We start from the raw sequence: 57,671 nt of genomic DNA, 5'->3' as shown, positions 1-57,671 counted from the left end.
GCCCACGGCGTGAAGACCGCGTTGATCGATCAGAAGATCTACGGGGCGCTGGACGGTGCCGCGGCGTTCGAGCTGGCTCTCTCCCTGGCGCCGCAGGCCCGGTGACCGACCTCCCGAGTAGGAAAGCAAACGATGGAAACCCTCATTCGCTTTCTGCGTGACTCGTTCACGCCCAGAGTGAACAAGCTGACCAGCAACGACTGGTTCGCCTCGGTCCAGACCGCGGTCCTCGCCTCGATCCCCTTCATCCTCGTCGGATCCCTGATCACCCTGGTGACGCTGATCCCGGGAGTAAGCGACGCGGTCCCTTCGCTCAGCCGCATCAGCGACTTCACCTTCGGGGTGATCGGCCTCTACATCGCCTTCCTCATCCCGTACACGCTGATGGAGAAGAAGAAGCACTCCTCGCAGAAGGTCCTGGCCGGGCTGGCCTCGATCGGGATCTTCCTGATGCTGGGGCCCGTCAGGCCGCACGGGGACACGCTCGTCCTGGACTTCGACCGGTTCGGCTCCGCCGGCATGTTCGTCGCCATCATCGGCGGTCTGTTCGTGGCCCTGGTGATGCACCTGGTCGCACGGCACAGCTTCTTCGACGACGACACCGCGTTGCCCAGCTTCATCATCAACTGGTTCGACTCACTGCTGCCCCTGTTCGGCCTGACCGCAGCAGCCTGGGCACTGGTCTACCCGTTGAAGATCGACGTGTTCGACGTGATCACGGCAGCGCTCTCCCCGCTCGGCACGATCGCAGGATCCTTCTGGGGCTACGTGCTGCTGTCGTTCGCCATCTCCTTCCTCTACTCGTTCGGGATCAGCGGCTGGTTCGTCATGCCCGTGATCCTCCCCGTGTGGCTCCAGGCCATCAACGAGAACGCGGCGGCCGTCGCCGCCGGGCACCCGGCCACCCACATCCAGACGCAGGAAGTGGCCATCGTCGCCTTCGACGCCTGGGGCGGTATCGGCTTCACCATGGGCCTGACCATCCTCATGTCGTTCTTCGCGAAGTCCCAGCGGCTGCGGATCATCGGGCGGGCCACGGGTGTGCCGTCTCTGTTCAACATCAACGAGCCCGTGGTCTTCGGTGCCCCCATCGCCTACAACCCGCTCCTGATGGTGCCCATGTGGATCATCTCGCTCGTGGTACCCCTCGTCACCTGGTTCGCGTTCCGGACGGGTCTCGCGGAGGTCCCCTCCAAGGTCTTCACGATCTGGTACCTGCCATACCCCATCAGCACCTTCATCACCAGCAACCTGGGCGGCGTACTCGTCGTCATCGGCCTGCTGGCCCTGACCACGCTGATCTGGTTCCCCTTCTTCCGCGTCTACGACTTGCAGGAATGGCGCAAGGAACAGACCGAGCACGAAGACGCCGAACAGCCTGTGGCGACGGCTGCCGACCCGGCGTAGCTTCTCTCGGTCCCGCAGCGAGCCCACATCCCTACCGCATAAAACACCTTGCCGCGCAGTCATGCGCCGGCACACGGAAGCGAGCAACACCGACATGACGACCGCGGAATCCGAGCGCCTGGCCGAAGTGGCCATGCAGATCATTCTCCACGCGGGTAACGCACGAACCCAGGTCCGGCAGGCTCTCACTGTTCTGGAGGACGGTGACAACGCCGCCGCCGAGCAACTGCTGAATGAGGCCAAGGCCGACCTCACCCGCGCCCACCAGGCCCAGACGGCCATCGTCCAGGCCGAGGCCCGAGGGGAGCAGACCGCCCACTCCCTGCTCTTCGCCCATGCCCAGGACACCCTGATGACGATCATGACCGAGCACGGCCTGGCCCAGCACCTGGTCCGCCTGTTCGCCAAGGTCGACCAGCGACTGACCGCCCTGGAAGCGAAGGGGGAGTCCAAGTGAGCGGGGCACTGGGCGCAGCGGTGAACGGTCTGCCGGACGGCTTCCTGTGGGGCGGCGCCATCGCCGCCAACCAGGCCGAGGGTGCGTGGCAGGAGGACGGCCGGGGTCTGTCCATCGAGGACGTCGTCCCGTTCCTGCCCGCGGACGGCTACGAGCACCTGGAGATCATCCGCTCCCGCAGCCAGATCGAGGACGGTCTCGCCGACCGGGCGGCGGCCTACCCCAAGCGGACCGGGATCGACTTCTACCACACCTATCCCGAGGACATCGCCCTCCTGGCCGAGCTCGGCATCAAGGCCTTCCGCACCTCGATCGCCTGGAGCCGCGTCTTCCCCAACGGCGACGAGCAGGAACCCAACGAGGCGGGCCTGGCCTTCTACGACCGGCTCTTCGACGAACTGCGCAAGCACGGCATCGAGCCGGTGGTCACGCTCTCCCACTACGAGATGCCCCTGTACCTGGTGACCGAGTACGGCGGCTGGAAGAACCGAGCCGTCCTCGACTTCTTTGAGCGCTTCGCCGACACCGTCCTCAAGCGCTACGCCGAGAAGGTCACGTACTGGATCGTCTTCAACCAGATCAACACGGTCTACTTCGACCCCTACCTGACGCTCGGACTCCTCGCCGACGACGAGGACGACTTCCCCACCGCGCTGTGGCAAGGGGTCCATCACCAGCTGGTGGCCAACGCTCGCGCCGTGCGTCTCGGCCGCCGCTACAACCCCTCGGCCCGGATGGGCTCGATGCTGCTCGACATGCGGGCCTACCCCCGCACCACCGCGCCCCGGGACGTGCTCGCCGCCCAGCAGCTCACGCAGGACTCGCTGCTGTTCTCGGACGTCATGGTCCGCGGCGCCTACCCGGCCTCGTTCCGCCGGCTGCTGGCCGACCGGGAGATCGACCTGCAGATCACCCGGGCCGACCTGGACCAGCTGCGCGAGAACACCATCGACTACCTGACGCTGAGTTACTACAGCTCGTTCGTGGTGCAGGACGGTACCCGTCTCGCCGACAACATCGGCTGGCCCGTCGCGTCCAAGGAGGTGGCCAATCCGCACCTCGAAGCCTCCGAGTGGGGCTGGATCGTCGACCCCGACGGGCTGCGGATCGCGCTCAACGAGTACGAGGACCGCTACAACATCCCGCTGATGATCGTCGAGAACGGACTCGGCGCCCGCGACACCGTGGAAGCCGACGGCTCCGTCCACGACCCGTACCGGATCGCCTACCTCAAGGCACACATCGAGACCATGAAGGAAGCCGTCCGCGACGGCGTCGACCTCCTCGGCTACCTGCCCTGGGGCCCGATCGACATCGTCAGCTCCTCCACGTCCGAGATGACCAAGCGCTACGGCTTCATCCACGTCGACCTCGACGACCTAGGCCACGGCACCGGACGGCGGCGGAAGAAGGACAGCTTCGCCTGGTACCAGAAGGTCATCGCTTCCAACGGCGAAGACCTCTGACACCGGACCGCTCCGCACCCGCCCCCAGGGCACACCCTCCCGACACCAGAAGGCTCAACGCAGCATGCCCCAGACCACCGTTGTCGTCGGTTCGCGCAGCGGACTGCACGCCCGCCCCGTCTCCCTGCTCGCCAAGAAGGCGGCCACTCTGTCCGCGCGGATCACCATAGGCCGCGAAGGAGACCGGCAGGTCGACGCCCGCAGTCTCCTGGGCGTCCTGGGCCTCGCCGTCGCGCACGGCGAGGCCGTGCTGCTGACCGCGGAAGGAGACGACGCCGACGCGGCCCTGGCCGAAGTAGCGGCGCTCCTCAGCACCGAGACGGACTAGCCGACACGCGAAAAGGAGCGGGCCGCCGGGGCACTACCCGGCGGCCCGCCCTGCGTCCAGCCGCACAACAAGCACAACAAGCACAACAGAACGCGAACGAGGAAGCGGGAGGCGGACAGCCCCTCATGGAACAGCACCTGCACGGAGTAGGCGTCAGCCAAGGCATGGCCATCGGTCCGGTACGGCACATGGGCACCGCGGTCCTGGAGCCGCCCGCCGTACGGATCCCGGCCGAGGCAGTGCAGGCCGAGCGGGCACGGGCCGAGCGGGCCGCACGGACGGTGGCCGCGGACCTCGACGAGCGCGGCCACCGGGCCGGCGGCGAGGCCCAAGCAGTCCTGGAGGCCCAGGCCCTGATCGCGACGGACCCCGAACTGCTGGCCGACTCGGCACGGCGGATCACCGACGGCAACAGCGCCGCCCGCGCCGTGTACGACGCCTTCGACGGCTACCGGACCCTGCTCGCCCAGGCCGGCGACTACCTGGCCGGCCGGATCACCGACCTCGACGACGTACGCGACCGGATCGTGGCACGCCTGCTGGATGTGCCGATGCCAGGAGTCCCCGACAGCGACGAGCCCTACGTACTCTTCGCCCGCGACCTGGCACCGGCGGACACCGCACTGCTCGACCCGGCGCTGGTCCTCGGCTTCGTCACCGAGGAGGGCGGACCGACCAGCCACAGCGCCATCCTGGCCAGAGCGATGGGCGTACCCGCCGTAGTGGCCCTGCGCGGCGCCACGAAGACACCCGAAGGCGTCACCGTCGCGCTCGACGGCCGTACCGGCGAGGTGGTCATCGCCCCTGCGGCGGACACCCGGGAACAACTGCAGGCACTCGCACGGCAGCGGGACGCCGCACTGGCCGCGACCGACGGTCCCGGGCGCACCTCGGACGGCCATCGGGTGCTGCTGCTGGCCAACATCGGCGGTCCCGCGGACGTGCCGGCGGCCCGCGCGGCCGGAGCAGAGGGCGTCGGCCTCTTCCGCACCGAGTTCCTCTTCCTGGACGACAGCGAACGGGCGCCGTCACAGGCACGGCAGACCGAGGTCTATCGGTCTGTCATGGAAGCCTTCCCCGAACAGCGTGTGGTGGTGCGGGTCCTGGACGCGGGCGCGGACAAGCCCCTCGGCTTCCTCACCCCGGCCGACGAACCCAACCCGGCGCTCGGCGTCCGAGGGCTGCGCACCCTGCTGGAACACCCCGGTGTACTGGCCACCCAGCTCAGGGCACTGCGCAAGGCAGCCGAGGGACTGCCGGTACGGCTGGAGGTGATGGCGCCGATGATCGCCGACCGGCACGACGCGGCCGCCTTCACCCAGGCCTGCCGCGAGGCCGGGCTGGAGACCGCGGCCGGCGCGATGGTGGAGATCCCATCGGCAGCGCTGCGGGCCGCGGCCATCCTGGACGAGGCCGACTTCCTCTCCCTGGGCACCAATGATCTCGCCCAGTACACGTTCGCGGCCGACCGGCAGACCGGTGCCCTGGCACGGTATCAGGACCCCTGGCAGCCCGCGCTGCTGGACCTGATCGCCGCTGCCGCGCGGGCGGCCGGCGAAGCGGGCAAGAGCTGTGGTGTCTGCGGTGAGGCGGCCGCCGACCCGGATCTCGCCTGCGTACTCGTCGGACTCGGAGTGACGAGTCTGTCGATGGGGCCGACGGCCCTCCCGTACGTACGGGCTCGGCTCCGACAGGTCACTGTGGACGGGTGCAGGCAGGCCGCCCGGGCCGCACTCGCGGCGGAAGACCCCCAGGAAGCGCGGGCCACGGCCCGGCGGACGCTGGACGGGTAGGGGGGTACCCGGCCTTCAGCGGTGAGGCTCGCCCCGGTCGCCTAGCCCGGCGACCGGGGCGAGCCGATCACGCTCGGCGGGGACAGGTCCGTCCGACCCTTTCCCGGATGGGCCTGCGGCGACGATTTGACGGATCCGGCGCCTGCGGCGCGCGGACGGATCTCCCTGGTCGGTCGACGAGTCCGTGTACGCGGCCCCAGCGGCATGGAAGTCGACAGTCTCCGGAACTGTCGTCGACACGTGAACCGCATGCCCTGAACCGATGCCCCTGCTACAGCTCGGCGTGCCCGGTCACCATGCGCGCCTGCGCACGCAGCAGTTCGTGGGTTCTCTCCAGCTTCAGCGCGGCGTTGTGGCTGATCATGTGCAGCCCGTATCCGTCTTCGAGCGCGACCAGTCCGTGTGCCAGATCCCGGGGGTTCCCCGCGAGCGTGAAGATCCCGACAGCCGCGCCCACCTCCAGCGCGGTCGTGTAGAGGGCGACCTCCCGGCTGAACAGCGAGGCCATCAGTTCCGCGTGGCCAGGGCTGCGGCCGGCCCGCCGGTGGAGTTCGTACAGCAGCGCGTGCACGGGATCGTCCGCCACGGTTGGCAGGCCACTTCGCAGCAGGGCCAGCAACCGCGCCGCCGGATCTGTGGCGGGTGCGCTGTCGTAGGCCTCCTGCCGCGAGGCCAGGTAGCTCTCGACCGCTTCCCGGTGTACTTCCAGGACGAGATCGCTGAGCTCCGGATAGTAGTAGAGCACCGAGCCCTGGGAGACGCCTGCCGCGTCCGCGATGTCCTTGATCCGCAAGCCCTCCAGGCCCCGTTGGGTGATGGCGCGCCCCGCGGCGGAGACGAGGGCCTCCCGGCGTGCCGTCTGATTGCGTGGTCTCCCAGGTTTCCCCATAGCGGTTAATTCTCTGTTACTCGGGACGGTTCCCGCAAGAAGTTTGTGGCGGGAGCATTGACGTCACGTTCACTCGTTGTTTGAATCTCGACTCAAAGAAACCGGTGTGGCGATGATCACCAAGGGTTCGCCCAGCCGTTGTCCCACCTGTTGTTTCGAGGCGGTGCCGCCGAGACAGCGCAGGTCACACGCGATCCGGTCAGGTATCGGCTCGTTCTATGTCCCCGACGCTATGAGGGCCTCAGCATGACGACGTACTCGCACTGGCGGCAGGCTGCCGCCGACTTCGCGCCACGCACCCGACTGTTCATCGACGGAGCGTGGAGCGACCCGGCCGAGGGCGGGTGGCTGCCCACGGTGAACCCGGCGACCGGGAAGACCACCGCCGAGGTGGCGGCCGGCACGGCGGCCGACGTCGACCGCGCCGTGTCGGCGGCCCGCGCCTCCTTCGAGGACGGCCGCTGGTCCCGCACCGACCCGGCCGAGCGCAAGCGGATCCTGCTCGCCCTCTCCCGCCTGATCGAGGAACACAGCGAGGAACTCGCGCTCTGCGACACCCTCGACATGGGCAAGCCGATCGCGGAGTCCCACGGCACCGACGTACCCGGCGCCGCCGGTGTGTTCGCCTGGTACGCCGAAGCCCTGGACAAGGTCTACGACGAGGTCGCCCCGGCCCCGCCCGGCAACCTCGCCCTGGTGCGCCGCGCCCCGCTCGGCGTGGTCGGAGCCGTCGTGCCCTGGAACTTCCCCCTCGACATCGCCAGCTGGAAGCTCGCGCCGGCCCTGGCCGCCGGCAACAGCGTCGTGCTGAAGCCGGCCGAGCAGTCCCCGCTGTCGGCGCTGCGGCTGGCCGAACTCGCCGTCGAGGCCGGTCTGCCCGTCGGCGTCCTGAACGTGGTGACGGGGCTGGGGGAGACGGCCGGCCGTGCCCTGGGGCTGCACCCGGACGTCGACGCCCTGGCCTTCACCGGATCGACCGCCGTGGCCAAGCGGTTCCTGGCCTACTCGGCCGAGTCGAACATGAAGCCGGTCTGGCCCGAGGCCGGCGGCAAGAGCCCCAACGTGGTCTTCGCCGACGCCGACCTGGAAGCGGCCGCGGAACAGGCGGCCTGGGGCTTCGTCTACAACGCCGGGCAGGTGTGCTCGGCCAACACCCGGCTGCTGGTCGAGGCCTCCGTCGCCGAGGAGTTCACGGCCCGGGTGGCCGAGCACGCCCGCGGCTGGCTGCCCGGCGACCCGCTGGACCCGGCGACCCGGCTCGGACCGCTGGTCGACGAAGCCCAGGTGGAGCGAATCCTCGCGGCCGTGGCGCGCTCGGGCGGCACCATAGTCTGCGGCGGCGGCCGCCCGGATCTGGACGGCGCCTACGTCAACCCCACCGTCGTCACCGGACTCGCCCCGGACGCGCCTTTGGTGAGGGACGAACTGTTCGGACCCGTGCTGGCCGTGGTGCCCTTCCGCGACGAGGCCGAGGCCGTGCGCCTCGCCAACGACTCCGCGTACGGCCTGGCCGCATCCGTGTGGACCCGGGACCTCGGCCGCGCCCACCGCGTCGCCGACGCCCTGCGGGCGGGCACCGTGTCCGTCAACACCGTCGACGCGCTCAGCACGGCCACCCCCTTCGGCGGCTTCAAGCAGTCCGGCCACGGCCGCGACCTCTCCCTGCACTCCTTCGACAAGTACACCGGCCTGAAGACCACCTGGATCAACTACGGCTGACCGGGAGGCCGGCAACTGCCCCCCCGCAGCACCCGCACCGTCACCCAGCAAAAGGACGCAATTCTCATGACCCTCGACACCGCGCGCCTGACCGGCCTGGACCGGGCCCACATCATCCACCCCTACCTGCCGGGCACCGCCGCCGAGCGCGTCATCATGACCGAGGGCTCGGGTTGTCGGCTCACCGATTCCGAGGGCCGTTCCTACCTCGACGCGACCGGCGGCCTGTGGCTGGCCCAGATCGGCCACGGCCGTGCCGACCTGGCGGACGTCGCCCACGAGCAGATGAAGAAGCTGGAGTACTTCACCAGCTTCTGGGAGTTCTCGAACGACCGCGCCATCGAGCTCGCCGCCCGCCTCGCTCAGATCGCGCCGGACCCCCTGAACCACGTGTACTTCACCTCGGGCGGCTCGGAGGGCAATGAGGCGGCCATCAAGATGGCCCGCTACTACCACCACCGTCGCGGCGACACGAACCGCACCTGGATCCTCGCGCGCAGCAAGGCCTACCACGGCATCGGCTACGGCGGCGGCTCGGCCACCGGCTTCCCGGTCTACCACGAGGGCTTCGCTCCGATGATGCCGCACGTCTCGCACCTGACCCCGCCGTGGCCCTACCGCACGGAGCTGTACGGCGGCGAGGACCCGACCGACTTCCTGATCCGCGAACTGGAGGAGCGCATCGCGGAGATCGGCGCCGGGAACATCGCCGCGATGATCGGCGAGCCGATCATGGGCGTCGGCGGCATGCTGGTCCCGCCGGCCGACTACTGGCCGCGGGTCCGCGAGGTCCTCGACCGGCACGGCATCCTGCTGATCTTCGACGAGGTCGTCACCGCCTACGGCCGCGTCGGCGAGTGGTTCGCCGCCCAGTACTTCGGCGTCACCCCGGACCTCATCGTCACCGCCAAGGGCATCACCTCCGGTTATGTTCCGCTGGGTGCTGTGCTGGCCGGCGACCAGGTCGCCGAAGTGCTGCTGCGTGACCACGGCTTCCCGATGGGCTACACCTACAATGGGCACCCCGTCGCCACCGCGGTCGCCCTCGCCAACCTCGACATCATCGAGAAGGAGGGCCTGCTGGCCCGCGCGACCAGCATCGGCGCCTTCCTCACCGCGGAACTGGAGTCCCAACTGGGCGAGTTGCCGATCGTCGGTGAGGTGCGGTCGGTCGGGATGATGCTCGCGGTGGAACTGGTGGAGGACCGCGAGACGAGGGTTCCCCTGCCGCTGGACCCGGAGCGGATGCCGCACGACGTCATCCGCCGTGAGACCGGGGTGATCGTCCGTGACTCCGGGCACAGCCTGGTGCTGTCCCCGCCGCTGATCATCACCGAGGCCGAGGCCAGGGAAGTGGCCTCCGCTCTCAGGTCGGTCCTGGAGCGCACCGACGCCACCGGCGCGATCCGCTCCGCCTGACCCCGCCCGGAGGCCCGGCCCGGCGCCGGGCCTCCCCGCACCGCACCATCCGACACGGCCCCACACCGTCGCCGCGCCCGCACGCGCCTTCCCGCAGTCCCCTCTCCCGTTCTAGGAACTGCCCGTGTCCTCTGATGTTTCCTCCGCGGACCCACACGTCTCTTCTGCCGAGACCACGCTGCGGCGCAGCCTGAAGCGTTTCGACATCACGGCCATGGCCATCGCCGCGGTCATCTCCTTCGACACCGTCGGCCAGATAGCCACCGGCGGCGGCGAGGCCGCCACCTGGACCGCCGTCATCGCCGTGTTCTTCCTGATCCCCTACGCCCTGCTGTTCGCCGAGACCGGCGCCGCGTTCCCGCAGGAGGGCGGCCCGTATGTCTGGGTCAAGCTCGCCTTCGGACGTCCGGTGGCGGCGCTCACCACGCTGTTCTACTGGGTCACCAACCCCATCTGGCTGGGCGGTTCCCTGGTCTTCCTGGCCGCCGAGACCTGGGACGGCTTCGTCTTCCATCTCGGCTCGGGCACGTTCACCGACTACGCGTTCAAGCTGCTGTTCGTCTGGGCCGCGATCCTCACCGCTGTCGTCTCGCTGCGCCGCGGCAAGTGGATCACCACCGCCGGTGCCGCGGTGAAGGTCCTCGCCCTCACGCTGTTCACCCTCACCGCGGTCCTCTACGGCGTCGAACACGGCTTCCAGGGTCTGACGGACGCCCGGTTCACCCCGACCACCGGGGGCTTCCTCGCCCTGGTGCCGATCCTGCTGTTCGCGTACGTCGGCTTCGAGGCCCCCAACGCCGCGGGCGAGGAGATGCACGACCCCCAGCGCGACGTACCGGCCGCCCTCGGGCGCTCCGCGACCGTCGCCGCCTGCTGCTACCTGTTGCCGGTGCTGGCGCTGCTGGCCGTCGTACCCGCGGGCAAGGTCACCGGGATCGGCGGTTTCATGGAGGGCGCCCGGCTGGTCTTCGGCGTCTACGGCGGCGCGGCGGGACCCCTGCTGACGCTCACCGCCGTGCTGTTCGTCTTCGCGCTCCTGACCCAGGGCAGTGCCTGGATGATCGTCAGCGACCGCATGCAGGCCATGGCCGCGGCCGACGGCGGCTTCTTCTCCCGCCGGCTGGGTGCCTTCCACCCCCGGCTGTCCACCCCCGTACGGACGAACCTCCTGTCCGGCGTCGTGGCCACCGTCTTCATGCTCGTCGCCATGCAGCTCGCGAACGGCGACGCCGCCGCGGTGTTCACCGTCGTCCTCACCGTCGCCGTGACCACACTGCTGCTCTCCTACCTGGTGGTCGTCCCCGCCCTGGTCGTGCTCCGGCTGCGCCGACCCGAGGTGCCCCGGCCCTACCGGGTGCCCTTCGGCAACCGAGGCTTCATGGTCTGCGCGGCCCTGGTCTACACCTGGATCCTGATCGGATCCTGGGCCGCGCTCTTCCCCGGAGTCCTGGAACACCTCTTCGGCATCGACTACGACTTCCAGGACGCCTGGGGCGTCTCCCGCAACGCCTTCGAGGCGTTCACCCTCGGCACCGTCGCCGTCCTGTCAGCCATCGGTGCCCTCGGCGTCATCACGGCCCGCCGGACGGCATCCGTCCCTGCCGCCGGTACTGGCAAGCCGCACCCCTAGGCCGGCTCACCTTTGCATCCCCGAGAATCGAAAGTGAAAGGCACAGCCAATGACGACTGAAGGTCCAACCCCGGTCACCACGGTGCCACCGCAACCCCGCCCCGCGGAAACCCCCGATGCCGCGGGCGTGCTCGAACAGCACACCATCGGTCCCATCCCCGAATCCGAACGCACCGGTTCCGCGCGGGGCGTCTTCGGGATCTGGCTGGGCATCAACATGCTGCCCCTCACCGTCATCACCGGCGCTCTCGCCACCACGCTCTTCGCGCTGCCCTTCGGCGTCGCTGTGCTCGCACTCCTGATCGGCAACCTGGTCGGTGGTGTCTTCATGGCTCTGCACGCCTCCCAGGGGCCGCAGCTCGGGGTGCCGCAGATGATCCAGGCCCGTGGCCAGTTCGGCACCAAGGGTGCCGCACTGATCGCGCTGGTCGCCTGGGTGATGTTCATGGGCTTCTACATCTCCAACCTCGTGGTCGGAGCGCAGTCCCTGAACGGCGTCCTGCCCGCCGTCGACCCCGTCGTCGCCCTCATCGCGGCCGCCGTCGTCAGCATGGCCATCACCACCGTCGGGCTGAAGCTGATCAAGCTCGTCATCACGGTCAGCGCGGTCGTCATCGGCCTGCTGGTGGTCGCCTCCTTCACCTGGATCCTCGTCTCCGGGGTACCCTCCGGCGCACTGAGCGCCGGGCACTTCTCCGTCACCAGCTTCGTCTCCGTGATCGCGGTGGGCGCGGTCTGGCAGATCGCCTACGCCCCCTACGTCTCCGACTACTCCCGCTACATGCCGTCCGGCTCCGGAGCGCGCTCCGCCTTCTGGGCCACCTACGGCGGCAGCGTGATCAGTTCCGTCCTCGTCCTGGCGCTCGGCTGCCTCGTCGGAGCCGTGGCCACGGGCAGCGACGTGATCGGCGGCCTCGCCTCCCTCACCGGCGGCCTCTCCACCGCGATCCTCCTCGCCTTTGCTGGCGCCTCGGCGCTCGGCAACGCGGGCAACGTCTACTGCGCGGTGCTGAACACCCTCACCGTCATGGAGACCTTCAGACCCGGATGGCGCCCCAGCGTACGGGCACGGCTGATCACCTCCGGCGTACTGCACGTGATCGGTGTGACCGTCGCGCTGGCTGCCTCGGACGGATTCATCACGTCCTTCACCAACTTCCTGACCGTCCTGCTCTACATACTGGTGCCGTGGTCGTCCATCAACCTGGTCGACTACTTCATCATCCGAGACGGGCACTACGACGTCGCCGCGTTCTTCACGCCCGGCGGCGGCCCGTACGGCACCTGGAACGTGGCTGCGCTCGGCGTCTACGCCGTCGGACTGCTGGTGCAAATCCCGTTCATGGTCCTTCCGATGTACGTCGGTCCGGTGGCGACCGCGATCGGCGGCATCGACCTGGCCTGGCTGGTCGGACTCGCCGTCAGCGGAGGGCTCTACTGGCTCGTCGCACGACGCACCCTCGCCACCGACTCCAACCTGCCCGTCACCGCCTGACCCGACATCCAGCAAAGGCCTCCACCGTGACCAGCACACATCCCGACACCGTCATCGTCAACGCCGGAATCCGCTCTCCCGAGCCGGGCATCACGTCCCTCGCCATCACCCAGGGCCGCATCACCGCCCTCGACCGCGAGCCTCTGCTGGACCTGGCCGGCCCAGGCACCCGTGTCATCGACGCGGGCGGCGCCACCGTACTGCCCGGCTTCACCGACGCCCACGTCCACCCGCTCGCCTCGGGCGTGCAACTCCTCTCCTGCGACCTGTCCCGCCAGCCGCACGACCTGGACGCCTACCGGACGGCCATCCGCGCCTACGCCGACAGCCACCCCGACCAGGAGTGGATCAACGGCACCGGCTGGTACGGCGACACCTTCCCCGGCGGACTGCCCACCCGGCAGATCCTGGACGAACTCGTTCCCGACCGCCCCGCGGTCTTCCTCAGCCACGACGCCCACGGCGTCTGGGCCAACAGCAAGGCCCTGGACCTCGCCAAGATCGACGACGGCACACCTGATCCCGCCAACGGCCGCATCAACCGTGACGCGAACGGCGTCGCGACGGGGTTCCTGGCCGAACGGGCCGGAGACCTCGTCACCGACCTGCTGCCCCCGATCGACGACCAGTTCGCGGAACAGGCCCTGCTCGCCGCCCAGGCCCACCTGCATGCCATGGGCGTCACCAGCTGGCAGGACGCCTGCGTCGGGCCCATGTTCGGAATGCCCGACCCGCTGCCGATCTACCGGCGCCTCGCCGCCGACGGCAGGCTCACCGCCCGGGTCGTCGGCGCACTGTGGTGGGCCGCCGAGAAAGGCCTCGGCCAGCTCGACTCGCTCGAGGAACGGCGCGCGTCCGGCAGCGTCGGGCGGTTCCGCGCCACCACGGTCAAGGTCATGCAGGACGGCATGTGCGAGAACTGCACGGCTGCCATGCTCCAGCCCTACGCCGGGGACGTCCACCACGGCGCCGATACCGGCATGTCCTTCATCGACCCGGAGGAGCTCAAGGACATCTGCCGCGAGCTGGACAACCGCAGCTTCCAGATCCACATGCACGCCGTCGGCGACCGGGCCGTACGCGAGTGCCTCGACGCCCTCGAAGCCGCCCGGAACGCCGGCCTCGGGCACGACAACCGCCACCAGATCGCCCACCTGGACGTCGTCGACCCCGCGGACATTCCCCGCTTCGCCGAGCTCGGCGTGATCGCCAACATCCAGGCCCTGTGGGCGCGCCGTGACAAGGAGATCGTCGAGCGCAAACTCCCGCTCCTCGGATCCGAACGGGAGAGCAGGCACTTCCCGTTCCAGGAGCTGAAGGCGACCGGCGCCCGCCTGGCCATGGGTAGCGACTGGCCCGTCAGCGACCCGAACCCCCTCTGGGCCATCTACACGGCCGTCACCCGCCTCGGCCCCCGCCAGGACCCGCACGCCGTGGGCGACGGAGTCTTCACCCGCCCGCTCGAAGCCCAGCATGCCCTTGACCTCGACGTCGCCTTGGACGCCTACACAGCGGGCTCGGCCTACGCCAACCACATGGACGACGAGGTCGGCACGCTCACCATCGGACGCCAGGCCGACCTGGTGGTCCTCGACCGGCCGCTCATCGGCGTCGAAGAGGTCAGCGCTGCCAAGCCGCTTCTCACCCTGGTGGACGGAGAGGCCGTTCACGGGGAGTTCTGACGCGCCGCGTTCCTGCCTGTCCCGGCTCAGGCCGGGACAGGCAGAGGCGTGCCATGGAGACAAGACGGGCGCAGGTGTCCCCGAACGCAGATCGCCCTGGTGTGAACCGCGGCAGCGGTTCACACCAGGGCGAGTCCCCGGCACGCGCAGGCTCACGTACGCCGCAGCGCCCGCTCCAGCCAGGCCCCGGCCGCCAGCAGCCGCTCGTCGTCATCCGGGCGGCCCACCAGTTGCACGCCCAGCGGGAGCCCGTCCGATGTGGCCAGACCGGGCACCGTCAGCGCGGGCAGCCCCATCACCTGCCACGGCCTGCTGAAGACGGGTGTTCCGGTCGCCGAGAGACCGTGTGGCGCCGGGCCCGGTGCGGCGGGTAGCAGCACCGCGTCGACGCCGTAGAGGCGCTCCCACAGCTGACGGCGTACGGCGGACGCGTCCTCCAACGCGGTGAGGTACTGCTCGCGGCTCACCCGGTCACCGGCGCTGAGCAGCTCCAGCAGCTGCGGGCTCAGCAGTTCCGGCCGCTCCCGTTCCACGGCGAGCGAGCGCGCGGCCTCGTAGGTCATCACGGTCGCGTGAACCTCCGCGACATCCGGCAGGGACGGCAGTCCGGAACGGATGCCGAGCAGCCTGGCACCGCTGCGGGCGGCTGCGTGCGCCGCCTCGTCGAGGGCACGATCCATCGCGGGGTCGGTCGGGCCGAGCCCGGTGTCACGCCAGACGAACAGGGTCGGCGCAGAGACGTCCGTCACCGGTACCGGCGCCTTTCTGAGGAGGGCGGCCCGCAGCAGCGCCACGTCCGGTACCTCACGTGCCAGCAGGCCGAGCGTGTCCAGGGTGTGGCTGAGCCCCTTGATGCCCGCGAGCGGGAAGGTCCCCGGTGTCGCCGTGAAACCGACGACTCCGCAGTACGCGGCGGGCCGGATTACGGAGGCTGCCGTCTGCGTGCCGAGCGCCGCCGGGACCATGGCGTCGGCGACTGCCGCGGCCGATCCGCTGGAGGAGCCGCCCGGGGTGTGTTCCGGACGGCGGGGGTTGGCGGTCTTTCCGGGGGAGAAGTAGGCGAACTCCGTAGTGACGGTCTTGCCCACGATGACGGCCCCGGCCTGGCGCAGCCGACGCACGATCCACGCGTCGGCGGTCGGCCGATGTCCGCGGTACATCTCCGAGCCGTACCGGGTGGGCTGGTCGCAGGTGTCGATGATGTCCTTCACCCCGACGGGGATTCCGTACAGTGGCCCGGTCGCAGGTCCCGCGTCGAGGGCGCGGGCGCGGGCGGCGGCCTGTTCGCGGTCCAGGTGTTCCCAGGCTCCGACGGCCGGTTCGCGCTCGTCGATGCGGCGCAGGCAGGACTCCAGCAGCCCAGACGCGGTGACCTCCCGTTTTGACAGCGCCCTCGCGGCCTCGACCAGCGAGTACGTGTGAGGCGGGGCGTTGTGCTCGGTGTCCGTCGTGCCGGGAGCGGCGGCATGTTCAGTCATGGTGTTCTCCCGCGGGGGTCGGGTTGACGGCGGCCGACTCGGCGCGGTCCGCGGTGGAGGACGCGATGCTGCTGGTCTCGCTCAGTGACTTGTTCCGTGTCTCGGGGGCCAGGGCGACCGAGACGAGCCAGCCGACCGCGGTGAGCGCGGCGGCGAACAGCATGGTGGGGCCGGCGCCCAGGTGGTCGAGGGAAAGAGGCAGCAGGTAGGTACCGACCGCCGCGCCGATCCGGCTGACCGCTGTGATCAGGCCCATGGCCGTCGCCCGGATCTCCGTGGGGAACAGCTCGTTCGGGTAGGACCACTCCAGGGTGTTGGGGCCGCCGGAGGCGAGCGCGTAGAGGCAGAACGCGCCGATCACCAGTACCGCCGGGCCGGTCGGCACCAGCCCGAGTATCAGGAACGGGATCACCATCAGGAAGAACGACCAGATCACCAGTGGCCGGCGGCCCCAGGTCTCGCACCAGCGCAGTGGCGGCAGGCAACCGATGAGGAACAGCAGACTGATCATGGCGTAGCCGAAGTTGCTGAGGTTGCCTTCGCCCAGGCCGAACGATTCCAGCATGGACGGGCCGAAGGTGTACATGGCGAACAGCGGGGTGACACCGCACAGGTACATCAGGCCACAGAAGACGGTGCGCCGCAGGTACTCGCCGCTGAGCAGGGCGCGGAAGCCCGGAGCGGGGCCGGTGGCCGCCTCGGTCCGGGCCAGCCCGGAGACGTCGGCGTCCGGCCCGTACACCTTGCGGACGACGGCCTCCGCCTCGGCGATACGCCCCTTCGACACCAGCCAGCGGGGCGATTCGGGTGTGCCGACGCGCAGCCACAGGATGATGATGCCGGGCACCAGCGCGCTGGCCAGCATCCAGCGCCAGGCCTCCTCGCCGAGCCAGGCGGTCAGGCCGAAGCCGAGGAAGGTGGCGGCGGTCGCCCCGAGGAACCAGGCCACGACCAGGGAACCGAGCATGGCGCCGCGCTTCTTCGCCGGCAGCCACTCGGCCAGCAGTGCGGTGGCGATCGGGTAGTCGGCGCCGATGCCCAGACCGATGACCAGGCGCAGCAGGATGATCTGCCAACCGTCGGTGACGAAGGCGCACAGCGCCGAGGCCACGACGAGGACGATCAGGTCGACGGTGTACATCAGCTCTCGGCCGATGCGGTCGGTCAGCCGGCCGAAGACCAGGCCGCCGATGAAGATACCGATGAGCGCGGCGGCTCCGGCCAGGCTCAGCTCCGTGCTGCTGAGGTGCAGGTCGGTGGTCATTCCGACGAGGGCGATGCCGATGATGCTCAGCAGCCAGCCGTCGAGGAAGGGACCGCCGGAGGACTGCATCAGCAGGCGTCTGTGAAAGGAGGACAGCGGGCTGTCGTCGATGATCGACGTTGTCGCCATACGCAACTCCGGGAGATGGGTTCTGCCGGCGGCTTGTGGGAGGCGGGTCCATGCACCGGGGCAGATGAGCAGATATGGGGATCGCCGGGACGGATGGAGCAGTCCGGCAGCAAGCGTGCCGAGTGTTCATGTTGACAAAACACAATGTCAATAGCTGGTGCACGTTCGCCGCAGGCTTCAGGCTATGTCCGCCATCCCTGTACGCTCACCTGTCATGAGCACCCATGACGCAGCTGCCGAGAGCTCTGCGGCGGGCGGGTCCGGTCGGGGCGCCGCGCTGGGCCCACGCCTGCGAACCGCCCGCGAGCAGAACGGCATGAGCCTGAGAGAACTCGCGCGCAGGCTTGGCTGCTCGCCCAGTCACGTCTCGCAGATCGAGCGGGGGCTCGCCGCACCTTCCGTCAGCGTCTTGTACTCCATGGTGGCCGAGCTGGGCCTGTCCATGGACGGCCTCTTCCAGGAAGGTGATGAGGGGCTCGCGGGCGGCCGTGGGGGGGCCGGTGCCAATGCCCCCGCTGTGGGCCGTGCCTCGGCGAGTGCCGCTCCTGCAGCCCGAACCGGCGACGCCACGGGTGATGCCAGGGCTGTCGCCGTCGTGCCGGGGGAGGAGCGCTTCGTCCAGCGGGCGGCCACCCGCAGGGCGATCGAGATCGAGAGCGGCATGCGCTGGGAGCTGCTCACCCCGAGCACCGAGCACGGGGTGGACTTCCGGGAGATCGTCTACGAGGTCGGGGCAGGGTCGGCGCCCGGCGGGCAGTTCATCCGCCATGCCGGACGCGAGTACGGGCTCGTGCTGGAGGGGCACCTGCACCTGCAGATCGGCTTCGAGCGGTTCGTGCTCGGACCCGGTGATTCCGTCGCCTTCGACTCGACGCTCCCGCACCGCCTCTGGAACGAGGGTGAAGGCCTGGCGCGCGCGGCCTGGTTCTCCCTGGCCGATCCGGGAGCGCGCCCCTGAACGGGCGCCCGCCGGCGTCGTCCTCCCTGTGTTTTCGCCCGTGGCGGGCCCCCTGGATCCCGGGGGCCCGCCTTTGTCGTCCCGGGTATCCGACGTGTTGTCCCGGGTGGTCGATCTGCGGCTTTTCCGTGTGATGGCTCTTGACAGAGTGTTTCCACTCACTGAACATAAATGTTCAGTGCCAGAGAACGTCGGTGGCACGTCGAGAGGCGGGGGTCCCCGCCTCGTTCCGCGCCACGTAGCGCCATCGCACGGGAGACGTCTCCATGTCACTGCAGGGCAAGAAGATCCTCGTCCTCGCCGCCGACTACTTCGAGGAGTCGGAACTGCTCTACCCCGTCATCCGGCTGCGCGAGGAAGGCGCCGTGGTGCTCGTCGCCGGTACGACCACCACGCTCGTCAAGGGCAAGAGTGGGTACCCGCACCCCGTCGACATCACGTTCGACGACGCCGACGAGGCCGGCTTCGACGCGCTGGTCGTCCCCGGCGGATTCGCCCCGGACCTGCTGCGACGCTCCGCCCGCGTGCTCAACCTGGTGCGTGCCTTCGACCGTTCCGGCCGCCCTGTCGCCCTGATCTGCCACGCGGGCTGGGTCGCGGCCTCCGCGGGCATCCTGCCCGGCCGTTCCGTCACCAGTGTCGCCGCGATCAAGGACGACCTCGCCAACGCGGGCGCCAACTGGAAGGACGAGCCGGTCGTCGCCGACGGAAACCTGATCAGCGCACGCCTTCCGCGCGACCTCGGCCCCTGGATGCGCGCGCTTATCGCCGCCCTGGCCTGAGCCGGCGGCCTACCGCCCGTACTGGACGCCCTGAGCGGAACGGCACACCCGCCGACGTCGCACCACTTCGCACCCCGAGGAGCCTGCCAGCCATGAAGTCCCCCATACCCGCCCACCTCTTCGACGCCAGCATCGGCAGCGTCGACGACGCCGTGTCCCTGCCGCCCGAGTGCTACACGTCGCCCGAGTTCTACCAGTTCGAGCAGGAAGTGCTCTGGGGCCGCGACTGGTTCTGCATCGGTCGGGCCACCGACATCCCCAAGGCCGGCGACTTCTACACCGTCACCGTCGACAAGGACCCGCTGATGGTGGTCCGCGGCGCCGACGGCGAGGTCCATGTCCGCTCCGCGCTCTGCCGCCACCGCGCGATGCCCCTGGTCGAAGGCCGCGGCAACTCCCGCCGGTTCCGCTGCCCCTACCACTCCTGGGTCTACGGCCTCGATGGCGCCCTGCAATCCGCCCCCGACCTCAACGACCACCCCAGCTTCGACAAATCCGAGGTCAGGTTGCCCGAGGTCCGCTCCGAGGTCTGGGAGGGGTTCGTCTTCATCACCTTCGACCCGGACATCCCCCCAGTCGCCGAACGTCTCGGCCATCTCGCCGAGCAGCTGGCGCCGTACAAGATCGCGGACCTGCGCAGCGCGGAACCGCAGGAGTTCGACGAGTACGCCTGGAACTGGAAGATCTTCGCCGACGAGTGCTACCACTGTGCCCACCTCCACGCCAAGACGTGGAACCCGATGTACCCCACACCCAGCGAACGTATCGACTACGACACCCCGCTCAACAACGTCGACAACGGCATCATCGCCTACGAGATCATCGGCCGTGCGCCCGGCGCCTCGCCCACCCGGACCGGTGAGGTCCTGCTGCCGGTCCTGCCCGGCCTCGACGAGGAGCAGCAGAGCCGTCTCCTGTACGTCACGGTGATGCCGAACCTGCTGATCATCGCCCTGCCCGACAAGGTCAAGTACTTCCTGTGGCTGCCCACCGGCCCCACCGGCTCCGTCTTCGCCGCCACATGGCTCTATCCCCAGTCCACGCTCGACCTGCCCGACTTCAAGGAGATCTGGCAGATGGAGAAGGACGACCTGGCCGAGGTCATGGTCGAGGACGTCTTCGCCTGGACCGGCGTACAGCGCGGCATGCACTCCCGCTTCGCTCCTCGCGGACGCTACGCCCCCTCCGAGGCGGTACTGGTCCGCTTCAACCAGTGGCTCGCCGAGCGCTACCGGTCCGGGGAGCGCGTGTGACCCTTCAGATGGAGGCCGCCGTTGTGAACCCACCGCCTGCCGCGCAGAACACCCTGCGGGTGGTCTCCAGAACCGATGTCGCCGACTCCATCGCCGTTCTGACCCTGGAAGACCCGGAGGGCCGGCCCCTGCCCGCCTGGGAACCCGGAGCCCACGTCGACCTGGTCCTCGACCCGGGCGTCGGCGCCCCGCAGATCGTGCGGCAGTACTCGCTGTGCGGTGACCCGGCCGACCGCCACCGCTGGCGCGTCGCGGTTCTGCGGGTGCCGGACGGCCGAGGCGGCTCCGAACTGATCCACCGGCAGCTGCGTCCTGGCTCCACCGTCGCCACCCGAACTCCCCGCAACGCCTTCCCACTGCGCCCGGCCGCCGAGTACCTCTTCCTCGCCGGAGGCATCGGGATCACCCCCATCCTGCCCATGGTCGCGGCCGCCGAGCGGGCCGGAACTCCCTGGCGGTTCGTCTACCTCGGACGCTCACGCAGCCACATGGCCCTGATCGACGAGGCCGAACGGTACGGCCCGGAGCGGGTCACCGTCCACGCCGACGACACCGACGGCATCTTCGACGTCACCACGCTCCTCGACGGCTGCAACCCCGGTACCGCCGTGTACTCCTGCGGACCAGGCGGCCTGCTGTCCTTCCTGGAGCGGCAGCACACCGCCGACGCCGCCTGGAGTCTGCACCTCGAACGGTTCACCCCGGCGGCACCGCCCACCGGGCAGCAGACGGACGACGCACCGGACGAGGAGTTCGAGGCCGAACTCGCCTCCACCGGCGCAGTCCTCCGCGTCTCACCAGGCTGCTCCCTCCTCGACGCCCTCCTCGAAGCGGGCGCGGACGTCGACTGGTCCTGCCGGGAGGGCAACTGCGGAGCCTGCGAGACCGGCGTGGTGAGCGGAACACCCGACCACCGCGACTCCGTCCTCACCCCGGAAGAACGGGCGGCCGGCGCCTCGTTGATGCCGTGCGTCTCCCGCGCCGCGGGCCGCATTGTCCTGGATCTGTGACCGTCACCGAACTCGCGGCCGAGCCTCTCGCACTTCGCATTCCCGTCACCCCCTGAAGGAGAAACCATGCCCACGCCCACCAAGGTGGTCGTCACCGGCGGCTCAGGCCGCGTCGGCCGCTACGTCGTCGCCGAACTCGCCCGCACCTTCGACGTCATCAACGCCGACCGGGTCGCCTCCGACGCCGCGGTCCCCCACGTGGAGACCGACGTCATGGACCTGGAGAAGGTCCGTGCGGTCACCAAGGGCGCCGATGCCGTCATCCACCTCGCCGCGATCGACTTCGACTGGAAAGCCGCTCCCGAGGAGTACATCCGGGTCAACACCCTCGGCTCCTGGAACGTGCTGCAGGCCGCGGCCGAGAACGGCGTGAAAAAGGTCGTCCTCACCTCTTCCATCTCGGCCTGCGGTCTGTCCGAGATGCGCCCGGACTGGACGCCCCAGTACCTGGCCGTCGACGAGCTGCACGAGAACCGGCCGACCCAGGCGTACAGCGTCAGCAAGCAGATCATCGAGACGATGGGACTCAGCGTCGTCCGTGCCGGCGGCCCCGACGTCATCTGTCTGCGCCCCCTCGCCGTCGTCCTGCCCGAAACCTTCGCCGAGTTCACCGCCTTCATCGACGATCCCGCCACTCGCTGGCTCTACTACTACGTGACGGCCCAGGACGTCGCACGGGCGTTCCGCGCCGCCCTGGAGACCGACGGCCTGCGCTATGGCACGTTCTTCCTCAGTGCCGAAGACACCTGCCAGCCCGAGCCCACCCTCGACTGGTACCGCGAGCGGATCGGCGAGTTGCCCGAGATCCGCAACCCCCGCCTCTACCGCGACAACCCGCGGGCCTCGATCTTCTCCAGCAACCACGCCCGCGACCTCCTCGGGTGGGAACCCACCTCCGATTTCCTCGCCCTACGGACCGAACACGGCCTCTGACAGGGGCCACAGGACCTGACCGTCCGGCATCCACCACCTCCCACCCCTTCGCCTACGCTCGAAAGCAGGTCATCCATGTCCGACGCCGTACGCCCCGGCAAGGTCGACTGGACCGGCGACAACCCCTTCGTCTATCTCAAGACCGACCCCGAGGGCCTCTGGTCGTCGCTGTCGCTGTTCTTCCGCGTCACCGCCTCCGACCACGGCCCCGGCCACCTCGTCCTGACCGTAGAGCGGCCCTACGACGAGTCCGCGGGCGACGCCGTCCGGCTCGCGCTCACTGACAACGAACCGCTCGCCCGCTTTCTGATCGACGACTTCGTGCGGGAATTCGTGCTGTTCCGGCCGGCCGAGCCGGCCCTGGAGGCACTGGAACTGGTCGTCGGCGCCGAGTTCACCCAGTCCGGTGACGGCATCACGACCATCACCGAAGCCGCCCGCACCGGCGACCGTTCGCTGGCACTGACCTGGGAAGGACTGGGGGAGCCGTTCGCCGTCGACGTGCCGGCCACCGAATCCGGCACCCGGCGCCACGAGATGTTCAGCGTCTTCCGCATCGCCACCGCCGCCCGCGTCGAGGCTAACGGCCGCCGGCTGCCCGGCGCCACCATTGAGCGGGACTTCCTCAACGGGCCCGGCCAGTCCGCCGCGCTCGCGCTCTCCGAGACCTGGGTGCGTGACGACTCCGCATCCGAGACCGGGCGGTGACGCATGACATCCGCACCCGCGCCCGGCCCGGAAACGGCCCCGGGCTCCAGCTGGTACAGCAACCCGGACGACGTACGGGCCCTGGACATCCTGGAGTCCTGTACCCCCCGCTGGACCGGCATGTCCACCGTCGGCGCCGCCACCGGATCGGACCGGCTGCTCCTGCACGCCGGCCCGCCCTTTCACAGCACGGACGACATCCCCGCGCCCGTCCTCAACTCGCTGGCCATGGCCTGTGTGTACGAAGGCTGGGCAGCAGACGCCGATGAAGGGCGCCGTCTCGTTCTCACGGGCGAGATCACCATCGCGGCAGCCCAGGATCGCCGCCTGGTGGTGCCACTGGCGGGCGTCGCGTCCCCGTCCATGGCCGTGCACGTGGTGACCGCGCAAGGAGCGGGAGGCCCCCTGGCCGAGCGCGTCCGGTACGCCGTCGTCAACGAGGGCCAGGCTCACGCCCTGCGCCTGGGTACCTCCGACGCGGGCATCCCCGAGCACCACCGCTGGCTGAACGGCGCCTTCACGGACTGGCTCACCGACGCCCTCACCGCCGCTGGACCCGTCGACCTCCTACCCGTCCTCGGCGCAGCCCGAGACGAAGGGGACGACTGCCACAGCCGCACGGTGACGGGATCCCGGCTGCTCACCGAGCACCTCACGAGCGCAGCGGCGAGCACCCCGGCTGACATCGCCGCGTTCCTGGACGGGGCACCAGCCTTCGCGCTCAACCTGTGGATGGCTGCCGCGGCCCTGTCACTGAGCGCAGCCGACAACACCTCCGGCTCTTCCCTCATCACCCGCGCGGGCGGGAACGGCCGCCGATTCGGTATCCAGATCGCCGGTCTGCCCGGACAGTGGTTCACCGTGCCCGCCGACTCTCCGCGCGGCCGGGTCGAGGCACCGCACGCCGGCTGCCGCGCCGTCGGCGCCATCGGCGACAGCGCGGTGGTCGACCTGTTCGGGTTCGGCGGCCAGAGCCTGAGTGCCGCCCCCGCCGTCCGGGCAGCCCTTGAGGGATACCTGCCGCCGGACGCGACGGAACGCCCCGCCCTGCTGCTCGAACGGCACCTGGCCTCCGCAGCGGGAACGCCGGTGGGGCTCACTGCGCGCTCCGTCGCGCGCCTCGGCTCGGGACCGCTCGTGCTGCTCGGGATGATCGAGCAGACCGGCCGGGCAGGGCGTATCGGCGGCGGAGTCTACGAGCCGCCGGTATCCCTGTTCGACGACGCAGTAGCCGCATTGGCTCCAGCAGCGGCCCACCGGGCAGCGCACAGCTGATCTGCAACCCGACGCATCGGTACGTCCCGGCTCTCGTACGTTCCACAGAGCCGGGCCGTACCCGGCTACGGCCTCCGCAGCGCCCCGGCCCGGAGCACCGTTCCTGCTTCAGCGCGGGAGGCATTGTCACCGGATCACAAACTGCCCTCGTTCACCGACGAGGAGGAGCAGATGGTCGGCCTGGCCGCCAACGCTCCGTCGCTCCGTGGCTGCTCGGGGGGCGTCTGCGCGGCGCCGGCGCCGAGTTCGAGTCCGGTCCCGCCTGGGGGCCGTACGTCGTCGACGGCAACCTCGTCACCGGCCCGAACCCTGCCTCGGCCGGTCCGGCTGCCGAAGAGGTCCTCAAGCAGCTCGCCACCCGCGCCTGATCCGGCCGCACCCGGGACTCGCCCGCATCTGTGACAGCACGCTCCATGGCAGAAGGAGTGGAAACCCGAACCCGCGCCACCGATTCCGACCTCCCCGTCACCGCCTGACACGTCTCCCAGGAATGGCTCCCGCGTGACCGGCACGCATCCCTATACCGTCGTCGTCAACGCCAGGATTCGTACTGTCCTGCGACCTGTCCCGTCTGCCGCACGACCTGGAGGCCTACCGGACGCCCATCCGCGCCTCCTGACCGGCCAGCGGTCTTCCTCGCGTACACAGCCGGATCGGCCTACGCCAACCACGTGGAGGACACGGTCGGCACCCTGACCGTCGGACGCCGTCGTGCTCGATAGGCACCTCACCGACATCGAGGAGATCAGCGCTGCCAAGCCCGTGCTGACGCTGTTGGACGGAGAGGCAGGGGCGAACGCTGTGGCTGAGCACCGTACTTGGCGTCGCGGACAAGTGCGGTGCTCGTCCTGATGTGAAGGCAGGGCGGCGGCCGGTCAGTTGATGTTGATCTGTCGTTTGAGGATCTTGCCGCTGGGGCCGGTGGGCAGGGCGTCGACGATTCTGATGTGCCGGGGGTACTTGTAGGCGGCCACCCGCTCCTTGACGAAGTCGCGGAGCTCGTCGGGTGTGGCCCGCGCGGTCGGGCGCAGGACGACTGCGGCGGCGATCTCTTCGCCGAGGTGCTCGTGCGGTACCCCGATGACCGCGGCGAGTCCCACGGCGGGGTGCTCGTGGAGGACTTCCTCGATCTCGCGGGGGTAGACGTTGTAGCCGCCGCGGATGATGAGGTCCTTCTTGCGGTCGACGATGTAGAGGTAGCCGTCCTCGTCGGCGCGGGCGAGGTCACCGGTGCGCAGCCATCCGTCGGGGATGGCCGTGGCGGTTTCCTCGGGGCGGTTCCAGTAGCCCTTCATCACGTTCGGCCCGCGCACGGACAGTTCGCCGACGGCCCCGGGCGCGACGTCCTGGCCGCCGTCGTCGAGCAGCCGTACCTCGACATCGCGGATGGGCGTGCCGATGGAGCCGGGTTTGCGGGGACGGTCGCTGTGGTTGAACGTGACGACGGGGCTGGTCTCGGACATGCCGAAGCCTTCGAGCACCATGCAGCCGAAGCGTCGTTCGAAGCCGTGCAGGACTTCGACGGGCAGGGAGGCGCCGCCGGAGATGCACATCCGCAGGGTGGAGACGTCGGTGTCGGCGGCGGCCGGGTGCGCCAGCAGGGCCGCGTACATTGTGGGCACGCCCTCGAAGACGGTGGCCTTGTCGCGGGCGATGGTGTCGAGCACGGTTCCCGCGTCGAAGCGGGGGACGAGGACGAGTGCGGCACCGGCGTGAACCGCGGCGCTGAGGGTGCAGATCTGCCCGAAGATGTGGAACAGCGGCAGACAGCCGACGACGACGTCCTCGGCGGTGAGCAGCTCGATGTCGCCCGACGTGACCTCGGTGTTGTGGCGCAGGCCCGCGTGGGTGAGCGAGGCGCCCTTGGGGCGGCCCGTGGTGCCGGAGGTGTAGAGCAGCACGGCGATGTCCTTGCCGGCCGTGTCCGCGATCTCGTACTCCGGTGGCAGCTGAGCGAGCAGGCCCGCGAACGCGGCGGGTTCGACGGCCAGGCGGCGTACGCCGGCGGCGGCCGCTCCCTGGCGTCCCTCGCCGGGGGCCTGGTGCCATTCGCACAGCAGCACGGCGCCGGAGTCGCTCAGGTGGTACTCCACCTCGCGTTCCTTCAGGAGCGGGTTGAGGGGTACGACGATGCCGCCGGCGCGCAGGACGCCGTAGTAGAGGGCGACGAACTCCGGCACGTTCGGGAGCATCAGCGCGACCCGGTCACCAGGGCGTACGCCCTCGGCGCGCAGCAGGGCAGCGGCACGTGCACTGCGCTCGTCCAGCTCGGCGTAGGTGACGGTTGCAGTCCCGAGCCGCAACGCGGTGCGCTCGGGGTACTGGCGTGCTGAGTGCGCCAGGAATTCCGCCAGATTGGACATGATGTCTCCTTGCGTCGAGCGGGGACGGCGGCAGGTGGGTCTCGCCGGGCGTGGCGGTCTCAGTTCATGTGCCGTGCGACGGCGCGCAGGAAGGCGATGGTCTCCCCTTCCCGGTTGGCGGATTCCTCGGTGGAGGTGCCGTAGGTGCGGGTGGCGGAGAGCTTGACGATGGTGGTGCGGGCGGTCGGGTCGATGTAGATGAACTGGTTGTAGACGCCGATGGCGCTGAACTCGCCGCGGTCGCCGTCGAGGAGCCACCACTGGTAGCCGTAGCCGAGGTCGGTGTGTTCGTCGCCGATGAGCGGGCGGCCGGGCTCCAGGTGCGGGGCGGTGATGGTGGTGGAGTCGTGGACCCACTGCGCGGGCACGAGCTGTCGGCCGTTCCACTGCCCGCCGTTGCGGTAGAGCTCGCCGAGGAGGGCGTAGTCGCGGGCGGTGAGGTTGAGTCCGGCGTAGGAGACCTCGGTCCCGGTGTTGTCGAGGATCCAGTGCCCGGGGGAGGCGGTGCCGAGGGGCTCGGTGAGCTTCTCGCGCATGTAGTCGGCGACGGTGCGTCCGGTCGCCTTGGCCACGAGGGCTCCCAGGATCTGGGTCTCGCCGGAGTTGTAGCGGCAGACGGTGCCGGGTTCGCTCTCGCGGCCCATGGCCGCGACGAAGCCGTCGAGGTGGGCGCCCTCGATGCCGACGGTGGCCAGGACCAGCTGGTAGATGTCGGAGCCGGGGTCGCTGTAGTCCTCGTTCCAGCGGGCGCCGGAGGACATCCGCAGAACGTCCATGATGGAGACGCCGTCGTAGGCGGATCCGGGCTTGACCGGCACGTACGCGCTGATCGGATCCTCGATGCTGCGGATGTGCCTCTCGGCGACGGCGATGCCGACGAGTGCGGAGATGAAGCTCTTGGCCACCGACATCGACAGCCACGGCACCTCGGGTCCTCCGGTCAGCGCATACCACTCGTGCCGGATCTCGCCGTCGACGAGCACCAGCAGCGCGGCGGTGTCGGTGCCGGCCAGGAACTCCTCGACCTTCCGGTCGGTGCCGTCGAAGCGGAAGGTGTCGGGCAGTGCGGTCGGCTCGCCCTCGGGCCAGATGTGAGGCCTGGAGGCGGCGGGGACCTCGCGCGTGTCCAGCAGCTCGTTGATCCGGCAGAAGTTCTCGTGCTGGGGGGCGCCGGTGAACAGCCCGAAGTCCAGGAGGGTGGTGATGTCGTCTTGGCGGGCCATGGTGGTCCTTCCGTCGGGCAGGCGCGAGTGGGTGTGAACAGACAGAAAGGGCGAGAGCGGGAAGGCTGCCGTGTTGTCGCCGGGAGAGCCGTCGCGGGGGCCGTGCACGGCGGCTGCGGGGCTCGCGCGTGACGGCGGTCGGCTCTGCGAAAGCTGTCCAGTGCCGGTACGGGTTCGGCCTTGGGACGGCTTGGGACGGAAAACTAGCAGTACCGATCGGTTAGGGCAACCGTTCGGTACTCTTACCTAGTGGTGTGGACCCTGATGGAGGAGCTGCGGTGGCGGGTGACGGGCGGATTGATGGACGTTCGCTTCGCTTCCGGCACCGCAGGCCGCAGTTGCTGGCCGCGGCGACCGAGTACGTCCTGGACCACGGCGTAGGGGGTCTGTCCTTGCGGCCGGTGGCGGCGGCGCTCGGGGTCACCCACGCCACGCTGCTGCGTCACTTCTCCTCCAAGGACGAGCTCGTCCTGAGCGTCCTGGACAAGATTCGGGACGATCTGGCCGAGCAGTTGACGTCGGACCCGGAGTACCGGGCGGCGCGGTCCATGGCCGAGTTGATCCGGGCGGTGTGGCGGCGGCTGTGCGAGCCCCGGGAGCAGCGCCAGTTCCTTCTGCTGTTCGAGATCGTTGGCCATCACAGCTGGGAGGCGGACGCCGACCGCGAGCTGGGGCGGATCCTGATCGGCGGCTGGGTCGACATCATCATCGGCCGGCTTGCCCGGGACGAGCGCCCGGCCGAGGACGCGACGGCCCTGGCCACGCTGATCCTTGCGCAGATCAGGGGCCTGCAGATCGACCTGCTGGTCACCGGCGACCGCGAGCGGGCCGACCGCGCCCTGGAGCTGTCCCTGCGTCTCCTCGCCACGGACCGGCCGGACACCGGGGACTGACCCAGCGCGGTGGCGGCATCGGTCCGCCCGGCGCGATGTCACCGGCCGTTCCTGTCGAGCGCGGCCTCAAGTCCGTCGAGGAAGACCTCCAGAGCGCCGGGGTAGGCGCTGACGCTCATGGTCTGTGCCAGGGCCTGCGCGGACTCGGCGATGTGCGGGTACTGGTCGGCGGGCAGGCAGGCGTAGGTCGCCTGCCAGGCCCCGCGGTCGGCCGCTCCGGCATCGGCCGACAAGGCGGCGGCGGCCGCGTCGATGGCGGCGAAGCCCAGGGTGAAGTCGATGAACCGGTGGTAGTAGCGGGCCGCGTCGTCCGGTCCGAAGCCGGCGTCGCGCAGGATGGCCAGACCGGACTCGATTCCCCGCATCTCGTTGGGGCGGCGGGTGACCCGGGAGGCCGCCAGCACCGCGGCCTGGGGATGGGCGGTGTACGTGCGGTGCAGGCTCATCCCGCTGCGCTGCAGGTCGGCGCGCCAGTCCCCGGTGACCTGGGCGTCCTTGAGGCTCATGCCGATCAGCTCGTCGGCGACCGCGAGGACGAGTTCGTCGGTGCTGTGGAAGTAGCGGTACAGGGCGGACGGGTCGGCCCCCAGCGCCGCTCCGAGGCGGCGTACGCCCAGGGCGTCGGCGCCGTGCTGGCTCAGCAGGCGGATCGCTGTCTGCACGATCAGTTCCTGGCTCAGCACGGTGCCCGTCCGCGTCGCGCGTCGGCGTCGGCCGACCGCGAGTCGCCCGGACCCGGCGTCGTCGTTGCTGTCGTTGGTGTCCATTCGCCGTCCGATCGGGGAAGGGGTGACTTTCTTATGACAACGCGATTGACGGAAAAAGTCCAGAGCTGTTTGATGTGGCACCACTGGCGCGGCCTGTCCGCGCCAGCCATCTCCACCGGTCACCATCCGGTGCAGGCCAGTGCGGGCTGACCTGCCCGGACGCTCCGGCTGACACAGCCTCTCGGGCGGGTATGACGCGCGCCCTGATCTGCCTCCACACCCAAGGCTTCGGCGGCTCGCGAGCCGCTCCTTCAGAGACATCTCCTCATCCAGCCGCTTGCGGACGCCGCGCGTCCCGCCACACAGGACCGGTTGCTCATGGAATCCACCTCTCCGTCCCCGGAGTTGAAGAAATCGCTGGGAGCCCTCGACGGCGTGGTGCTGGCGGCGTCCAACACCGCTGCCACCACCAGCATCGGTATCGGAATGGGCGTACTCGCCTCGATCACGGGGCGGCAGATCCCGCTGATACTGCTGCTCGGCTTCCTGCCGATGCTCGGGATCGCCGTCGCCTACGCCCGCCTGAACAAGGTGGAACCCAACTGCGGCGCCGGATACGTATGGGTCGGCCGGGCCATGGGCCCGTGGCTCGGGATGATCGCCGGCTGGGTCCCGCTCGCCGGCGGCATCATCTTCCTCGCCTACACCACGTCCGTGACCGGATCCGCCCTGGTGCAGTGCGCGCACGAGGTGGGCGTGCACAGCCTCCTGGGTCTGCGTCTGGACGCGAACTCCACATTGCAGTGCACCCTGATCGGCCTGGTCGTCCTGGCCGCGGTCACCGTGACCGCCGTGACCGGCGTCCAGAAGGCCACCCGGCTCCAGACCTACCTCCTCGTCTTCGAGTACACCGTGCTGCTGGTCTTCTGCTGCTGGGGCCTGATCGCGGGCGACCAGCCCTTCTCGCTGTCCTGGTTCAACCCCTTCGCCTTCGACTCGTTCACCAGCCTGGCCCAGGGCCTGGTCCTGGCGGTCTTCTTCTACTGGGGCTGGGACGCCGCGTTCTCGGTCACCGAGGAGACGGAGCAGGCCGACGACGCGGCCCGCGGCAGCTATATCGCCCTGTTCACCATGCTCGGCCTGTTCCTCCTGGGCGCTGTCGCCTTCCAACGCGTCCTGACCGCACCCGAGTTGAGCGAGACCGGTGCCCAGGGCCTGACTCATTACGCCTCCCAGCTCACCGGCCAGCCCTGGGCCACCCTTCCGCTGGTCGCCCTCATGTTCTCCGCGGTGGCCTCCCTCCAGGCAGAGATCATTCCTACCGCCCGCCTCACCCTGGCCATGAGCCGCGAACGCACCCTCGGCCCCATCTGGGCACGCATCAGCGCCCGCCACGGCAGCCCGACCGTCGGCACCATCCTCATCACCCTCATCTCGGCCGCCGTCGCCATCCTCAGCGTGGTGATCCCCAAGCTCAACGAGGCGATCCTGGCCGCGGTCAACGCCATCGGCATCCTCGTCGCGCTGTACTACGGGCTCACCGCGATCGCGTGCGCGCTGCGCTTCCGCCACCTCATCCGCACCAGCCCACGCGAAGCCTTCATGACCGTCATCGTCCCGACCGTGTGCGGCCTCATCCTGTTCGCCCTCGGCGCCTACCTCGCGCTCTACTACGCGACCCTCAGCGACACCTTCGCCGTCAGCGTCGACAACGGCTGGTTCAACCTTCTGTGTCCCACCGTGATCCTCGTGACCGGGTTCATGGTCTGCGCGGTCGCCAAGTGGTACCGCCGCGCCCCCGCCTTCAACCGCAATACCTCTGCTGCAGAGGTCGCCGACATCGAGGCGGTGTCCTGACCGGCGCCAGCCTCTGTCCCGAACCCCGTCCCGGCCCTCAACCGGCCGGCCCTCAACCGGCCGGCCCTCAACCGGCCGGCCCCCAACCGGCCGGCCGGCAGGCGGCCGCCGATACACGCCCCTCGTCCTGTCCGTCGCGCACCCCGCGCGACGGCTCCTCACCCATCCCGTCAGCACCCCGTGGAGAACGCTCCTGATGGCCAACCGCTACGCACCCCCGACACCGCAGTACGGGTCGGACGGTGACCACACGGCAGGCTCGCGCCTGCAGCGCGGCACGCTCAACACCAACGACATCGTGTTCTTCGTGGTCGCCGCCGCAGCGCCTCTGACCGTGATGGCCGGGGTTGCCCCGCTGGCCATCCAGATCGGCGGCATCGGAGCACCCGCCGCATACCTGGCTGTCGGTGTGGTCCTGGTCCTCTTCTCCACAGGCTTCACCGCCATGACCCCCTACATCCGCAATGCCGGCGCTTTCTACGCCTACATCGCCCGGGGCCTGGGGCGCCCGGCGGGCGTCGGGGCCGCCCTCCTGGCGATGTTCTCCTACAACGCCCTGCAGATCGGCACCTACGGAGCGTTCGGCTTCTTCGCCGCCTCCACGGTCGACGGAATGGCCGGCATCGACCTGCCGTGGCCCCTCTACGCCGCCTTCGGCGTGATCACCGTGTGGTTCCTCGGCTTCCGCTCCATCAACTTGGGCGCCAAGGTCCTCGCAGCCCTGCTGATCGCCGAGACCGCCATCCTTGTCCTCCTGGCCGTCGCCGTCCTGCTCAAGGGCGGTGCCAGCGGATTCGACCTGGCGTCCTTCTCGCCCTCCCATGTCTTCGTCCCGGAGATGATCGCGCCGCTGCTCACCGCCGTCGGCGCGTTCATCGGCTACGAGGCGACCGTCATCTTTCGCGAGGAGGCACGCCGTCCGGACCGGACCGTGCCCAGGGCCACCTACGTGGCCGTGATCTTCCTGGCCGTCTTCTACACCTTCGTCAGCTGGATCATCGTGCAGGCCTTCGGCAGCGACAGGGTCGTCGCCGCCGCGACCGACAACCCTGCCGAGATGTTCTTCATCGCGATGGACACCTACGTCGGCGGCTGGGCCAGCGACATCCAGCGCATCCTCATCGTCACCAGCCTGCTCGCCGCGCTCCTCGCCTTCCACAACGCCATCACCCGCTACGCCTACGCCCTCGCCTCCGAGAAGGTGTTTCCCGCCTCCCTCGGCCGCGTCCACCTGCTCCACGGCTCCCCGTGGATCGCGGGCATCGCCCAGAGCGTCGTTGCCGCGGTCGTCGTCGCCGTCTTCGCGCTCTCCGCCCTCGACCCGTACACGCAGTTCTTCCTGTGGGTCAACACGCCCGGCATCCTGGGGCTCCTCATCCTCCAGGCACTCGGCGCCTTCGCCGTCGTCGCCTTCTTCCGCCGGAACCCGCCCCAGCACGGAGAAGGCACCGGCCGCACTCTGTTGGCCCCCGTGACAGCCGGAGTCCTGCTCAGCGCGGCCACCGTGTGCATCGCCACCAACTTCGACCTCTTCACCGGCGCCGGCCCGATTGTCAACTGGACCCTCGTGGCACTGACACCGCTCATCTTGCTGACCGGGATCGTGCTCGCCCTGCGCATACGCCGCAACCACCCTGCCCGCTACGACAGGCTCGGCACCACCGAGGTCGACGCCGCCTGACCACCCCGACTGCCAGAGCCTGCGGCCGGCCCGCAGTATCCGCGGGCCGGCCGCGGACTCCGACAACGGATCACGCCACCCTCGACCCCCTGTACAGGACCAGTGATATTCAACCGCCTGAAGAGACCGGCACCCCGACTTGCTCCCGAACTCGACGACAGAGACCTCGGCAGGGTGTGCCACCAACTCGACGTCCGCAACAACGCCCGCGCCCGGCCACTGACCGCACCCCTGGCCGAACGGCTCCTCAAAGATGCCGGCCGGGACTGGGACCGGCGGGCCCACCGGCTTGCCGTCCTGGCCGCCGTCACCCGCCCGCACAGCCAGTACTCCTGGATCGAACAGGCACCCGACAGCCCCGAAGCACAGACCCTGTTCGCCTGGGGCGCCATGGTCCGCGGCACGCAACACCCGCTGCCCCATGACGAGATGAACACAGCCCTGAACGCCTGTCACAGCGCTGCCCGGCTCGAGCCCTCCGACCCCAACCCCTGGGTCGCCCGACTCGCACTCCTGCGCCAATGGCGCCGCCCGCCCCAGGAAGTGTTCCCCCTGAGGAGGGAGATCACCACAAGGGACCCCTGGCACCGCGAGGCACACCTGCAGATGTTCGGCTACCTGTCCCCGGGCGAATACGGATCCCACGCACAGGCCCTGGAATTCGTCGACCAGGTCCGGTCATCGGCACCTGCGACAGCTCCGACGGCGGCCCTGGGCCTGCACTCCCTGCTGGGCCGCTACTTCGGCATCGTCTCCCAGAGCGGCACCAAAGCCCTCATGGCCGACCACTTCTGGTCCAGCCACGAGGCCGACCAGATCTTGAGCCACGGAGTGACCGAATGGACCCGGCCGGGCCACCTGGTCCATGCCGAAGCCATCCGCGACCTGAACTTCCTGGCCTTCGCCCTCATCGCCGCCAAACAGACTTCTGTGGCAGCTCCTGTGTTCCAGGCCGTCAGAGGACTCGTCACCGATTCCCCCTGGAACCATGAGGGCCAAGATCCCGTGGTCGCGTTCATGAACGCGCAGGATCGATCTGATCCACCACGCTGATCCCGTACGGCTCGGCCCAGCCGATGGAGTCACACTGAGCCTGGGTGAGGAGTTCCGTCGCCAGGACGTGGTCGCGGACGAGTTGGTGCGCGGTGGCCAGCTGGGGATTCGCGAACAGAATGGTCTTGAGCTGCTGGTATTTGTCCTCGGTGAGCGTGGAGGGGTGGTGTGTGAGGCAGCCTGTGAGCTGGCGGGACGCTCGTCAGGGCCGGAGATGGAGACGGCGCCACCAGCCTCGTCGATGTGCCCTTGAAGGTAGGGGCGGTGGATGTCGAGGCCCTGCTTCAGTCGGGCGTCATCAGCATCCACACGTCCGTGGACCCGCGCTGCTCTGGCTGCGTACCCACCCCGACGCGATCGGGGCCCCCTCTCGGGTCATCCGCAGAAGGCCACGGCGGCCACGTTCCAGGGTCCCGGGCGGACAGACGAACGATCCCACAGATCGTCCGGCCCCTGCACCCGCGGTGTGGACTCCATGAGTTCCCTCGACGCGTACAACCCCCACTCGACCTTGAAGACGTGATGCACCGTGGCCCCGCCGATAGGCCGCTCGGACACCTGGAGTGTGACGTCGAGTTCCGAAGCGAGCATGTCGTCCACGCGGTTGGAAGACAGTATGCGCAGGACGACGAGCGGGTACCTCTCCTGGAAACGGCCGCGCTCATGGTTCGACCGCGGATGCTGACCGAGCACATGCCGTATCTCTGCTCGGCGATGTACCGCGGGCGGGGGAGTTCGTTGCTGCCGACCCAGATGATCCCTGCCGCATCGCTGGAGCAAGGACACGCGGTCCGGGTCCTGCCGGAGTTGCGGCGGGGGCTGGGCCGTCGGGCCTACGTCATGACCGCCCCCGACCGGCAGCCGATGTTCGCCGCTTCCACCATGGTGGCGTACCTGCGAGACCTGCGTAATTCAGCGCGAGGCTCTAGGACGCTGGGCCATCGTCAGCGCGTGGGCGGCATCGCTGTCGGCCATGCGGATCAGGTGGGCTCCCGCGCTCTTTGCCAGTGCGTCCACCTCGCCAAGCCTGTCAACACTGATGGACGAGTTCACCGCCGACGTAGACGCGCTCCACCTGAGCCCGCGCGAGGGCGTCGACGTCGCGGATGTCCCGGTCGAGGACGACGAGGTCGGCGAGCATGTCGGGGGCGATGCGCCCGACCAGGTGGTCGAGGTGCAGGGAGTGCGCGGCTCCGCTCGTATAGGCCGCGAGGGCCTGTTCGAGGGTGATGCGCTCCTGGGGTTCGAGGGGTACGGTCCGTGACTCCTCGTCGCCGTGGATGTCGCGCGGCGGAGCGGTCCGCGTCACCGCGGTGTAGCCGCCCATCAGCGGATCCGCGCTCGTGACGGGCCAGTCGCTGCCCGCCGCGAGCCGGGCGCCGGCCTGTACGAGTGTCCCGAACGGGAAGTGATGGGCGGCGCGTTCCTCGCCGATCAGGGGCAGCTTGTGCTCGACGACCTCAGGGTCGCGCCGAGCCCATAGCGGCTGGATGTTCGCGGTGACCTCCAGCTCGCGGAACCGGGCGGCGTCGGCCGGGTCCAGCAGATCGACATGGGCGATCTGATGGCGTCCGACCGACGGGCCGTTCTTTTCGCGCGCGTACTCCACGGCATCCAGACGTCGTTTCCTTTGGCGTGATCGTTCGTTGAGCCGTGCATGACGGTTCTGGTTGAGCGGTTGGTGCCGGAACCGCGAATGCCTCGCAGCGATCATCTTCGTAGCCACCTCTGGGTGTACCTGGAGGCAGTTGCCCCGGTCTTCGGGCCGGCCTGGCCGACGGTCTACCGACGTTTTGCCCAGTGGAGCCGGGACCGGGTCTGGGCAAGACTCCACCGCATCGTCCTAGACGAGCTCGGCGCTCGCGGTGAGCTGGACTGGTCGCGGTGCGCGATCGACTCCGTCAGCCTCAGGGCAGCAAAAGGGGGCCACTGACCGGACCGAATCCGACCGACCGAGGCAAGAACGGATCGAAAATCCATCTCATCACCGACCGCAACGGCCTGCCCCTGTCGCCGGGCATCTCCGGCGCCAACATGCACGACAGCCTCGGCCTGAAGCCGCTGGTGTGCGGGATCCCGCTGATCCGCTCGCGGCGCGGCCCGCGTCGCCGGCGCCCGGCCAAGCTCCACGCCGACAAAGGCTACGACTACGACCACCTGCGCCAATGGCTGCGCAGGCGGGGCATCCGTCATCGCATCGCCCGCAAAGGCATCGAGTCCTCGCAGCGGCTGGGCCGCCACCGCTGGGTCGTGGAGAGAACAGTGTCCTGGCTGGCCGGATGCCGACGCCTGCACCGCCGCTATGAACGCAAAGCCGAGCACTTCCTCGCCTTCGTCGGCGTCGCCGCAGCCCTCATCAGTTACCGCCGCCTTGCGCAGTATCGCGTCGCAGCAGGCCGGTGAGCCGGCCCATCCAGCTCCTGCGCGGCTTGTTATCTCTTTCCATCAGAAATCGCGCTGTCTGTAGCGGGTCAAGCGGGGGCCGACCTGCCTGATGGCGGTGCCAGTAGCGGGCCACTCTCTGCTCCAGGTTGCTCAGGTCCACGACGTCGGTTCTGGCCAGAACGACCGACCCTTCTGGGCCTTCGGGGGCCGACAGCGTCAACACGCCACCGTCTGAGGAGTACGCCGCTGTGTACTCACCTTCATCTACGTCTATCGCCTCGATCCAGTTCGTAGCGTGGACGAAGGACTCGAAGACGAGGAGGTCCTCGTCGCGGTCGAAGACGAGCACGGTGTCAGGACGGAGTTCCATAGGGATCACTGTCGCAGTCCCATTCATCGTGCTGCGACCAAAATAAACGATGTCTTACGGAGAGCTCTTCCGGCCTGGTTGAAGCCGGTGCTCAAGCCCCTCATCAGCGGTCCGTCGATGCCTCCGGACCCGGTGACACCTCCTCATGTTGTTGTCAAACCGCAGCTGTGACGCTGGATTCTGATTGGTAGATCTTTCGGTCACGGATCATGGCGAACAGGACGTTGACGCGACGCCGGGCGAGCGCGAGGACGGCGTGCTTGTGTGTCTTCTTCTCGGCCCGCTTGCGGTCGTAGAAGGCCCGGGACTCGGGGCAGGTGCGGATGCTGATCATCGCGGAGCGGTAGAAGACGCGTTGGAGGCCGCGGTGGTAGCGGCGGGGGCGGTGCAGGTTGCCGTTCACGTTGCCGGAATCGCGGGGGACGGGCGCGACGCCTGAGAACGCGGCGAGCCGGTCTGCGCTGGGGAACCGAGACAGGTCACCGCCGGTGGCAGCGAGGAACTCGGCGCCCAGCAGCGGTCCGATGCCGGGCATGCTGGAGATCACTGGCGCGAGCTCGTGCTGGCGAAATCGGGCTTCGATGAGTTTGTCCAGCTCGTGGATCTTCTCGTGGAGACCGAGCAACTCCAGCGCCAGGTCGCGGACCACGTGGGCGATCGCAGCCTCGCCGGGAAGTCGCGTGTGCTGTCGTTCCGCAGCCTCGACAGCGGCGGTGGCCAGGTCCTCCGCGCTGCGGGTCTTGCGGTTGCGTAGCCATGTCGTCAGCCGCCTGCGGCCGAGACGTCGTAACGCGGCCGGCGTCTGGTAGCCGGACAGCAGCACCAGCGGTCCAATGCTCGTCAGTTCCAGGGCATGCTCCAGGGCCGGGAAGATGCTCAGCACCTGCGCGTGCAGCCGGTTGGTCTTCCGCGTGCGTTCCTTGACCAGATCGGCCCGACGGTCCGTCATCACCCGCAGTTCGGCGGTCAGCTCGCTTTCTGGGGTCAGGACGTGGAGGTCGTGGCGCATACGCGCCTGATCAGCGATGACCCGGGCGTCCTACGCATCGGTTTTGCCCAGGCCGCGGTAGCCGGCCGATGCCCGATTCACCGCGAGGCCGGGCAGATAGACGACGGTCTGCCCATGGTTGAGCAGGAGGTTGACCAGCAGGGAAGCCATGCCGTCGGCTACGTCGACGGACCACATCACATCCTCACCGAGCGCCAGCACCTCGCTGACGAGACGCAGCAAGTCCGACTCGTCGTTGACCACCTTCCGGGACAGCAGTACCTCGCCATCGTTGTTCAGGACAACGGTGTGGTGGTGAGCCTTGCCGATATCGGTTCCCGCCCAGTTCCAGGCCATAGCTCCTCCGGTCGTTCGACGTACTTCGTACATCCGGACGACCCCTCCAGCATGGTCCTACTCAGCGATACCCGCGGGCCCGCAGCTCCTCATCAGTGGTCGAGTCGTCGTGCGGCCCCGGGCGGCCAGGTGTCACAGGAACCATTGAAGGCAACCACCCCCAAGCCATACCCGGGGCCACTGGATCCTCCGGACCGTACGACAGCCCATCCGACCCATCAACAACGTAGGACCACCCCCCGGATCATGAACAACAATGCCGTTGCTTTTGAGGCTGTCGGCCGGTTGAGCCGGTGTGCTGATATCCCGTCTGGAGCGGCTGGAGCTGGGCATCTTGACCCGGTCGTGCCCGCCAGAGCTGGTGGACCGGGTGGTCGGAGAGGCCGGTCGCTCGGAGAAGCGCCGGCGTCTGTTGTCCGCCCGGTTCACGGTGTACTTCGTGCTGGCGATGTGCTTGTTCCCACAGGCCGACTACCTGGAGGTTCTGCGCCTGGTGAAGGCCGGAGACCCAGGACTGCGGTCCTGGACCGGGGTCAACAAGTCCTCGCTGACCAGGGCCCGGCAACGGCTGGGATGGACCATGATGCAGGAACTGTTCCGGGCCGTGGCCCGGCCACTCGGCAGGGAAGACGATCTCTTCCACGGACTGAGGGTGCTGGCCCTGGACGGGACACTGCTGGCCGTGCCGGACTCCGCGGCGAACAACGACGCCTTCGGCAAGTCGGGATCAGCGCGCAGTCCGATGGGTATCCGCAGGCCAGAGTGGTCGCGGTGGCCGAGTGTTCCTCCCATGCCGTGCTCGATGCCGTGGTCGGCGGGTTCAAGGAGTCCGAGCGGATCGTCTCCGACGCCCTGGGCGCCCATGGCGGGACTGGCACGCTGTTACTGGCCGACCGCGGGCTGTGGGGTCTGGCCCGTTGGCACAGGCTGCGGGACCAGGGCACGCACCTGCTGTGGCGGATCGAGCGACGCAAGGCCCGCCGAGTGATGGACGTGCTGCCCGACGGCAGCTACCTCGCCCGGATCGAGGCGAACAAGCACAGCAAGGCGGCCGGAACCGTCAAGGCACCACCGGCCCTGATCCGTGTGATCGAGTACCGCGTCGACGGCCAGGCCGACATCGTCCGGCTGATCACCAGTCTCACCGACCACGGAAAGTACCCGGCCGCCGAGCTGGCCGCGCTCTACGCCCGGCGCTGGGAGATCGAGCTGGTCTTCGACGAGATCAAGACCCACCAGCGCGGCAGACCGGTTCTGAGGTCGCAGACACCGGACGGGGTGCGGCAGGAGATCTACGCGCACCTGATCGTCCACCATGCCACCCGGGACCTGCTGAACGAGGCCGCCAGGCTTCACCGGAGCACCGCCGAGCGGACCTCGTTCACCAGGGCCCTGCACGTCGTCCGCCGCATGGTGACCTCACCGAGCGGCTTTCCCCCCTCCGCCCGCAGACGGGACCGGCACCTCGGGCTAGCCGAGATCGGCCGGAGTCTGTTACCCCGCCGTCGGTCCCGTGACTGCCCCCGCAAGATCCGCTCCTGCATCACCCCGTACGGCAGCAAGGCCCCTGGAGAGCCCGCAAGCCACCGCCGCTCCCCGGTCGTCATCACGCTGAATCACCAATGGCACGACCACTAAAGCAACGGCATTGTCATGAACAACAAGGGGGGGAAGTCATGCCGGACCCGAAGGCCAGAGGCCCCGTTGCGGAGCCACGAAGACGGTAACGGGGGGGGAGCTCTTCGGAAGCGCTGGATCGGAAAATTCGATCGCCTTCAACGGAAACGTCTGTTGGACAGATTTTCGGCCACGTTCAAGGATGTTCGCAGCGGTAGCACAGTCGATGTGACACCGGGACGGACTACCGCCTGAGTGGAGGCTGAACGGTGAGTGAAGAGACTGAAGTGGTCGTCGTCGGGGCGGGGCAGGCGGGTGTGGCCATGAGCGAGCACCTGGGCGCTCTCGGCGTGCCGCACATCGTGCTGGAACGGCATCGGATCGCCGAGCGGTGGCGTTCGGAGCGGTGGGACTCCCTGGTCGCGAACGGCCCGGCGTGGCACGACCGGTTCCCGGGTCTTGAGTTCTCCGACGTCGCCCCGGACGGCTTCGCCTCAAAGGACCAGGTCGCGGACTACTTCGTCGCGTACGCCGAGAAGATCGGCGCCCCGGTCCGTACCGGTGTCGAGGTCTCCTCGGTGCGCAGGCACACCGGGCGGCCCGGCTTCCGGGTCGAGACGTCGCAGGGGCCGATCGAGGCGCGCTACGTCGTGGCCGCGACCGGACCGTTCCAGCGGCCGGTGTTTCCGCCCATCGTTCCCGACGGTGCCGTGCCGGTGCAGATCCACTCCAGTGGTTACCGCAATCCGCAGCAGCTGCCCGAGGGCACGGTGCTGGTAGTGGGGGCCGGTTCCTCGGGAGTGCAGATCGCCGACGAACTGCGCAGGTCCGGCCGCCGGGTCCTGCTTTCCGTCGGTCCGCACGACCGCCCGCCGCGGGAGTACCGCGGGCGCGACTTCTGCTGGTGGCTCGGGGTGCTGGGCCGCTGGGACGCGGAGACGCCGCCGCAGGGTGCCGAGCACGTCACGATCGCGGTCAGCGGCGCCCGCGGCGGCCACACCGTGGACTTCCGGGCCCTCGCCGCCGACGGCATCGAACTCGTCGGCCTGACCGCGTCCTACGACGACGGCGTGCTGCGCTTCGCACCGGACCTCGCCGACAACATCGCGCTCGGGGACGAGAAGTACCTGGAGCTGCTCCAGGCGGCCGACGCGTACGTCGAGCGCAACGGGCTCGACCTGCCCGAGGAGCCCGAGGCCCATGTCCTCGGGCCTGACCCGGCGTGCGTGACCGAGCCGCGGCTGGAGCTCGACCTGGCCGAGGCCGGTGTGACCTCGATCGTCTGGGCGACCGGCTTCGCCGCCGACTACGGCTGGCTGGAGGTTGACACGTTCGACGAGAAGGGGCGGCCGGTACAGCGACGCGGAGTCTCCGCCGAGCCCGGCGTCTACTTCCTCGGCCTGCCCTGGCTGTCCCGCCGGGGGTCGAGCTTCATCTGGGGTGTCTGGCACGACGCCCGCTACGTCGCCGATCACATAACGACCCAACGCGGCTACCTCGCCCACAGCAGCACGGACAACTGAGGAGCAATCGATGACCTCCACCACTGAGGGCCCCAAGCCGAAGGCTCCGATCGTCGCCGGTGGGCACACCCGGATCCGCCCGTTCAACACCCGTGTCACCTACCCCGAGCAGAGCCTCGACAACGACCTCTGTCAGGCAGTCGTGGCCGGCGACACCGTGTACGTGCGCGGTCAGATCGGCCAGGACCTCGACACCAGCGAGTCGGTCGGCATCGGTGACGCCGAGGCACAGGCCGAGCAGGCGATGGCGAACATCAAGATGCTGCTCGAAGAGGCGGGCAGCCGGATGGAGCACCTGGTCAAGCTGACGATCTATCTGATCGATCCGCGCTACCGGGAAGCGGTGTACCGCACGGTGGGCCGCTGGACCAAGGGCGTGCACCCCATCTCCACCGGCCTGGTGGTGTCCGCCCTGGCCCGCCCCGAGTGGCTGTGCGAGATCGACGCCGTCGCCGTGATCCCGAAGGGGGAGCGGGCATGACCTTCTCCCTCGTGGTCCGCGACGGCGAGCGGTTCGGCATCGCCGCCAGCTCGTCGAGCCCGGCGGTGGCCGCACGCGTCGTCCATCTGCGGCCCGGTGTGGGCGCCGCCACCTCCCAGAACATCACCGACCCCACACTCGGCACCAGCCTGCTCGGCGCGCTCGCGGAGCACGGCGACGCGGAGCGCGCCCTGGCCGAGGTGACCGGCTCGGCGCGCAACGAAAACACCATCGCGTACCGGCAGTTGACCGTACTGGGCCGCTCCGGCCCCGGGTTCGCCTTCAGCGGTTCGCAGACCCTCGGCACCCACGCGACGGCCACCGCGGACGGAGCGGTGGCGGCTGGGAACATGCTGTCCGGCACAGGCATCCCCGATGTCCTCCTGGACGCGTACGCCACCGCCACGGGGGAGCTGGAGGAGCGGCTGCTGGCCGCCATGAAGGCGGCCATCGAGGCAGGCGGCGAGGAAGGGCCGGTGCACTCGGCGGGGATGGCGGTCGTCGCGGACGTGGGCTGGCGGGTGACCGACCTGCGGGTGGACTGGGCCGACGACCCGATCGACCGGCTCGGCGATCTCCTCGACGTGTGGCTGCCGCAGCGGGACGACTACGTCACGCGCGGCCTCGACCCCGCCACTTCACCCTCCTACGGCGTACCGGGGGATCTGTGACGATCACGCTGAAGGAAGCTGCCCGCCAGACGGTCGGCCGGCACGCCGAGGAGCTGATCGGTCTGTCCGAGCGGCTGCACGCCGACCCGGAGACCGCCTGGGAGGAGCACCGGGCCGCGGCAGCTGTACCGGAACTCCTCGACCGCGCCGGATTCGACGTCACCTCCGCCTACCTGGGCCTCGACACCGCCTTCCACGCGCAGTTCGGCAGCGGGCCGACACGGATCGCGCTGTGCGCCGAGTACGACGCGCTGCCCGGTCTCGGGCACGCCTGCGGACACAACCTCATCGCGGCGAGCTCCGTCGGCGCCGCTCTGGGCCTGGCCGCCGTCGCGGACGACGCCGGACTCACGGTCGAGGTCTACGGCACCCCGGCCGAGGAGGGCGGCGGCGGCAAGATCGACATGCTGGACCGGGGCGCCTTCGCCGGGGTCGACCTCGCGATGATGGTGCACCCCGCGCCGGTCGACGTAGCCGAGGCACGCCCCTTCGCGGTCAGCCACTCCAAGGTCTCCTACACCGGCAAGTCGGCGCACGCCGCCGCCTACCCGGAGGCCGGGATCAACGCGGCCGACGCTTTCACCGTCGCCCAGGTCGCCATCGGCCTGCTGCGCCAGCAACTTCCGTCGTCGGCACGCGTACATGGCGTCGTCACACACGCGGGGGACGCTCCGAACGCCATCCCGGAACGGGCTACGGGACGTTGGTACGTCAGGGCCGAGACGCTCGCCGAACTGGCGGAACTGGAGCCGCGCGTCATGCGCGCCTTCGAGGCCGGCGCCCTCGCCACCGGCTGCGATCTGGAGATCGAGCCGGAGAGCAAGCCGTACGCGGAGTTCCGCACCGACGAGACCGCCCTGGGCAGTTACCGGCTCAACGCGCTCGCCCTGGGGCGGGAGTTCGCGCCGCCCGGCCAGGCAGCGCGCATGAACCGCGCCTCCACCGACATGGGCAACGTCTCCCAGGTGGTGCCGGCCATTCACCCCTACATCGGCATCGGCTCGCTGCCCGCCACCAACCACCAGCACGAATTTGCCGCGTACTGCGTGGGCGGGCAGGCCGAGCGGGCCCTGCTCGACGGGGCGATCGGGCTCGCCTGGACCGGTGTCGACCGTGGCGCGTCTGGCACGCCAAGCGGGGGAGCGACGGCATGACGAGGGCACTTACCGCTGTGAGCGGTGACCGTCGCACGGAGCACGACATGCTCGGCGACATCGCCGTACCCGAGGACGCCTACTACGGCGTACACACCGTCCGGGCGCTGGCCAATTTCCCCATCACAGGGGAGACCCTCGCCGCGCGCCCTCATCTGGTGAGCGCGCTTGCTGCGGTGAAGCAGGCCGCCGCCCTGGCGAACGCCGACGTCGGAGCACTGGACGGCACACTCGCGTCGGCGATCACACAGGCCTGTACGGAGATCCGGGACGGCGCGCTGCACGACCAGTTCGTGGTCGACCTCATCCAAGGCGGCGCCGGTACGTCGACCAACATGAATGCCAACGAGGTGATCGCCAACCGCGCCCTGGAATGGCTCGGCAAGAGGCGTGGCGAGTACGCCGCCCTGCATCCCCTGGACCACGTCAACCTCGGGCAGAGCACCAACGACGTCTACCCCACCGCTGTGAAGCTGGCGCTGGACGCGCACATCGGTGAACTGCTGTCCGCCCTGGCCCGCCTCCGGGAGGCCTTCGCAGACAAGGCGGCCGAGTTCGCCGACGTCCTGAAGATGGGGCGTACGCAATTGCAGGACGCTGTGCCCATGACGCTGGGCCAGGAGTTCGGGGCGTTCGCCGCCACTCTGGCCGAGGACGAGCTTCGCCTCGCGGAGGCCAGGCTGTTGCTGCACGAACTCAACCTCGGCGGTACCGCGATCGGTACGGGCCTCAACGCCCGCCTAGGCTACCGCGAACGCGCGGTGGACCACCTGAGCCGGCTGACGGGCATCCCGACGCTGGTGTCCTCGCCCGACCTCATCGAGGCCACTCAGGACGTCGGTGTATTCGTCCAGCTGTCAGGAGTGCTCAAGCGGGTCGCCGTGAAGCTCTCCAAGATCTGCAACGACCTGCGTCTCCTCTCATCGGGGCCGCAGGCCGGGCTCGGTGAGATCAACCTTCCGGCCCGCCAGGCCGGTTCGTCCATCATGCCGGGCAAGGTGAACCCGGTGATCCCCGAGGCGGTCAATCAGATCGCCTTCGAGATCATCGGCAACGACGTGACCGTCACACTTGCCGCAGAGGGCGGACAGCTGCAGCTCAACGCGTTCGAACCGATCATCTACCGGAGTCTGAGCGCCGGACTGGACCACCTCGCGGCGGGAATCACGGTGCTCACCGAGTCCTGCGTCCGCGGCATCACCGCCAACCGGCAGCGGCTCGCCGAGACTGTCGCCGCCTCCACGGGTCTGGTCACTGCGCTCAGCCCCGCGATCGGCTACGAGACAGCCTGCGTCATCGCGCTGGAGGCGCACCACTCCGGGAGACCGGCACTCGATCTCGTGCGCGAGCGCGCACTGCTGACCGAGGCAGAACTCCACACACTGACCAGCCCGGCCTTCCTGACCGGCCCGCCCGCCCCCTGAGGGCCCGAAGCCGACGGCACCCGCACGGTTCCGGCTTCTTCCCCCGTCCCTCCAAGGAGACGCGCATGCTTATTCGAGACACCGACGCCACGGCCCAAGAGCCAGAGGTGACCACCGACGCCGTCGCCCTGCGCAGAAGCGTCGCCGCCGGAGCCGTCGGCGTGTTCGTGCACTGGTTCGACTGGGCTGCGTACGCCTATCTCGCCAGTACGGTCGCGGACGTGTTCTTTCCGTCGGACGACGGAACCACCGGGCTGCTCGCCGTCTTCGGCGTGTTCGCCGTGTCCTTCGGGATCCGGCCGGGCGGTGCCATGGTGTTCGGACCGCTTGGAGACCGGATCGGCCGCAAGCGCACCCTGTCGCTCGTCATCTTCATGATGTCCGGGGCGACCCTGATCATCGGGCTGTTGCCCGGGTACGCCTCGATCGGGGTCGCCGCACCGATACTGCTGGTCGTGCTGCGTCTGATCCAAGGCTTCGCCGCCGGCGGTGAGTTCGGCAGCGCGGCCAGCTTCCTGGCCGAGAGCGCCCCGCGCCGGCGCCGTGGGTTCGGAGTCAGCTGGCTGGAGGTGGGCTCCCTGCTGGGATTTCTCGCCGGGTCCTTCGTCTTCCTGCTGCTCTCCACAGGTCTCGACGACGCCCAACTGGCCTCGTGGGGCTGGCGCATCCCCTTCCTCGTCGCCGCGCCGCTCGGTGTCATCGGCTACATCATCCGCAACAAGATCGAGGACACCCCCGAGTACCAGGCGCTCGAAGCCAACGACATGGTCCCGCGCAGTCCCGTGCGGGAACTGCTGCGCACCCACAAGCGGCAGCTGCTCCAGGCGGCGGGCCTGATGGCGGCCATGCACGTGCCGTTCTACGCCGTGCTGACCTACCTGGTCACCTACGAGACCGACCACCTGGGACACACCGCTGACAGCGCCGCTCTGCTGTCCACCGTCATCTCGCTGCTCGGCCTGGTGCTCGTGCCGCTCTTCGGCAGGCTCTCCGACCGCGTGGGGCGCAAGCCGGTATTCGTCGGCGCGACCGCGGCTCTGCTGGTGCTCTCCACCCCGTCCTTCCTCCTCATGCGGACCGGACTCACCGGAACCTGGATCGCCGGACTGCTGCTCGGCGCGATCCTGGCCGCGATCCTCGGCACCTACGCGGTGTGGTCGGCGGAGATCTTCCCCACCCGTACAAGGCAGAGCGGACTGTCCATCGCGTACAACATCACCGCGGCTCTGTTCGCCGGCACCGTGCCCTATCTGATGACCGTGCTCATCTCCGCGACCGGCAGCACGCTGGTGCCCGGTCCTTACCTGATGGTGTTCGCCGTCGGTGGTCTGGTCGCGGCTCTGTCCCTCAAGGAAACCGCAGGATCCCCCCTGTTGCGTCCCGAGGACAAGTCCGACGCGTCCGTCGACAGCGACCAGACGACTTCCGCATAGAGTCGGGCACGGAATGAGTCAGCAGGCGCAGGGGTCTCGTATGACGTCACCGGTGGGTTTCACCCTCGTTCAGCTCCGTTACTTCCTGGTTGCCGCTGAGCGCGGTTCGGTCACGGAGGCGTCGCTGGAGCTCCACATCGCGCAGTCGGCGGTCTCCACGGCCATCTACAACCTGGAGCAAGAGCTCCAGGTGCAGCTGTTCATCCGCCGTAGAGGCCGAGGCCTCACCCTGACACCCGCGGGGGAGAGGGTCCAGCAGCAGGCGTATGAGCTTCTGGCCCGCGCCCGGGAGGTCGAACGGGAGGCGCGAGGGGAGGGCGAGGGCTTCTCGGGACCGGTGGCCGTCGGCTGTTTCGTGACCCTGGCTCCGTACTACCTGCCGCCGCTGTTGAGCGAGTGCACCAGACGTTACCCGGACATCGAGATCGAGGTGCTGGAAGAGGAGACGGACCAGCTAGTCCAGGCCCTCGGCGCGGGGCGGATCGACTTCGCCCTCACGTACGACCTCGGTCTGGCACCCAGGACGGAACTGCACAGCGAGACCATCGCCCGTGCCCCCGCCTATGTCATCGTCCCGGCCGACCACCCGCTGGCCGGCCGGGAGACAGTGGAACTGTCCGAGCTGTCCGCGGAACCCCTCGTCCTGCTCGACCTGCCCCACAGCCGGGACTACTTCAGCTCCCTGGTGGCCGCCACTGGCACCGCCCCCGACGTGCGCTACCGGACCAATAGCTACGAGACCGTGCGCTCCCTCGTGGCTCGTGGCGTCGGCTACTCCGTGCTGAACCAGCGCCCGGCGACCGCCCAGACCTACGGCGGCGGCGAGATCGCGACACTGGAACTGCGCGACGACAGCCCTCCGCTGGAGGTCAAGCTGGCTTCCGTGGAGGGAATGACCATGACCGCCCGAGCGCGGGCTGTCATGGAACTGCTGAGGGAGATCGCGGCCGCCCGCGACCCGAGCCGCTGACCAGGCCACGGACCGGCCGGCATGAGGCATCATGCGATGCCTCGTGCCGGCCGGTCGGCGTGGCATCACAACTCGGCGCACTCCGTCACCGCACGTGCGTGGGCCATGATCAGCTCGCGGGTCCTGTCCGGCCGTAGAGCCGCGTTGTGGCTGACGACGTGCAGGCCGTACCCGTCCTCCAGCGCGACGAGTCCGTGTGCCAGATCCTGCGCGCTCGCGGTGAGGGTGAAGACGCCGGTCGCCGCTCCGACCTCCAGTGCGGTCGTATAGAGGGCGACCTCCCTGGCGAAGAGCGAGGTCATCAGCTCGGCGTGGCCGGGGCTGCAGCCGGCACGCCGGTGCAGTTCGTACAGCAGCCCGTGCACCGGATCATCCGCTCCGCCGGGCAGTCCACTGTGGAGCAGCGACCGCAGCCGGGTGACGGGGTCCGGAGCGGGCGCCTCGTCCCAGGCTCGCTGGCGTGCGGCGACGAAGCTCTCGACCGCTTCACGGTGGACCTCCAGCACCAGGTCGCCGAGCTCGGGGTAGTAGTACAGCACCGAGCCCTGAGAGACGCCCGCCGCGTCCGCGATGTCCTTGATGCGCAGGCCTTCGAGGCCGCGCTGTGCGATGGCCTGCCCCGCGGCGGAGACCAGGGCCTGCCTCCGTGCCGTCTGGTTACGTGGTCTACCGGCTTTGCTCATGGTGGTTAATTCTCTGTTACTCGGAACGGTTTCAGCAAGAAGTTTCTGACGAGAGCATTGACGGCTGGTTCATCAATTGTTTGAATTTCGACTCAAAGAAATCGACGAGGGGGCTCATCACCGAGTCGCCCCGCCTCCCGTTCGCGCCCGCCACTGCGAGGCGGCGCCCTGGGGGCAGATCGCATGAGCTCCGGACGGGTTTCGGTTCGCTCAGGTCCCCCGACATAACCGAAGGCCACAGCATGACGACGCATTCGCACTGGCTGCAGCGTGCCGCCGCCCTCTCGCCACGTACACGCCTGTTCGTCGACGGTGCGTGGGCCGACCCGGCCGACGACCAATGGCTGCCCACCGTCAACCCGGCGACGGGCAAGATCACGGCCCAGGTGGCGGCCGGTTCGGCAACCGACGTTGACCGCGCCGTGCGCGCCGCCCGTACCTCCTTCGAAGACGGCCGCTGGTCGCGCACCGCCCCCACGGAGCGCAAGCGTGTCCTGCTCGCCCTCGCCCGCCTCATCGAGGAGAACGGCGAGGAACTCGCCCTGTGCGACACCCTCGACATGGGCAAGCCCATCACGGAGTCCTACGGCACCGACGTGCCCGGCGCGGCAGGCGTCTTCGCCTGGTACGCGGAGGCCCTCGACAAGCTGTACGACGAGGTCGCCCCGGCCCCGCCCGGCAGCCTCGCCCTCGTGCGCCGTGCCCCGCTCGGCGTCGTCGGCGCGGTGGTGCCCTGGAACTTCCCGCTCGACATCGCGAGCTGGAAGCTGGCGCCCGCCCTGGCCGCGGGCAACAGCGTCGTCCTCAAGCCGGCCGAGCAGTCACCGCTGTCCGCACTGCTGCTGGCGGAACTCGCCGCCGAGGCCGGGCTGCCCGACGGTGTGCTCAACGTCGTGCCCGGCCCGGGGGAGACGGCAGGCCGCGCACTGGGACTGCACCCGGACGTGGACACCCTGGTCTTCACCGGCTCCACCGCCGTGGCCAAGCGGTTCCTCGCCTACTCGGCCGAGTCGAACATGAAGCAGGTCTGGCCCGAGGCCGGCGGCAAGAGCCCCAACGTGGTGTTCGCCGACGCCGACCTGGAGGCGGCCGCGGAACGCGCCGCCTGGGGTTTCACCTACAACGCCGGGCAGGTCTGCTCGGCCAACACCCGACTGCTGGTCGACGCGTCCGTCGCCGACGAGTTCACCGCCCGGGTAGCCGAACACGCCCGCGGCTGGCTGCCCGGGGACCCGCTGGACCCCGCGACCCGGCTCGGTCCGCTGGTCGACGAGGCCCAGGTGGAGCGCATCCTCGCGGCGGTGGAAGCCTCGGGCGGCACCCTCGTATGCGGCGGTACACGCCCCGACCGCGAGGGCGCCTACCTCGATCCCACCGTCGTCACCGGCCTGGGTCCCGACGCGCCGCTCGTGCGGGACGAGGTGTTCGGACCCGTGCTGACGGTCGTGCCCTTCCGCGACGAGGCCGAGGCCGTCCGCCTGGCCAACGACTCCGCCTATGGCCTGGCCGCCTCCGTGTGGACCCGCGACCTCGCCCGCGCCCACCGCGTCGCCGATGCCCTGCACGCGGGCACCGTCTCGGTGAACACCGTCGACGCGCTCAGCCCGTTCACCCCGTTCGGCGGGTTCAAGCAGTCGGGCCACGGCCGCGACCTCTCGCTGCACTCCTTCGACAAGTACACCGGCCTGAAGACCACCTGGATCGACCACTCGTGACCTCCGGACCTCAACGGCCCCAGCTGCCCTGCATTGCCCGCCTCCCGCAACCGACAAAGGACGCACGGACATGACCCTCGACGCCGCAGATCTGGTCCGGCTGGACCGCTCCCACATCATCCACCCGTACCTGCCGGGCAGCGCCACCGAGCGCGTCATCATGACGGAGGGCGACGGCTGCCGCCTGACAGATACCGACGGCCGCAGCTATCTCGACGCGACCGGTGGCCTGTGGCTCGCCCAAGTGGGCCACAGCCGGGCCGAGCTGGCCGATGTCGCCCACGAGCAGATGAAGAAGCTGGAGTACTTCACCAGCTTCTGGGAGTTCTCCAACGACCGCGCGATCGCGCTCGCGGCCCGTCTCGCCTCACTGGCTCCCGACCCGCTCAACCACGTGTACTTCACCTCCGGCGGTTCGGAAGGCAACGAAGCCGCGATCAAGATGGCCCGCTACTACCACCACCACCGCGGTGAGAGCAGCCGCACCTGGATCCTGGCGCGCGACAAGGCCTACCACGGCGTCGGCTACGGTGGCGGCTCGGCCACCGGGTTCCCGGTGTACCACGAGGGCTTCTCGCCGATGGTGCCGCACGTCTCGCACCTCACGCCGCCGTGGCCGTACCGCACCGAGCTGTACGGCGGCGAGGACCCGACCGACTTCCTCATCCGCGAGCTGGAGGAGCGCATCGCGGAGATCGGCGCCGGGAACATCGCCGCGATGATCGGCGAGCCGATCATGGGCGTCGGCGGCATGCTCGTCCCGCCGGCCGACTACTGGCCGCGAGTGCGCGAGGTCCTCGACCGGCACGGCATCCTCCTCATCTTCGACGAGGTCGTCACCGCCTACGGCCGCGTGGGGGAGTGGTTCGCCGCCCAGTACTTCGGAGTCACCCCCGACATCATCGTCACCGCCAAGGGCATCACCTCCGGCTACGTCCCGCTCGGCGCCCTCCTCGTCGGCGACCACGTCGCCGAGGTCCTCCTGCGCGACCACGGCTTCCCCATGGGCTACACCTACAACGGCCACCCGGTCGCCACCGCCGTCGCCCTCGCCAACCTCGACATCATCGAGAAGGAGGGCCTCCTCGCCCGAGCCACCACCCTCGGCGCCACACTCCACGCCGAACTCCAGTCACAGCTGGGCGAGTTGCCGGTCGTCGGTGAGATCCGCTCCGTCGGCATGATGCTCGCCGTGGAACTCGTCGCCGACCGCGCCACCCGCACCCCGCTGCCCCTGAACCCGGACCGGATGCCGCACGACGTCATCCGCCGCGACACCGGTGTCATCGTCCGCGACTCCGCCCACAGCCTCGTCCTGTCCCCGCCGCTGATCATGACCGAGGCCGAGGCCAAGGAAGCGGCATCGGCCCTGCGCGGTGTCCTGGAACGCACCGAGCCCACCGGCGAGATCCGCCCCGCCTGATGCCCGTCGGAGGCCCGGCCCATGCCGGGCCTCCCCGGACCGCTCCACCCGACACGGACCCCACACCGTCGCCGCGCCCGCACGCGCCCCTTCCGCAGTCCCCTCCCCTCCCAAGGAACTGCCCGTGTCTTCCGACCTCTCAGCACCAAGCAACGCGCAGGCCCAGCACGACGCCACCCCGCTGCGGCGCAGCCTGAAACGCTTCGACATCACCGCCATGGCCATCGCCGCGGTCATCTCCTTCGACACGGTGGGCCAGATCGCCACCGGGGGCGGCGAGGCCGCCACCTGGACCGCGGTCATCGCGGTCTTCTTCCTGATCCCCTACGCCCTGCTCTTCGCCGAGACAGGCGCGGCGTTCCCGCAGGAGGGCGGCCCCTACGTGTGGGTCAAACTCGCCTTCGGCCGCCCGGTCGCGGCACTGGCCACCCTCTTCTACTGGGTGACCAACCCGATCTGGCTCGGGGGATCACTAGTCTTCCTCGCGGCCGAGACCTGGGACGGCTTCGTCTTCTCGCTGGGATCGGGCACCTTCGCCGACTATGTCTTCAAGCTTTCGTTCGTCTGGATCGCCATTCTCACCGCCGTCGTGTCCCTGCGCCGCGGCAAGTGGATCACCACCGCCGGTGCCGCGATGAAGGTCCTGGCCCTGGCGCTGTTCACGTTGACCGCCGTGCTCTACGGGGTTGAGCACGGCTTCCGGGGCCTGGAGGACGCGCACTTCAGTCCGACGCCGGCAGGCTTCCTCGCACTCGTCCCCATCCTGCTCTTCGCCTACGTCGGCTTCGAGGCCCCCAACGCCGCCGGCGAGGAGATGCACGACCCGCAGCGCGACGTGCCCACAGCCCTGGGGCGCTCCGCAGCCGTCGCGGCATGCTGCTATCTGCTGCCGGTCCTCGCGCTCCTGGCTGTCGTTCCCGCGGACAAGATGACGGGCATCGGCGGATTCATGGAGGGCGCCCGACTCGTCTTCGGTGTCTACGGCGCGGCCTCCGGTCCTCTGCTGACCTGCGCCGGGGTGATGTTCGCGTTCGCCCTCCTCACCCAGGGCAGCGCCTGGATGATCGTCAGCGACCGCATGCAGGCCATGGCGGCCGCGGACGGCGGGTTCTTCTCGCGGTCGCTGGGCGCTTTCCACCCTCGGCTGGGAACTCCCGTCCGCACCAACCTGCTGTCCGGGGCGGTCGCGACCGTCTTCATGCTCGCCGCCATGCAACTCGCGGACGGTGACGCCGGAGCCGTCTTCGCGGTGGTCCTCACCGTGGCCGTCACCACTCTCCTGCTGTCCTACCTGGTGATCATTCCTGCCCTGGTGGCACTGCGGATCCGCAGGCCCGACATCACGCGCCCCTACCAAGTCCCCTTCGGGAACCGGGGCTTCATGGTGTGCGCCGTGCTGGTCTACGCCTGGATTCTCACCGGCTCCTGGTCCGCTCTCTTCCCCGGCGTCCTGGAAGGCCTCGTAGGGATCGACTATTCCTTCCAGGACACCTGGGGAGTGTCACGCCTTTCGTTCGAGGCGTTCACCCTCGGCACAGTGTGTGTGCTGCTGCTGATCGGGACCATCGGCGTGCGGGCCGCTCGCCGCAAGCGGAACTCGCCGACCGAGTCCGGCCCGGCCCACTCCTAGACGGCTCGGGGCAGATCGACCTTGATGTCGTCACGGCTGGTCTGCCCGGCTTCGCACCCTGTCGTCTCCGAGTTGCGGAAGACGGTCCCGTCCTGCGGCGAAGAAGCGTTGCGGACCCAGGTCCTGCGGGCGGTAGGCGAGGATCGCCCTGGCCGGTGCGCCGTCGCGGCCGGCCGGCCGATCTCCTGGTAGTAGGCGTCGAGAGAACCGGGGACGGACACGTGCAGCACGAATCGTACATTCGCCTTGTCGATGCCCATCCCGAACGCCGAGGTCGCCACGACCACGTCGAGTTCACCGGAGCTGAACCGGTCCTGGGTCTGGCGGCGTTCGGTGGGGGAGAGGCCCGCGTGGTAGCCGGCGGCGGACAGCCCGAGGCCGCTCAATTGCTCCGCATAGCTGTCCGCTGCCTTCCGTGTTCCGGCGTACAGGATTCCCGGCTTCTGCTCGATGGCCGCCCGCTCCACGACGAACCGCTCCTTGGCGGCCGCGTCCTGAAAGGCGGACACGTCCAGGTGGATGTTGGGACGGTCGAAGCCAGCCACTATCTCCACCGGGTCGTTCATGCCGAGACGTTCGGCGATGTCGCGTCGCACCGGGGCCGCCGCGTTCGCGGTCAGGGCGAGCACCGGCGGATTGCCGAGCCGCTCCCGCGCGTGCCGCAGCCGCGGGTAGTCCGGCCGGAAATCGTGCCCCCAGGACGATACGCAGTGTGCTTCATCCACCACCAGCAGCCGGGGACGGACGGCGGCGATCCGGTCTGTGACATCCGGTTTGGCGAACTGCTCAGGAGCGAGGAAGACCACGTCGACCGAAGAGGCACCGATGCGGGCCCATGCCGTCTCGTTGTCGCTCTGACGCTGCGCGGAGTTGATGGCGGCGGTGCGCAGCACGCCGGATGCCAACAGGCTCTGCATCTGGTCCCGCTGAAGCGCGATCAGCGGCGAGACGACCACGACTGGACCACCGAGCAGGACGGCGGGCACCTGGTACACGGCGGACTTGCCCGCGCCGGTTGGCATGACGGCGAGTACGTCACGCCCCTTCATCACGGCTTTCATCGCGGTCAGTTGGGCAGGACGCAACCGCTGCCAGCCGAAGACCCGACGCGCGGTGCCGCGCAGACGCCGGGACGTGAGTGTGAGCATCGTTCTCCTTGAAGCGTGAGCGTCCAACCGCTGGGTGTCTGGCGGCTACCCCGGTTCGCCGGAATATCGCCTCGCGCGATTCGGTCGCCCTTGACGAGATCTGAGGACCCGTCAGCTCGATGTGTGTCTCGTCGATCTTCGTGCAGGGGTGCGCGACATGCGGCTCTTCAGGGGAAGGGAGAGAAGATCACTGGCCGCGCGAGGCTCCGGGCCGAGGGTGTCCGCCGGGCCTGACCACTACGCCGACTGCTGTCAGGGCCAGAGCCACGACCACGCGGCCCGCTCGCTTCGCGCCGAGAGGAGACCATCCGAGCTGCCCGGCGAGGCACACAAGGCAAAGGTCGGCGCCGGGCCGCCTCCTGTGGCGGGTGCGACCCGGCGCGGTAACCGGAGGCAGGCTGAATGACGGGAGGCTGGCTCCGGTCACGTCATGGGTCTCGCCGGTGGTGCGGTGAGGTCAGGTAGTGCTGCCGGAGGAGTTCCTTACCGTAGTCGTTGCCGTTGGGGGTGCGGATGATGGAGTGGACATGCTTCTGGGTGGGGGTGCCGCCCTGGGTCGCGCCGTAGGCACCGGCCAGCGGACCCGGAGCCTGGCACTCGACCTCGACCCAGACGACGGGCGTCGTGGAGCAGGCCTTCGCCCTGCTCCACCAGTTCAAACGCCTCGCCGTCCGCTGGGAACGCCGAACCGAACTCCACGACGCCTTCGTCTTCCTTGGCCTGCTGCCTCATCTGCTGGAGACGGCTGAAGAAGCACCGACCATGATCATGGAACGAGCTGCTGGCTACACCTCACACCACTTACCCAGAGGGCCGGCCGCCTGCGTCTGGGTGAACTCGTGCACCAGGTTCCACGCTCGATCGATATCCAGGACAAAGGCGCCCGTGAACGCAGCGTGGTCGTCCATGATCGGCACTTCGACCTCGGCACCCGAGGGTACCGAGCCGTCTCCTACGAGCAGAGACATCCGCTCAGCGTCACTCATCAGATGGACGACCGCGTAATCATCTCGGAAGGCCAGGATCAGCACCGGGAACTCCCTGTCCAGCAACCGAACCTCGACGTAGCCCTGTCCATGCGAACGCAGGTCGTTGAAGCGGTCCGACAAATCCTCCACGTCTGAACGTCTCTTAACCGGATGGAACAGTCCGGAATCCGGCGACGTCGCCGCCCACACCACGCTCACCCAGACCCTCTTCCCCGCACAGGTCACTACCCCTACGCACCCGCCGCCACCGCCGAAGTCGGCTGCGACTGGTACGACAGCTTCCCCCTGCCAAACGGCAGCACCACCATGATCATGGGCGACGTCACCGGCCACGACCTACGCGCCGCCATCACCATGAGCCAGCTGCGCACCATGCTGCGCGGCATCGGCTGTGACCGCCAAGAACCCCCCGGGCGCATCCTGCACCGCCTCGACCTCGCGCACGAAATCCTCTATCCGCAGGCCACAGCCACATGCCTGTACGCCCTCCTCGACCAGGACGACGACGGCGGCTGGACGATCACCTACTCCAGCGCCGGCCACCCGCCACCCCTGCTGGTCACCCACGAAGGCGACACCCACTACCTCCGAGGCGGCCGCGGCCTTCTCCTCGGTGTCGACCCCAGCCTCCCGCGCCACCACGCCACCGAAACGCTGCCCGCCCGTTCCACCTTGCTCATGTACACCGATGGCCTCATCGAACGCCGTGGCGAAGACCTCGCCCAAGGGTGACCCGCCTACGACAACACGCCGCCGCCCTCGCCCGCGAAGACCTCGACACCTTCTGCGACGAACTCCTCGCCGGCATGGCCACCGACCACGCCGACGACATCGCCCTCCTTGTCGCACGAACCCCGACCAAGTCCCAGCGACTCACGTGCCCCCGACAGGCAGTCAGTGCCGCTGGCCGGTCTCGGACGACGGGAGGGCGAGCCGAACGGCTGCCCCGGCAAGCGCTACCTCGACTGGTCACGGTGCCACACGACGCCCTGGGGCCGCCTCCGGCGCCGGGCTGCTCCGCGGCCCGGTCAGGGCCGCCTCCGGCGTCCCGCAGCCTGCTATAACTTCCGACCGCGTAGCGGCCGGTGAGGTCGCCGAGCAGGACCAGGTCGGCGGCGGCCCTGGGGAGGGAGGCGAGTCCCTGCAGCGCGGTGTGGTGGCCTGCGACTGCCTCTGGCGGGGAGAAATCCGGACGTGGAGCCGACGGGGAGTAGTGCGGATGGGTTGTGGGGTGTGGCATTCTGGGGTCGTCCCAAGGACATGGACGCCACCCAGGCCCGCTAAAACCAGCGGTGGTGTCCGGAACCGACCTCCAATCGGTGCCAGCGAAGCCTCCAGGATTGCCGTCCTGGGGGCTTTCGTGCGCTCTGGCACCGGTCGGAGGCAGGCGTCACCATCGCGGCTCGACCGGAGACGCACGAGAGGCCTGCCAGAGTCGTCACCCTGGATCCGAACCGGTCAACGCCGGTCGCTCAAAGGGCAGTTTGGGAGGCCGATGCCTCTGACTGCCTCTGAGCGATCCAGGTCGAACCGGGGTCGAATCAGAGCGATTTCCTCTGACTGAGGCCTTTCCAACCTGGTTGCGTAGCATGTCGGTTGGTTGAGGACGGCGTTGAGGAAAAGGTGAAGCTCCTGGTAGATGGGTTGTCGACCAAGATCAACCTGTCCGCCCGGAGCTTCACGTGCTTGTCTACCCATCGGGGATCGATCTGTCCACCTCGACCCTGCGCTACTTGTCCGGCCTACTGAGAGCCCGGCGGCGTGAGCGCGGCACGCGCTGGCGCCGCCTGACCGCGGACCGACAGGCTCTGCTCGCGCTGGCTCATCTGCGCTGCGGGCACACGTACGCCCAGCTCGCGGCCGGCTTCGGGATTGGGCTGGCCACCGTCTACCGGTACATCGTCGAGGCGGTTGAGGTACTGGCTGCCCTGGCCCCCACCCTCCCGCAGGCCATGACCGTCGCCGCCGGCAAGGCATTCGTGATCCTGGACGGCACCCTGCTGCACATCGACCGCATTGCCGCCGACCGCCCCTACTATTCCGGCAAGCACAAGCGCCACGGCATGAACGTTCAGGTCATCGCCGACGCGTTCGGACGCCTGATCTGGGTGTCACCTGCCCTGCCAGGTGCCGTCCACGACATCAAGGCCGCACGCACCCACGGCATCATCGAAGCGCTCACCCAAGTCGGCATCCGGACGTGGGCCGACAAGGGATATCAGGGAGCCCAGGGGACGATCCGGGTGCCTTACCGGGGCCGCTGGAGCAGGCTCCCAGCCGGGAAGCGGGCGGTGAACTCCTCCCACGCCAGGATCCGAGCCGTCGGAGAGCAGGCCAACGCCACGCTGAAGAGCTGGCGGCTCCTGCGCAAACTCCGTTGCAGCACCACCCGCATCACCGACATCGTCAAGGCCGTCCTGGCCCTGCACCTCGTCACGGGAGCCTGAGATCGCTGCTGCCGGAGGCATGGACAAGGACATCGCCGCCATCAGCGACAGCAAGGGAGACCACTCACCGTGACAGATGTCAGAGTCACCTACGACAAGACCGTCAACGCAGCGTACGTATACCTCACCGAACCGCAGGCCCGCGTGAAGTCCGCGCGCATGTATCCCTGCGATCCAGTGGACGTCGACGGCATGATCAACCTCGACTTTGACGAGCAGGGCCGCCTCATCGGCATCGAGGTGTTGGCGGCCAGTTCGAAACTGCCCGAGTACCTACTCCAGTCCGCGAAGCGACTTGACACCGAAGGTGCATGACCAGCCGAGCACCACGCTCGCGGCGAACAGGTTGGAAAAGGCTCCTTGACTCGGTCATTGAAACTCCACCGACCTGTCGAAGCGTTCTCTGCGGGC

At 69.1% G+C, this 57,671-nt stretch carries 47 protein-coding genes and 4 pseudogenes (1 of these 51 running past the window's edge); 38 read left to right on the top strand and 13 right to left on the bottom strand.

Annotated features, from left to right (window positions below; all coding sequences use genetic code 11):
• From MB828_RS15025 to ptsP, 6 genes are all read left to right on the top strand, one after another.
• Positions 1-105: the 3' portion of a PTS sugar transporter subunit IIB gene (locus MB828_RS15025; RefSeq protein WP_301648585.1), read on the top strand. Its footprint begins 207 nt before the window's first position; 105 of the gene's 312 nt are visible here — the last part of the coding sequence; its start codon lies beyond the left edge, outside the window; its stop codon occupies positions 103-105.
• A gap of 27 nt (positions 106-132) precedes the next feature.
• Positions 133-1,407, top strand: a complete 1,275-nt coding sequence (locus MB828_RS15020) for a PTS sugar transporter subunit IIC (RefSeq protein ID WP_301648584.1) — start codon at positions 133-135, stop codon at positions 1,405-1,407.
• Positions 1,408-1,501: 94 nt separating this feature from the next.
• Positions 1,502-1,864 (top strand): PTS lactose/cellobiose transporter subunit IIA, encoded by a 363-nt coding sequence (locus MB828_RS15015; protein WP_301648583.1) that lies wholly within the window; start codon positions 1,502-1,504, stop codon positions 1,862-1,864.
• Positions 1,861-3,330, top strand: coding sequence for a glycoside hydrolase family 1 protein (locus tag MB828_RS15010; protein ID WP_301648582.1), 1,470 nt, complete (start codon positions 1,861-1,863; stop codon positions 3,328-3,330). Before MB828_RS15015 ends, MB828_RS15010 begins: the two co-directional genes overlap by 4 nt.
• 64 nt (positions 3,331-3,394) lie before the next feature.
• Positions 3,395-3,658, top strand: coding sequence for an HPr family phosphocarrier protein (locus tag MB828_RS15005; protein ID WP_301648581.1), 264 nt, complete (start codon positions 3,395-3,397; stop codon positions 3,656-3,658).
• Positions 3,659-3,783: 125 nt separating this feature from the next.
• Entirely contained in the window at positions 3,784-5,451 is a 1,668-nt protein-coding gene (gene ptsP, locus MB828_RS15000; RefSeq protein ID WP_301648580.1) for a phosphoenolpyruvate--protein phosphotransferase, read from the top strand.
• 271 nt (positions 5,452-5,722) lie between these two features.
• On the opposite strand, the gene MB828_RS14995 is transcribed toward ptsP, so the two are convergent.
• Complete coding sequence (locus MB828_RS14995) at positions 5,723-6,340, bottom strand: TetR/AcrR family transcriptional regulator (RefSeq protein WP_301648579.1); 618 nt, start codon at positions 6,338-6,340, stop codon at positions 5,723-5,725.
• 246 nt (positions 6,341-6,586) lie between these two features.
• Between MB828_RS14995 and MB828_RS14990 the strand changes: the two genes are divergently transcribed.
• The 5 genes from MB828_RS14990 (at position 6,587) to MB828_RS14970 (ending at position 14,285) form a co-directional block, all read left to right on the top strand.
• Positions 6,587-8,059, top strand: coding sequence for an aldehyde dehydrogenase (locus MB828_RS14990; protein ID WP_301648578.1), 1,473 nt, complete (start codon positions 6,587-6,589; stop codon positions 8,057-8,059).
• Between the two features lie 66 nt (positions 8,060-8,125).
• On the top strand, positions 8,126-9,478 hold the full coding sequence (locus tag MB828_RS14985; protein ID WP_301648577.1) for an aspartate aminotransferase family protein: 1,353 nt from the start codon (positions 8,126-8,128) through the stop codon (positions 9,476-9,478).
• A 124-nt stretch (positions 9,479-9,602) separates the two neighbouring features.
• Complete coding sequence (locus MB828_RS14980; RefSeq protein WP_301648576.1) at positions 9,603-11,108, top strand: APC family permease; 1,506 nt, start codon at positions 9,603-9,605, stop codon at positions 11,106-11,108.
• A gap of 127 nt (positions 11,109-11,235) precedes the next feature.
• Positions 11,236-12,603: a purine-cytosine permease family protein gene (locus tag MB828_RS14975; protein WP_301648575.1), complete on the top strand. Its 1,368-nt coding sequence runs from the start codon at positions 11,236-11,238 to the stop codon at positions 12,601-12,603.
• Between the two features lie 26 nt (positions 12,604-12,629).
• A complete protein-coding gene (locus MB828_RS14970) occupies positions 12,630-14,285 on the top strand; it encodes an amidohydrolase (protein WP_301648574.1) in 1,656 nt (551 codons plus the stop codon).
• A gap of 152 nt (positions 14,286-14,437) precedes the next feature.
• Here MB828_RS14970 and MB828_RS14965 read toward each other — a convergent pair whose 3' ends face one another.
• Together MB828_RS14965 and MB828_RS14960 are read right to left on the bottom strand one after the other, a co-directional pair.
• The gene (locus MB828_RS14965; RefSeq protein WP_301648573.1) at positions 14,438-15,763 is read right to left on the bottom strand and encodes an amidase; all 1,326 of its coding nucleotides are present in this window, start codon (positions 15,761-15,763) and stop codon (positions 14,438-14,440) included.
• Entirely contained in the window at positions 15,756-17,156 is a 1,401-nt protein-coding gene (locus tag MB828_RS14960; protein ID WP_301648572.1) for an MFS transporter, read from the bottom strand. Before MB828_RS14960 ends, MB828_RS14965 begins: the two co-directional genes overlap by 8 nt.
• Positions 17,157-17,370: 214 nt before the next feature.
• On the opposite strand from MB828_RS14960, the gene MB828_RS14955 reads away from it, so the two are divergent.
• The 7 genes from MB828_RS14955 to MB828_RS14925 all read left to right on the top strand — a co-directional run bounded on the left by MB828_RS14955 (position 17,371) and on the right by MB828_RS14925 (position 24,075).
• Positions 17,371-18,114, top strand: a complete 744-nt coding sequence (locus MB828_RS14955; protein WP_301648571.1) for a helix-turn-helix domain-containing protein — start codon at positions 17,371-17,373, stop codon at positions 18,112-18,114.
• Positions 18,115-18,380: 266 nt separating this feature from the next.
• Positions 18,381-18,896, top strand: a complete 516-nt coding sequence (locus MB828_RS14950) for a type 1 glutamine amidotransferase domain-containing protein (RefSeq protein ID WP_301648570.1) — start codon at positions 18,381-18,383, stop codon at positions 18,894-18,896.
• A 92-nt stretch (positions 18,897-18,988) separates the two neighbouring features.
• Positions 18,989-20,149, top strand: a complete 1,161-nt coding sequence (locus MB828_RS14945) for an aromatic ring-hydroxylating oxygenase subunit alpha (protein ID WP_301648569.1) — start codon at positions 18,989-18,991, stop codon at positions 20,147-20,149.
• Between the two features lie 8 nt (positions 20,150-20,157).
• The gene (locus MB828_RS14940; RefSeq protein WP_430381384.1) at positions 20,158-21,159 is read left to right on the top strand and encodes a PDR/VanB family oxidoreductase; all 1,002 of its coding nucleotides are present in this window, start codon (positions 20,158-20,160) and stop codon (positions 21,157-21,159) included.
• Positions 21,160-21,225: 66 nt separating this feature from the next.
• Positions 21,226-22,092, top strand: a complete 867-nt coding sequence (locus MB828_RS14935; protein ID WP_301648567.1) for an NAD-dependent epimerase/dehydratase family protein — start codon at positions 21,226-21,228, stop codon at positions 22,090-22,092.
• Positions 22,093-22,167: 75 nt separating this feature from the next.
• Positions 22,168-22,800 (top strand): hypothetical protein, encoded by a 633-nt coding sequence (locus tag MB828_RS14930; RefSeq protein ID WP_301648566.1) that lies wholly within the window; start codon positions 22,168-22,170, stop codon positions 22,798-22,800.
• Positions 22,801-22,803: 3 nt separating this feature from the next.
• Positions 22,804-24,075, top strand: coding sequence for a DUF1116 domain-containing protein (locus tag MB828_RS14925; RefSeq protein ID WP_301648565.1), 1,272 nt, complete (start codon positions 22,804-22,806; stop codon positions 24,073-24,075).
• An 875-nt stretch (positions 24,076-24,950) separates the two neighbouring features.
• Here the strand turns inward: MB828_RS14925 and MB828_RS14920 are convergent.
• Positions 24,951-26,438: a long-chain-fatty-acid--CoA ligase gene (locus tag MB828_RS14920; RefSeq protein ID WP_301648564.1), complete on the bottom strand. Its 1,488-nt coding sequence runs from the start codon at positions 26,436-26,438 to the stop codon at positions 24,951-24,953.
• 59 nt (positions 26,439-26,497) lie between these two features.
• A complete protein-coding gene (locus MB828_RS14915; RefSeq protein WP_301648563.1) occupies positions 26,498-27,661 on the bottom strand; it encodes a serine hydrolase domain-containing protein in 1,164 nt (387 codons plus the stop codon).
• A gap of 278 nt (positions 27,662-27,939) precedes the next feature.
• Here MB828_RS14915 and MB828_RS14910 point away from each other — a divergent pair, with 278 nt between their 5' ends.
• On the top strand, positions 27,940-28,554 hold the full coding sequence (locus MB828_RS14910; RefSeq protein ID WP_301648562.1) for a TetR/AcrR family transcriptional regulator: 615 nt from the start codon (positions 27,940-27,942) through the stop codon (positions 28,552-28,554).
• A 38-nt stretch (positions 28,555-28,592) separates the two neighbouring features.
• Here MB828_RS14910 and MB828_RS14905 read toward each other — a convergent pair whose 3' ends face one another.
• Positions 28,593-29,321, bottom strand: coding sequence for a TetR/AcrR family transcriptional regulator (locus MB828_RS14905; protein WP_301648561.1), 729 nt, complete (start codon positions 29,319-29,321; stop codon positions 28,593-28,595).
• A 318-nt stretch (positions 29,322-29,639) separates the two neighbouring features.
• Here MB828_RS14905 and MB828_RS14900 point away from each other — a divergent pair, with 318 nt between their 5' ends.
• The 3 genes from MB828_RS14900 (at position 29,640) to MB828_RS14890 (ending at position 33,852) form a co-directional block, all read left to right on the top strand.
• Complete coding sequence (locus tag MB828_RS14900) at positions 29,640-31,118, top strand: APC family permease (RefSeq protein ID WP_301648560.1); 1,479 nt, start codon at positions 29,640-29,642, stop codon at positions 31,116-31,118.
• 196 nt (positions 31,119-31,314) lie between these two features.
• Positions 31,315-32,799: an APC family permease gene (locus MB828_RS14895; protein WP_301648559.1), complete on the top strand. Its 1,485-nt coding sequence runs from the start codon at positions 31,315-31,317 to the stop codon at positions 32,797-32,799.
• Between the two features lie 102 nt (positions 32,800-32,901).
• Positions 32,902-33,852, top strand: a complete 951-nt coding sequence (locus MB828_RS14890) for a hypothetical protein (RefSeq protein WP_301648558.1) — start codon at positions 32,902-32,904, stop codon at positions 33,850-33,852.
• A gap of 1,030 nt (positions 33,853-34,882) precedes the next feature.
• Here MB828_RS14890 and MB828_RS14885 read toward each other — a convergent pair.
• A complete protein-coding gene (locus MB828_RS14885; protein WP_301648557.1) occupies positions 34,883-35,566 on the bottom strand; it encodes an amidohydrolase family protein in 684 nt (227 codons plus the stop codon).
• Here MB828_RS14885 and MB828_RS14880 point away from each other — a divergent pair.
• Positions 35,541-36,255 (top strand): annotated as a pseudogene (locus MB828_RS14880) (IS5 family transposase); the annotation flags it as partial. The gene MB828_RS14885 and the pseudogene MB828_RS14880 sit on opposite strands and share 26 nt — an antisense overlap.
• On the opposite strand, the gene MB828_RS14875 reads toward MB828_RS14880, so the two are convergent.
• Together MB828_RS14875 and MB828_RS14870 are read right to left on the bottom strand one after the other, a co-directional pair.
• Positions 36,209-36,607, bottom strand: a complete 399-nt coding sequence (locus MB828_RS14875) for a hypothetical protein (RefSeq protein WP_301648556.1) — start codon at positions 36,605-36,607, stop codon at positions 36,209-36,211. The pseudogene MB828_RS14880 and the gene MB828_RS14875 sit on opposite strands and share 47 nt — an antisense overlap.
• 154 nt (positions 36,608-36,761) lie before the next feature.
• A pseudogene (locus MB828_RS14870) lies at positions 36,762-37,952 on the bottom strand (IS110 family transposase).
• 295 nt (positions 37,953-38,247) lie between these two features.
• Here MB828_RS14870 and MB828_RS14865 point away from each other — a divergent pair.
• From MB828_RS14865 to MB828_RS14825, 9 genes and pseudogenes are all read left to right on the top strand, one after another.
• Positions 38,248-38,493: pseudogene (locus MB828_RS14865) on the top strand (transposase domain-containing protein); the annotation flags it as partial.
• A gap of 230 nt (positions 38,494-38,723) precedes the next feature.
• Positions 38,724-39,590, top strand: coding sequence for an IS4 family transposase (locus MB828_RS14860; protein WP_301648555.1), 867 nt, complete (start codon positions 38,724-38,726; stop codon positions 39,588-39,590).
• A gap of 248 nt (positions 39,591-39,838) precedes the next feature.
• Complete coding sequence (locus MB828_RS14855; protein ID WP_301648554.1) at positions 39,839-41,092, top strand: flavin-containing monooxygenase; 1,254 nt, start codon at positions 39,839-39,841, stop codon at positions 41,090-41,092.
• Between the two features lie 10 nt (positions 41,093-41,102).
• Entirely contained in the window at positions 41,103-41,573 is a 471-nt protein-coding gene (locus MB828_RS14850) for a RidA family protein (protein WP_301648553.1), read from the top strand.
• Positions 41,570-42,244 carry a DUF1028 domain-containing protein gene (locus MB828_RS14845; protein WP_301648552.1) on the top strand — a complete coding sequence of 225 codons (675 nt, stop codon included), beginning with the start codon at positions 41,570-41,572 and terminating at the stop codon, positions 42,242-42,244. Before MB828_RS14850 ends, MB828_RS14845 begins: the two co-directional genes overlap by 4 nt.
• Positions 42,241-43,398: a M20 family metallopeptidase gene (locus tag MB828_RS14840; RefSeq protein WP_301648551.1), complete on the top strand. Its 1,158-nt coding sequence runs from the start codon at positions 42,241-42,243 to the stop codon at positions 43,396-43,398. Before MB828_RS14845 ends, MB828_RS14840 begins: the two co-directional genes overlap by 4 nt.
• Positions 43,395-44,822 carry an aspartate ammonia-lyase gene (locus MB828_RS14835; protein WP_301648550.1) on the top strand — a complete coding sequence of 476 codons (1,428 nt, stop codon included), beginning with the start codon at positions 43,395-43,397 and terminating at the stop codon, positions 44,820-44,822. Before MB828_RS14840 ends, MB828_RS14835 begins: the two co-directional genes overlap by 4 nt.
• Before the next feature lie 65 nt (positions 44,823-44,887).
• Complete coding sequence (locus MB828_RS14830) at positions 44,888-46,255, top strand: MFS transporter (RefSeq protein WP_301648549.1); 1,368 nt, start codon at positions 44,888-44,890, stop codon at positions 46,253-46,255.
• 40 nt (positions 46,256-46,295) lie between these two features.
• On the top strand, positions 46,296-47,225 hold the full coding sequence (locus tag MB828_RS14825; protein ID WP_301648548.1) for a LysR substrate-binding domain-containing protein: 930 nt from the start codon (positions 46,296-46,298) through the stop codon (positions 47,223-47,225).
• 65 nt (positions 47,226-47,290) lie between these two features.
• On the opposite strand, the gene MB828_RS14820 is transcribed toward MB828_RS14825, so the two are convergent.
• Positions 47,291-47,908: a TetR/AcrR family transcriptional regulator gene (locus tag MB828_RS14820; protein ID WP_301648547.1), complete on the bottom strand. Its 618-nt coding sequence runs from the start codon at positions 47,906-47,908 to the stop codon at positions 47,291-47,293.
• A gap of 242 nt (positions 47,909-48,150) precedes the next feature.
• Here MB828_RS14820 and MB828_RS14815 point away from each other — a divergent pair, with 242 nt between their 5' ends.
• The 3 genes from MB828_RS14815 to MB828_RS14805 all read left to right on the top strand — a co-directional run bounded on the left by MB828_RS14815 (position 48,151) and on the right by MB828_RS14805 (position 52,676).
• Entirely contained in the window at positions 48,151-49,623 is a 1,473-nt protein-coding gene (locus MB828_RS14815) for an aldehyde dehydrogenase (RefSeq protein ID WP_301648546.1), read from the top strand.
• Between the two features lie 70 nt (positions 49,624-49,693).
• Positions 49,694-51,046, top strand: a complete 1,353-nt coding sequence (locus MB828_RS14810) for an aspartate aminotransferase family protein (RefSeq protein ID WP_301648545.1) — start codon at positions 49,694-49,696, stop codon at positions 51,044-51,046.
• 124 nt (positions 51,047-51,170) lie between these two features.
• The gene (locus MB828_RS14805) at positions 51,171-52,676 is read left to right on the top strand and encodes an APC family permease (protein WP_301648544.1); all 1,506 of its coding nucleotides are present in this window, start codon (positions 51,171-51,173) and stop codon (positions 52,674-52,676) included.
• Positions 52,677-52,724: 48 nt separating this feature from the next.
• On the opposite strand, the pseudogene MB828_RS14800 reads toward MB828_RS14805, so the two are convergent.
• From MB828_RS14800 to MB828_RS14785, 3 genes and pseudogenes are all read right to left on the bottom strand, one after another.
• Positions 52,725-53,824 (bottom strand): annotated as a pseudogene (locus MB828_RS14800) (RecQ family ATP-dependent DNA helicase); the annotation flags it as partial.
• A gap of 428 nt (positions 53,825-54,252) precedes the next feature.
• Positions 54,253-54,483, bottom strand: a complete 231-nt coding sequence (locus MB828_RS14795) for a hypothetical protein (RefSeq protein WP_430381383.1) — start codon at positions 54,481-54,483, stop codon at positions 54,253-54,255.
• A gap of 126 nt (positions 54,484-54,609) precedes the next feature.
• Complete coding sequence (locus MB828_RS14785) at positions 54,610-55,011, bottom strand: hypothetical protein (protein ID WP_301648543.1); 402 nt, start codon at positions 55,009-55,011, stop codon at positions 54,610-54,612.
• 114 nt (positions 55,012-55,125) lie between these two features.
• Here MB828_RS14785 and MB828_RS14780 point away from each other — a divergent pair, with 114 nt between their 5' ends.
• From MB828_RS14780 to MB828_RS14770, 3 genes are all read left to right on the top strand, one after another.
• Entirely contained in the window at positions 55,126-55,545 is a 420-nt protein-coding gene (locus MB828_RS14780) for a PP2C family protein-serine/threonine phosphatase (RefSeq protein WP_343236168.1), read from the top strand.
• Positions 55,546-56,495: 950 nt separating this feature from the next.
• Positions 56,496-57,260 (top strand): transposase family protein, encoded by a 765-nt coding sequence (locus MB828_RS14775; RefSeq protein ID WP_301648542.1) that lies wholly within the window; start codon positions 56,496-56,498, stop codon positions 57,258-57,260.
• A 69-nt stretch (positions 57,261-57,329) separates the two neighbouring features.
• Positions 57,330-57,575 (top strand): DUF2283 domain-containing protein, encoded by a 246-nt coding sequence (locus MB828_RS14770; RefSeq protein ID WP_301648541.1) that lies wholly within the window; start codon positions 57,330-57,332, stop codon positions 57,573-57,575.
• The last annotated feature ends 96 nt before the right edge of the window (positions 57,576-57,671 follow it).

The organism is Streptomyces arenae (genome assembly GCF_022343545.1).
GTDB classification, from domain to species: Bacteria; Actinomycetota; Actinomycetes; order Streptomycetales; family Streptomycetaceae; genus Streptomyces; species Streptomyces humi.
This window is presented reverse-complemented; position numbering and strand designations above follow the sequence as displayed.

Excerpts from the sequence above, each read along its gene's own strand:
- MB828_RS14815 (WP_301648546.1), top strand. The coding sequence starts at position 48,151 with ATGACGACGCATTCGCACTGGCTGCAGCGTGCCGCCGCCCTCTCGCCA.
- MB828_RS14925 (WP_301648565.1), top strand. The coding sequence starts at position 22,804 with ATGACATCCGCACCCGCGCCCGGCCCGGAAACGGCCCCGGGCTCCAGC.
- MB828_RS14900 (WP_301648560.1), top strand. The coding sequence starts at position 29,640 with ATGGAATCCACCTCTCCGTCCCCGGAGTTGAAGAAATCGCTGGGAGCC.
- MB828_RS14825 (WP_301648548.1), top strand. The coding sequence starts at position 46,296 with ATGACGTCACCGGTGGGTTTCACCCTCGTTCAGCTCCGTTACTTCCTG.
- MB828_RS14845 (WP_301648552.1), top strand. The coding sequence starts at position 41,570 with ATGACCTTCTCCCTCGTGGTCCGCGACGGCGAGCGGTTCGGCATCGCC.
- ptsP (WP_301648580.1), top strand. The coding sequence starts at position 3,784 with ATGGAACAGCACCTGCACGGAGTAGGCGTCAGCCAAGGCATGGCCATC.
- MB828_RS14905 (WP_301648561.1), bottom strand. The coding sequence starts at position 29,321 with ATGGACACCAACGACAGCAACGACGACGCCGGGTCCGGGCGACTCGCG.
- MB828_RS15015 (WP_301648583.1), top strand. The coding sequence starts at position 1,502 with ATGACGACCGCGGAATCCGAGCGCCTGGCCGAAGTGGCCATGCAGATC.
- MB828_RS14915 (WP_301648563.1), bottom strand. The coding sequence starts at position 27,661 with ATGGCCCGCCAAGACGACATCACCACCCTCCTGGACTTCGGGCTGTTC.
- MB828_RS14990 (WP_301648578.1), top strand. The coding sequence starts at position 6,587 with ATGACGACGTACTCGCACTGGCGGCAGGCTGCCGCCGACTTCGCGCCA.
- MB828_RS14830 (WP_301648549.1), top strand. The coding sequence starts at position 44,888 with ATGCTTATTCGAGACACCGACGCCACGGCCCAAGAGCCAGAGGTGACC.
- MB828_RS14985 (WP_301648577.1), top strand. The coding sequence starts at position 8,126 with ATGACCCTCGACACCGCGCGCCTGACCGGCCTGGACCGGGCCCACATC.
- MB828_RS14885 (WP_301648557.1), bottom strand. The coding sequence starts at position 35,566 with ATGATCGCTGCGAGGCATTCGCGGTTCCGGCACCAACCGCTCAACCAG.
- MB828_RS14960 (WP_301648572.1), bottom strand. The coding sequence starts at position 17,156 with ATGGCGACAACGTCGATCATCGACGACAGCCCGCTGTCCTCCTTTCAC.
- MB828_RS14895 (WP_301648559.1), top strand. The coding sequence starts at position 31,315 with ATGGCCAACCGCTACGCACCCCCGACACCGCAGTACGGGTCGGACGGT.
- MB828_RS14935 (WP_301648567.1), top strand. The coding sequence starts at position 21,226 with ATGCCCACGCCCACCAAGGTGGTCGTCACCGGCGGCTCAGGCCGCGTC.
- MB828_RS14930 (WP_301648566.1), top strand. The coding sequence starts at position 22,168 with ATGTCCGACGCCGTACGCCCCGGCAAGGTCGACTGGACCGGCGACAAC.
- MB828_RS15020 (WP_301648584.1), top strand. The coding sequence starts at position 133 with ATGGAAACCCTCATTCGCTTTCTGCGTGACTCGTTCACGCCCAGAGTG.
- MB828_RS14965 (WP_301648573.1), bottom strand. The coding sequence starts at position 15,763 with ATGACTGAACATGCCGCCGCTCCCGGCACGACGGACACCGAGCACAAC.
- MB828_RS14835 (WP_301648550.1), top strand. The coding sequence starts at position 43,395 with ATGACGAGGGCACTTACCGCTGTGAGCGGTGACCGTCGCACGGAGCAC.
- MB828_RS14920 (WP_301648564.1), bottom strand. The coding sequence starts at position 26,438 with ATGTCCAATCTGGCGGAATTCCTGGCGCACTCAGCACGCCAGTACCCC.
- MB828_RS14875 (WP_301648556.1), bottom strand. The coding sequence starts at position 36,607 with ATGGAACTCCGTCCTGACACCGTGCTCGTCTTCGACCGCGACGAGGAC.
- MB828_RS14850 (WP_301648553.1), top strand. The coding sequence starts at position 41,103 with ATGACCTCCACCACTGAGGGCCCCAAGCCGAAGGCTCCGATCGTCGCC.
- MB828_RS14995 (WP_301648579.1), bottom strand. The coding sequence starts at position 6,340 with ATGGGGAAACCTGGGAGACCACGCAATCAGACGGCACGCCGGGAGGCC.
- MB828_RS14820 (WP_301648547.1), bottom strand. The coding sequence starts at position 47,908 with ATGAGCAAAGCCGGTAGACCACGTAACCAGACGGCACGGAGGCAGGCC.
- MB828_RS14810 (WP_301648545.1), top strand. The coding sequence starts at position 49,694 with ATGACCCTCGACGCCGCAGATCTGGTCCGGCTGGACCGCTCCCACATC.
- MB828_RS14955 (WP_301648571.1), top strand. The coding sequence starts at position 17,371 with ATGAGCACCCATGACGCAGCTGCCGAGAGCTCTGCGGCGGGCGGGTCC.
- MB828_RS15005 (WP_301648581.1), top strand. The coding sequence starts at position 3,395 with ATGCCCCAGACCACCGTTGTCGTCGGTTCGCGCAGCGGACTGCACGCC.
- MB828_RS14945 (WP_301648569.1), top strand. The coding sequence starts at position 18,989 with ATGAAGTCCCCCATACCCGCCCACCTCTTCGACGCCAGCATCGGCAGC.
- MB828_RS14780 (WP_343236168.1), top strand. The coding sequence starts at position 55,126 with ATGGGCGACGTCACCGGCCACGACCTACGCGCCGCCATCACCATGAGC.
- MB828_RS14940 (WP_430381384.1), top strand. The coding sequence starts at position 20,158 with ATGGAGGCCGCCGTTGTGAACCCACCGCCTGCCGCGCAGAACACCCTG.
- MB828_RS14950 (WP_301648570.1), top strand. The coding sequence starts at position 18,381 with ATGTCACTGCAGGGCAAGAAGATCCTCGTCCTCGCCGCCGACTACTTC.